This window comes from Methylobacterium gossipiicola (assembly GCF_900113485.1).
In the GTDB taxonomy this organism is placed as follows: domain Bacteria; phylum Pseudomonadota; class Alphaproteobacteria; order Rhizobiales; family Beijerinckiaceae; genus Methylobacterium; species Methylobacterium gossipiicola.
On record NZ_FOPM01000003.1, the window covers coordinates 1 to 55881 of the forward strand.

Genomic DNA, 55881 nt, shown 5'->3' on the forward strand with positions numbered 1-55881 from the left:
CTAAGAGCGCCTAACAGAACCGTCTGATCTGGTTGAGGGTGATGAGGCTGGCGGCGAGGCTCGTGAAGGCCTCGTAGATGTCTGCGCGTCGCTCATAGCGGATGGGCAATCGACGGAATCGGTTGAACCAGGCGTGGGTGCGCTCCACGACCCAACGGTGACGACCGAGTTTCTCGCTGCTCTCGATGCCGCGTCGAGCGATGCGCGGCACGATCCCTCGCGCCCGGCACTCCTGGCGGCGGGGTCTGGCATCGTAGGCCTTGTCGGCGTGCAGCTTGTCCGGACGGCGTCGCGGTCGTCCGCGCCGACCGCTCCGCACAGACGGGATGGCATCGAGGGTGGCCGCCATCATGACGGTGTCGTGCCGGTTGGCACCGCTCAGGCAGAAGCCGAGCGGCGTGCCGCGCGCGTCGGTGACGAGATGGCGCTTCGTCCCCGGCTTGCCCCGGTCCGTCGGGTTCGGGCCAGTGGCAGGCCCCCTTTTTTGGCCTGGACAGACGCGCTGTCCAGGCAAGCCCGGCTCCAGTCGATCTCACCCGCCGCGTGCAGGCGCTCCAGGAGCACGTGATGCAGGCGGCGCCACACGCCCGCCGCTTGCCAATCCCGCAGCCGACGCCAGCAACTCATGCCGCAGCCGCAGCCCATCTCGGCCGGCAGCATCTCCCAGGGCAGCGCCGAGCGTAGCACGAACAGGATACCCGTCAGCGCAGCCCGGTTCTCGATCGGACGACGCCCACCCTTCGGACGCGGACGAGGCGGCGGGAGCAGCGGAGCGATCTCATCCCAGAGATCATCGGGGAGAAGCGGTCTGGCCATGCCAAACCAACGCGGAAAACACCGCTCGGTGCCGTTCTGTTAGGCGCTCTAAGTCCCGGACGACCGGGATCAATTGAGCTCGCAGAAGCCGACGCCGGAGCCGACGATCCGCCCGTTGCCGCACCAGACCGGCGCCGCGCGGGCGTCCTCGGAGGGGCGCTGGGGCGCCGGCCGGACGCCCGGCTCCGCGAAGGTCGGCCGCAGGGCCTGTTCGTCGGGAAGGCTGCCCGTGGTGAGAGGCTCGAAGGGGGCGGCCGAGAGGGGACCGGCCTCGGCCGTCCCGGTGAACGCGAGGACCGATCCCAGAAGGGCCACCGCGAGGGGGACCGAATTCGCGCGCATGCCGACCTCCGTGAACGCGACCGCCCCACCCTTGCCGCCGACCCGTTAACGGCGCGTAGCCGGGGCTGCGCGAATGCGAACGATCACGGCCATTCGCCATGGCCGGTGATCTCTGCCGTTCGGTCGTCTTGCCATCGGGCTCGGCGCGCGCCACCTGTGTCGGCGCCAAACACGCGGCCCTTCCGGCCGCCGCCCCCGCCTCGCATCGCGTCCGGACGCCAGAACGGCCGGGGATGCGGCGGGGGGCCACGCCCGAAGGACGCCGCCATGTCGCTCACCCACGCCCTCCTGCGGACCAGTGCCCTGGCGCTGTTCCTGGCCGCCCCCCTGGCCGGAGCCCAGGCACAGCAGCCCGCCGCCCCGGCCGCGCCTGCGACGAAGGCCGTGGCGCCCGAGACCGTGGTGGCGAAGGTGAACGGCGCCCCGATCACCGAGGGCGATCTCGCCATCGCGGCGGACGATCCGGCCCTGTCCCTGCCGGGCGTCGACGACGCCCAGAAGCGAAACCTGCTCATCGACTACATGGTCGACCTGAAGGTCGGCGCCCAGGCGGCCGATGCGGCGAAGGTCGCCGACACGCCGGACTTCAAGCGCAAGCTCGCCTATTTCCGCGACAAGCTCCTCCTCGACGACTACCTCGAGCGCGAAGCCAAGAAGGCCGTGACCCCGGAGGCCGCCAAGGCCCTCTACGATCAGACCGTGAAGGCCATGAAGCCCGAGGAGGAGGTTCACGCCCGCCACATCCTCGTGGAGAACGAGGACGACGCGAAGAAGATCGCCGCGCGGATCAAGGGCGGCGAGGACTTCGCCAAGGTGGCGGCCGAGGCGTCGAAGGATCCGGGTTCCAAGGCCGAGGGCGGCGACCTCGGCTGGTTCACGAAGGAGCGCATGGTGGCGCCCTTCGCCGACGCCGCGTTCAAGCTCAATGCCGGCCAGGTCTCGGACCCGGTCAAGACTCAGTTCGGCTGGCACGTCATCAAGGTCGAGGAAAAGCGCACCAAGCCGGTGCCGACCTTCGACGAGATGAAGGAGCAGGTCGACCAGTACATCACCCGCAAGGCGCAGCAGGACCTCATCCTCAAGCTGCGCGAGGGCGCCAAGGTCGAGCGGACGGCAGCGGCCCCCGCCGAGGGGAAGGGCGACGCCAAGAAGCCCTGACGCGGGAAACCCTGATACCGTGAGGTGACGCCGCCACCGCATTCCGGCGGCGGCGTCGGTTTTCCGGTTGCGCTTGGGGCCTGGATCGGCTGTGAGTCCCGCCGTCGAATCGGGGGAGGCAGCATGTCGGGTGGTCACGGTGGCGGCGGCGGGTCCAACAAGCGCGTGGCGCTGCTGATCTCGGTCTTGGCGCTGTTCCTCGCGCTCGCCGAGACCCTCGCCAAGGGGGCGCAGACGGAGGCGCTCAGCGCCAACGTCGAATCGTCGAACCAATGGGCCTACTTCCAGGCCCGCACCATCCGCACCACGATTCTGAAGACCGCCGACGAGACCCTGGCCCTGCTACCGGCGGACGCGGCGAATTCGGATGCCATCAAGGCCAAGCGCGCCGAATGGGCGAAAACCATGGCCCGCTGGGAGAGCGAGCCCGCCACGGGCGAGGGTCGCAAGGAACTGAGCGAGAAGGCCCGCCACGCCCAGGAGGTGCGCGACAAGGCCCTCCACCGCTATCACCATTACGAGTTCGGCTCGGCCGCCTTCCAGATCGGGATCGTGCTGGCTTCCGCCGAGGTCATCACCGGCATCGCGGCCCTCGTCTTCGGCGGTGCGCTCCTGGGTGTCGCCGGGTTGGCGATGCTGGGGTTCGGTCTCTACGCGCCCAACGTGCTGCCGTTCTTCCACTGATCCAGGATCTCGCCGATCCCGACCCGGAGCCGGGATCGGCATGCCACTCGACAAGGCCCCGCTTCGCCTGCCAGACTGCCCCACGACCGGTGATTGAGTCCGGCGTCGGGGTGGATGCGCCATGGCTGACGACGTGGAGGAAGAGAGCCGGCTGACGCGGATCTCGGGCTTCCTGTTCATGCACACGGAGCACGCGGTCTACGCCGTGCTCGGGGTGCTCCTCGCCGCCACCGCGATCCTGGCGCTGGTCGATGCCACCGGCCTCCTCGTCGGCGCGATCCACGAACTCGGCGGCTCGGCCAAGCTCCTGGAGATTGTCGACCGGCTGCTGTTCCTGCTGATGCTGGTGGAGATCCTGCACACGGTGCGGGTCTCCATGCGCTCGGGCAAGCTCACCTGCGAGCCGTTCCTCATCGTCGGACTCATCGCGTCGATCCGGCGGGTGCTGGTCATCACCCTGCAATCGTCGGAGGTGATGCACGGCCCGCTCAATCCGGAGCGCGAGGCGCTGTTTCGCATCTCGATGATCGAGCTCGGGGTGCTCGGCGGCCTCATCCTCGTCATGGTGCTGTCGATCTTCCTCCTGCATCGCGCCCGCGACGACCAGCAGGTGGCGGGGCAGGAGTAGTATCGTCTCCGGCTGATTGCCTCGGATCCGTGAGACGCGACAGGCTCCCTCTCCTGACAGAAGAGGGGACCCGCGTTGGGCGGGGTCACTCACCGCCGCTGCTTGGATTCGGCGGCGCGGCGGAGCGCTTCGGCCAAAGCGCCCCCGGGTTCGGCCCCGGCCTTCGGCGGCGGCGGGGCCGCCTGCATCCGGGCGGGGGCCGGGCGCTCCTCGCGCCGGCCGGGGCGGGGGGCTTGCGCCTCGTCCGAGCGCATGGAGAGGGCGATGCGCTTGCGGCCCGGATCGACCTCGACGACGCGCACCTGCACCACGTCGCCGGGTTTCACCACCTCGCGCGGGTCCTTCACGAAGCGGTCGGCCAGCACCGAGATATGCACCAGCCCGTCCTGATGCACGCCGATATCCACGAAGGCACCGAAGGCGGCGACGTTGGTGACCACCCCTTCGAGGCGCATGCCGGGCTTCAAGTCCGAGATCTTCTCCACCCCTTCCTGGAAAGTCGCCGTCCGAAAGGCCGGGCGCGGATCGCGGCCGGGCTTCTCCAACTCCGCCAGGATGTCGGTGACCGTCGGCAGGCCGAAGGTCGCGTCGGTGAACTTTTTCGGATCGAGGCCCCGCAGGGTACCGGTATTGCCGATCACCGCCTGGATCGGCTGACCGGTGGCGGCGAGAATCCGCCGCACCACGGGATAGGCTTCCGGGTGGACGCCCGATGCGTCGAGGGGATCGGTCCCGCCACGGATGCGCAGGAAGCCGGCGGCGAGTTCGTAGGCTTTCGGCCCGAGGCCCGGCACCTTCTTCAGGGCGGCGCGGCTGCGGAACGGGCCGTTGGCGTCACGATGGACCACGATGTTGGAGGCGACCCGCTCCGTCAGGCCCGAAACACGGGCGAGCAGGGGGGCGGAGGCGGTGTTCACGTCGACGCCGACGCCGTTCACGCAATCCTCCACCACGGCGTCGAGGGAGCGGGACAGTTTTCCTTCGGCGAGATCGTGCTGGTATTGCCCGACGCCGATGGCCTTGGGCTCGATCTTCACGAGTTCGGCCAGCGGGTCCTGCAGACGCCGGGCGATGGAGACGGCGCCGCGGATCGACACGTCGAGGTCGGGCAGTTCGGCGCTGGCGTAAGCCGACGCCGAATAGACCGAGGCGCCGGCTTCCGAGACCATCACCTTGGTGAGCTTCAGCTCGGGCTGCTTGGCGATGAGGTCGGCGGCGAGCTTGTCGGTCTCGCGCGAGGCCGTGCCGTTGCCGATGGCGACGAGTTCGACCCCGTGGGCGCGGCAGAGCTTGGCGAGGGTGATCAGGGCGCCGTTCCAGTCCCGGCGCGGCTCGTGCGGGTAGATCGTGTCCGTGGCCACCACCTTGCCGGTGGCGTCGACCACGGCGACCTTCACGCCCGTGCGGAAGCCCGGATCGAGGCCGAGGGTCGGTCGCGCCCCCGCCGGGGCCGCGAGCAGGAGATCGCGCAGGTTGCCGGCGAACACGCCCACCGCCCCGGTCTCGGCCACGGCCCAGAGGCGGGCGCGCAGATCCGTGTCGATGGCGGGCTTGAGCTTCGTCCGCCACGCCTTGCGCACGGTGTCCATCAGGAAGGCGTCGCCCGGTCGCCCCGCGTCGCGCACCCCGAAGGTCTTGGCAATGCGCAGTTCCTGCGAACTCGGCTGGCCCTTGGCCGGCGCGTCGCCGACGGCGTCCGTGAGGTCGAGGTCGAGCACCTCCTCCTTCTCGCCCCGGAACAGGGCGAGGATGCGGTGCGAGGGCAGGCGGGCCAGGGGCTCGGAAAACTCGAAATAATCGGAAAATTTCTCGCCGGCCGCCGCCTTGCCCTTCTTCACCGTCGAGACCATCCGGCCGCGCTGCCAACCGCTCTCGCGCAGGCTGCCGACCAGTTCCGGGTCCTCGCTGAAGCGCTCGATGAGGATCGCGCGGGCGCCTTCCAGGGCGGCGTCCGTGTCGGAAACACCCTTGGCGGCATCGACGTAGCCCTTCGCCGCCGCCTCCGGAGCCTGATCGGGACGGGCCAGGAGGGCTTCGGCCAGGGGACCGAGCCCGGCCTCGCGGGCGGCCTGCGCCTTGGTCCGGCGTTTGACCTTGAACGGCAGGTAGAGATCCTCCAGCCGCGCCTTGGTGTCGGCGGCGAGGATCCGGGCGCGCAAGGGGGCGTCGAGCTTGCCCTGGGCCTCGATGCTCTCCAGCACCGCCGCGCGCCGCGCCTCCAACTCGCGCAGATAGGCGAGACGCTCTTCGAGGGTGCGCAACTGCGCGTCGTCGAGGGTGCCGGTGACTTCCTTGCGGTAGCGCGCCACGAACGGCACCGTGGCGCCCCCATCGAGGAGATCGACGGCGGCCTTGACCTGCCATTCGGCGACGCCGAGTTCCGTGGCGAGGGTTGCGTTGATGCTGGCCATGCGACGTCTCCCGATGGGGCCGGGTGTCTACGGGCGCGGCGCCGGCCGGTCAAACGCCCGCGCGAATTCGTCAGGCCGCCGCGTCCCAGGTTTCCGTGAGGGGCCGGCCCTCCTGCATGAGGCGGGCACGCAGCACGACATCCCCGGGCGGCCGGGTGGCGGGCGGGCGCCACTCGACATAGAGGCGCCAACCCCCGGTCTGGGGCACGAATTCGACGACGGGGCCCACCAGGGTTCCGGCACTCGCCGAGACGTCGGCCGCGAGGGCGGCGCCGGATTCGTGTGGCAGGCCGGGGCCTTCGAAATCGACGACGTAGAGGCGCCGCTCCGGGCTCGGCGGGGTCGTCGGACGCAGGCGCTCGGCCGAGCCGATCCGGGTCGAGACCACGCGGGCGAGCGTCTCCGGCACCACCGCCACCGGCTCCGCCCCCACCGTGGTCAGGGTGTAGCGCGGGAGGAGGGTGCTGCCCGCCGCGACGGGCGCGGCCGGCACGAAGGCCGCCACGATGTTGTCCATGTACTCTTCCCGCGAGGGGATCTCGAACAGCTGGACCGCGCCGGTCCCGAACCCCGCTTCCGGCGTCACCCACAGGCCCGGCCGGGCTTCGTGGCGGGCCTGAACGTCGAGATAGGCAGGAAATGTCCGCTCGCGCTGGAGCAGCCCGAACCCGACGAGGGGATCGACGGAGAAGGCCGAGATCTGCGGCGCGCGGCGTCCGTTCACCAGGGGGCGCCACAGCCGGTCGCCGTGCGTCGCCACGGCGAGCCCGTCTGAATCGTGAACCTGCGGCCGGAAATCGTCGAAGGGCTCGGCGCCCGGCGCCCCCGGCCCGTTCTGGCCGTGCAGGAACATGCTGGTCAGGGGCGCGAGGCCGAGGCGCGGGATCGCCGCGCGCGGATGCAGGGCGGCTTCGACCCGCATGACGGATGGGTCGCCCGGGGTGACGCGGAAGCGATAGGCCCCCGTCAGGCTCGGCGATTCGAGGAGGGCCAGGATCTCGACGGTGCGGGCATCGTCCTCGGGTTCACAGATCCAGAAGGCGGTGAAGTCCGGAAACTCCTCCGGGCCCGGACCACCCGTGCCGATGGCGGCCCCCCGCGCCGACAGGCCGTATTCCTGGCCCTTGCCCCGCAGGCGGAAATACGAGGCGCCGAGGAAGACGAGGAATTCTTCCTGTCCTTCGGGGCGGGCCGCGTCGAAGGCATAGTGCAGGCGAAAGCCGGCAAAGCCGAGGTCGGGCGGGAAGGTCCGGCCCTGGAGCGCCGGGCCGAGATCGAACAGGTCCGAGCCGTAGGCGACGGGTTTCGCGGCTGCTCCGGGGGGTTGCAGGAACAGGTCGACGCGCTTTCCCTGCAGGAAGCCGCGATGAAACAGCTGCACCGAGAAATGCGCCCCGAGGCGCAGGCTCGCCCCGGGGCGGAAGGTGATGGCCCGGTAGCCGTCGTAGGTCAGAGCCTTGAGGGGGGCCGGCAGGTCGTCGGGGCGCGGCCGGTACGGGTTCGCCGCGAGGGCCTTCGCGTGTTCGGCGAGGGCGGCGAAGGTGGTGGGCGCCCCACGGTCGGGCAAGGGCGCCGCCATCGTTCGGGCGACATTCAGTTCGGTGATACTAGGTATGACCGTGCCCATGACCGCACCCAATGTGGTCTGCAGGGCGCGGCGCCGCGAGACGGGCTCCGTCGACCCGTTTCCGTCCCGACCGTCATCCCTATCCATCGTGTGCCTGTCCGCGTGATCGGGCATCGCTGGTTCCCCTCGCACGAGATTCCCGCGCCCATGTCTCAGCGGTTGTCGCACGACGCTCAGGCCGTCGAAAACCCAGGCGGCGAAAACCCGACCGGGCTCGGGGCCTCCGCCGAACCCTCGTTCCTCGGACGCCGCCTGATGCTGGCCGTGCCGACGCTGGCGACCGGCGCCCTCATCGCGGGGCTGGCGGTGACGGCCTATGGTCCGCCGACGGGGTGGCTCGGCGCCGTCGTCCTCACCCTGTTCTGCCTGGTGATGGCCTGGCAGGCGTTCGTCGCCTGGCAATACGTTTACGGGCTCGTGGCCAGCGCGCTGGGCGACCGGGCCAAATCGAACCTCGAAATCCGCTCCCTGACCGTTCCGGCCCGCGCCTCGGGCCTGAGCCGGACGGCGGCGGTGGTGGCCATCCACGCCGAGGATGCCGTGGCGGTGTTCGCGGCGCTGCGGGTCATGGCCCGCTCCCTCCAGCGCGAGGGCGGCGACGGCTCCGACATCGATCTCTTCGTGCTGTCGGACACCCGCGACGGCGCCATCGCGGCGGTGGAGGAGCACGAATTCGCCCGCATCACCGCCTGGGCGGCCCAGAACGGACCCGGCCTGCCACGCCTGCGCTATCGCCGCCGCCACGACAATGCCGGGCGGAAAGCGGGCAACATCGCCGAATTCTGCCGCAGCTACGGGGCCGAATACGATTTCATGATCGTCCTCGACGCCGACAGCCTCATGACCGGCGCGGCCATGCGCCGCCTCGCTCGCCTCATGGAGGAGAGCCCCCGCGTCGGCCTGATCCAGACCGTGAGCTACGCCACCGGGCGCGACACCCTGTTCGCCCGCATTCAGCAATTCGCCGTGCGTCTCTACGCCCCCCTGTCGATCCGCTGCCTCGAGACGTGGCAGGGACCGGACGGCAGCTATTGGGGCCACAACGCGATCCTGCGGATCGAGGCCTTCGCCAACAACGCCGAACTGCCGGTGCTGCCGGGGCGTGCCCCGCTCGGCGGCGAGATCCTGTGCCACGACATCGTCGAGGGCGCGCTGCTGCGCCGGGCGGGCTGGGAGGTGCGCCTCCTGCCGGAGATGGGCGGCACCTGGGAGGAGATGCCGACGAACCTCGTCGATCTTCTGGGCCGCGAGCGCCGCTGGTGCCAGGGCAACATGCAGCACCTGCGCGTGCTGCCAATGCCGGGCCTGCGTCCCGCCAGCCGCTGGCACCTCGCGGTGGGGATCCTCTCCTACATGGCCTGCCCGCTCTGGGTGGCGTTCCTGGCGCTGGGCACCGTCCAGGCGGTGGCGACGGGGGACCTCGGTCTCCTCGGCTACGGCCTCACCGGAACGGGGGCGGCCGCCAACGCCCTGGCACTCCTCGTGATCACCGTGCTGGCCGTACCGAAATTCCTGAGCCTCGCCCATGTCCTCGCCTCGCCCGAGCGCCGGGCGGCCTTCGGGGGCACGGCCTCGCTTCTCAAAAGTGCCGCCCTCGAACAGATGGTGTGGGTGCTGCTCTGGCCGGTGATGACCCTGTTCGCGGCGGGCGCCGTCGCCACCACCTTCGTCGGTCGGGTCGTGCGTTGGGACGCCCAGATCCGCGACGACCGCCGGGTGCCATGGCGGGAGGCCTGCCGGCTCCAGGTCGATACCCTGGTGGCCGGCGGCCTCCTCGCCGGCCTCCTCGCCTATGCGGCCGACCCGTGGCTCGCCCTGTGGATGGCGCCCGTGGCCCTCGGCCTCCTGTCGAGCCCGGCCCAGAGCGTGCTGACCAGCCGGGCCGATCTCGGCCGGCGGGCCCAGGAACGGGGCCTGTTCCTCACCGTCGACGACACCGCGCGGGACGTCGATCTCACCGCCCTCGCCCAGTCGCGGGGCGGGGTCGAGGCGCGACCCGACCGGGCGAACTCCACGGACGCCCTGGCCCTGCGGCCGAGCGAAGCGCCCGTGACCTGAAACGGCTCACTCCGCCGTCTTGCCCAAGACATCGATGGGATCGGTGCGTTGGCCGGGATGCGGCTCCTTGGTGACGCTGCCGCCGCCTTGCTGGCCATCCGATTTCAGGCCGGTGCCGCTGGCGAGTTCGAGGCAGGTCACCATCTCGACGTAAGAGGGAAAGCCGCCGGCGTCGAACTGCTTCTCGCACTGGCGTTTCGCCGCCGGGGTGAACTCGCCCCAGCGGCGCTTCACCTCGTCCCGCGCCGATCGCTCCGAGCGCAGGCACCCGTCCTGGCTGGCATTGTTGTTGACGCCGGCCGAGGCGGCGGATCGACAGGTCTTGTCGATGTCGAGGCTCGGCGGGCCGTCCGCCGCCCCGGCGGGCGCCACCATCAGCGCGAGGGCCGCGAATCCGGCCAGGAGACAGGGAAGGTTCGTCATCGCGGGTCTTTCGGGGAGAGGCTTTGCGAGGGGACTTTGACCCACAACGCGAGCCTCGCGGGATCGGACCCGTCGCGGACGTAAAATCGCGCCGTGAAACCGGGGCGACCCGATTCGCGTTCCCCTGCGAGACGCCAGGGACGAAAGGCGGTACGCGAGCCGGTAAGCGCTTCAGCCGACGGCGCATCTCGACTGAGGATTCCCGGATGACCGCCTCGACCCTGCACGTTCCCGAAAAACCGGCCCTGTCCCGCTACCCCCGGCTGGCGGCGGCGATCCTGCCCGTGCTGCTGACGAGCGTCCTGGGGGGGATGGCGACGGGGCCGAACATCGAGGGCTGGTACGCGGGGCTGACCAAGCCGTCCTTCAACCCGCCGAACTGGGCCTTCCCCGTGGCGTGGACGATCCTCTACAGCCTCATCGCCTTTTCGGCGTGGCGGCTCCTCGGGGCCATGCCCCGCACCGGGCCGACGCGGGAGGGCTGGCGCCTCGCCGTCATCGCCTTCGCGGTGCAGCTTGCCCTCAACGCCGCCTGGACGCCGACCTTCTTCGCCGCCCACGCCCTCGGGGCGGCGGTGATCGTCGCCGCCGCGATGTTCGTGATGATCCTCTGGACCATCCGCCTGACGTGGCGGTTCGACCGCCTCGCCGCCGGGGTGCTCGTCCCCTATGCCGCCTGGGTCGGATTCGCGACGATCCTCACCACCGCGATCTGGCGCCTGAACTGAGCTGTTCTACTCCGCCGCCTCGACGAACACCGTGCCGGCGCGCGGCAGGTCGAGGGTGTCCCAGGTCTCCATGAGCGCCGCCGTCAGCTTGGCGATCCGGGCGTCGTCGTGAAACGGCGAGGGGGTGATGCGCAGGCGCTCGGTGCCGCGCGGCACGGTCGGGTAATTGATGGGCTGGATGTAGATGGCGTGGTGTTCGAGGAGGTGGTCGGCCGCCGCCTTGCACAGCTCGGCATCGCCCACCATCACGGGCACGATGTGGGTCTCGGTGTGCAGCACCGGCAGGCCCGCCGCTTCCAGGGCCGCCTTGGTGCGGTTGGCCTGGCGCTGGTGCGCCTCGCGCTCCACGGTCGAACGCTTGAGGTACCGCACGGAGGCACGGGCCGCCGCCGCGATGGCGGGGGGCAGGGCGGTGGTGAAGATGAAGCCGGGCGCATGGCTGCGCACGGCGTCGCACAGGGCCGCCGAGCCGGTGATGTAGCCGCCGACGCAGCCATAACCCTTGGCGAGGGTGCCCTCGATGACATCGACCCGGTGCATCACACCGTCGCGCTCTGAGATGCCGCCGCCGCGCGGTCCGTAGAGGCCCACGGCGTGCACTTCGTCGAGGTAGGTCATGGCGCCGTAGCGCTCGGCCAGATCGCAGATGGCGCCGATGTCGGAGACGTCGCCGTCCATGGAATAGACGCTCTCGAAGGCGATCAGCTTCGGCCGGTTGCCGGCCGCGATCAGCAGCTCTTCGAGATGGGCGAGGTCATTGTGGCGGAAGATGCGCTTCTCGCACCCCGAATGCCGTACGCCCTCGATCATCGAGTTGTGGTTGAAGGCGTCCGACAGGATGAGGCAGTTCGGGATCAGCTTGGCGATGGTCGAGATGCCGGCCTGGTTCGAGACGTAGCCGGAGGTGAAGACGAGGCCGGCTTCCTTGCCGTGGAGGTCGGCGAGTTCACGCTCCAGATCCACCAGGGGCGAGTTGTTGCCGGCGATGTTGCGGGTGCCGCCGGCGCCGACGCCGCAGCGCGCCGCCGTCTGGGTCATGGCGCCGACCACGTCGGGGTGCTGGCCCATGCCGAGGTAATCGTTCGAACACCAGACGGTGATCTCGGAGGTACCGCCATCGGGCTTGCGCCAGTTCGCCGTGGGGAAGCGGCCGGAGATGCGCTCGATATCGGCGAAGACCCGGTAGCGGCGCTCGTCGTGCAGGCGGTCGAGGGCGGTGCGGAAGTGGGCATCGTAATCGGCCCGGACCTTGCTAGAAGGTTCCTTGATCGAAGGCCCTTTGGCAGAACGTCCGATAACGGTGGTCTCGCTGGTCTCGCTCGTCGCGGGCATCCGGTTCACGGGCATCCGTCCTTCACGCTTGGGCTGATTGGCCGGCGGTGGGATCGCGGCCTCTGGCGGGATCGTTGGTGCGAGACCCCTCCTACCAGACGGAAGGTTCGCCTTTGGTTTCTTCAGGAGGGCCGTGGTTCCCGGTCCGGAGACGGCGAACCCCGCGCGTCGCGCTTGGCTCCTGCAATGAAGTCGACACGATACAGGTGAATTTGGAATTGGTTCAAGTCGACAACCGCAGCCCTGATCTGAACCTTGGCCTTGGCTCTCCGGTCTTGCGAACCGGGCCGTGACCGTTCGCGCCCGGAGCGTCCGTCCGTCAGCCATGGACAGCCGGCCCGTCGCCGTGGTCACGGGGGATCGGACGAGGCCGGCCGAAGCAACCTGATCGAGGCGTCATGACCGAACAGACGGACAAGCGAGCCGAGCGCCTGAAGGCGGCTCTGCGGGAGAACCTGCGACGGCGCAAGGCGCAGGTGCGCGGCCGTTCCGACCGCCCCCCGGTCGTGACGCAGGACGGCGATCCGCCGCAACCGGTCGGCCAGCCAGACGACGCGAGGCCGCGCGAAGACGACGACCCGACTTGAGCCGCCGAACGATCCCTTTTCCGACAAAACTCACGTATACGCGCTGCCACGAGACGGAAGGCGGGCCGTGGGCTCTCCAGGAGACCGGTCCCGCGACTGCCGGGGCGTGAAGCGTAAGGTTGAACTGTAATGGACCGCATCACCATCACCGGCGGAAGACCGCTCAACGGCGTGATTCCGATCTCGGGCGCCAAGAACGCGGCCCTGCCCCTGATGATCGCCAGCCTGATGACCGGTGAGACCCTGGAACTCGGCAACGTGCCGCGTCTCGCCGACATCAACGCCCTGCTGCGCATCCTCGGCAATCACGGCGTCGACCACATGGTCGTGGGCAAGCGTCCGGGCCAGACCACGGAGACGGGGCAGACCATCCGGCTGACCGCCTCCAACGTCATCGACACCACGGCGCCCTACGAACTGGTCTCGACCATGCGGGCGAGCTTCTGGGTCATCGCCCCCCTGCTGGCCCGCTTCGGCGAGGCCCGCGTCTCGATGCCGGGCGGCTGCGCCATCGGCACCCGCCCCGTCGATCTCCTGCTGATGGCCCTGGAGAAGCTCGGCGCCACCGTCGAGGTCGATGGCGGCTACGTGGTCGCCCGCGCCAAGAACGGCCTGCGCGGTGGCGAGATTCATTTCCCCAAGGTCACGGTTGGCGGCACCCATGTCGCGCTGATGGCGGCGGCGCTGGCCAACGGCTCGACCCTCATCGAGAACGCGGCCCGCGAGCCCGAGGTCGTCGATCTCGCCGCCTGCCTCACCAAGATGGGGGCGCGGATCGAGGGCGCCGGCACCCCGCGCATCACGATCGAGGGCGTGTCCCGCCTGCACGGCGCCCGGCACGACGTGCTGCCCGACCGGATCGAGACCGGCACCTACGCCATGGCGGTGGCCATGACCGGGGGCGACGTCACCCTCGAGAACACCCGCGCCGACCTCCTGCACGCCGCCCTCGACGTGCTCTCGACCACGGGTGCCGAGATCACCACGGGCGTCGACACCATCCGGATCCGCCGCAACGGCGGCGGCATCGCGGCCGTCGACGTCACCACCGATCCGTTCCCGGGCTTCCCCACGGACCTGCAGGCGCAGTTCATGGCGCTGATGACCCTCGCCAAGGGCCAGTCGAACATCCGCGAGACGATCTTCGAGAATCGCTTCATGCACGTGCAGGAGCTGGCGCGCCTCGGGGCGAAGATCCGCCTCGAAGGCGATCTCGCCATCGTCGAGGGCGTCGAGCGCCTCAAGGGCGCGCCCGTGATGGCCACCGACCTGCGCGCCTCGGTGTCCCTCGTCATCGCCGGCTTGGCGGCCGAGGGCGAGACCAGCATCAACCGGGTCTATCATCTCGACCGGGGCTTCGAGGCCCTGGAGGCGAAGCTCGCCCGCTGCGGCGCCGAGATCACCCGGGTTCGCTCGTAAGCGAGAACGACGCCGGTCCGCGCGGACCGGCGTCGTCATTTCGATCAGCCGCCGACGGCGCCGCGCTTGTAGCCGAAGCCGGGAATCTCGCAGCCGCAGGGGGCGTTGTAGGGGGCGGGCCGGGTGACGCAGTTGCCGCGCGCGGTGACGCAGAGGCTGCCGCCGCGTCCGCCACGGGGGCGCCCGTCGTAGCGATCGTAGTCGTAGCGATCCCGGCGGCGCTCGTAGCGATCCTCGTCGTAGCGGCGCTCGTAGCGCCGGGGGCGGTCGTCGTCGTAACCGTAATACTGGGCCTTGGCCTCGAAGGCGCTGAGACCGGTGCCGAAGGTCGCCGCCGTCGCGATCGCCAGGAGAATGCGCTTCACCGAATGGTCCTTTCCGTCATCCCCGGCCCGGCGCCCGATGCGGTCGGGTTCGGGGTTCAGGGTTCGCAGGTCTAGGCCCGAGGCCTAAACCGATGCGGATGAACGCAAGCTGAGACCGTTCGTTCTCCACACCAAAGCGCGGCGCCCGGGAAAAACGCGAAGCGGAGCGGTCCGTGGGGGCGCAAGGTTGCCGTGGGCCGGCGGCCTCGCTACCTACGGGGCCGACGGTCGCATTCCCCGATGCCGGCCCAACCCGAGAGAGCGCGACACCCCCGCCATGGAGCTTCTCAAGCTCGCCGCCCTCGACACGGACGACCTCGCCGTGCTCTCGGCCCACCTGCAGGACGCGATCGTGCGGACCGAGGATCTCGCCTATCTCGCCGACACCCACCGCTTCGTGCTGGTGGCCCGGCGGTTCGACTGGTCGGCGGAGGCGGGCGCGCCGCCCCGTCGGCGTCTCACGGGTGTGCATTTCGAGCGGGTGCTCGGGGTGCGCCATCGCGGCCTCGTGCCGGGCGCGTCCTCTGAGACGCCCCTCGAACTCCTGGCCGTCACCTTCACGCCGGGCGAGGCTCCGTCCGGCACCGCCACCCTGGTCTTTGCCGGCAACGCGGCGATCCAGCTCGACCTCGAATGCATCGAGGTCCGCCTGAAGGATCTCGGGCCCGTCTGGGAGGTCGATGGCCGCCCGGATCATGAGGCCGTCGCCGCCGGACGCGCCGCCGTCGAGGGACGCCCATCATGATCCGCCTCACATCCACCGCCGCCGATTTCGCCGAGAGCTTCGCCCGGCTGCTCACCGTCAAGCGCGAGATCTCCGAGGATGTCGACGAGACCGTCCGGGGGATCATCGCCGGCGTGGTCGCGGGCGGTGACACGGCGCTGGTCGACTACACCCGCCGCTTCGACCGCGTCGGCGAGGAGTTCACCACCGCGTCCCTGCGGGTGACGCCCGACGAGATCCAGGCGGCCATCGCGGCTTGTCCCGCCGAAGCTCTGGAGGCCCTGCGGTTCGCCGCCACCCGCATCCAGGCGTTCCACGAGGGTCAGGTCCCGGGCGATCACCGGGCGACGGACGCCCTCGGGGTCAGCAGCGGCTGGCGCTGGACCGGCCTCGAATCCGTCGGCCTCTACGTGCCGGGCGGGACGGCGAGCTACCCTTCGTCGGTGCTGATGAACGCCATTCCGGCCCGCGTCGCCGGGGTGCCGCGCCTCGTCATGGTGGTGCCGATGCCGGAGGGAGCCATGAACCCCCTGGTGCTCGCCGCCGCCGATCTCGCGGGCGTGCACGAGGTCTACCGCGTCGGCGGCGCCCAGGCGGTCGCGGCCCTCGCCTACGGCACCGACACCATCGCGCCCGTGGCGAAGATCGTCGGGCCGGGCAATGCCTGGGTGGCGGCGGCCAAGCGCCGGGTGTTCGGGCAGGTCGGCATCGATATGATCGCCGGCCCCTCCGAAGTGCTCATCCTCGCCGATGCGCACGCCAATCCCGACTGGGTGGCGGCCGACCTCCTCGCCCAGGCCGAGCACGATATGGCGGCGCAATCGATCCTCATCACCGATTCGGCCGACCTCGCCGACGCCGTCGAGGGGGCCGTCGAGCGGGCCCTCGCCACGCTGCCCCGCGCCGAGATCGCGCGGGCGAGCTGGCGCGATTACGGCGCCATCGTGGTGGTGCGGAACTTCGACGAGGCGGTGCCCCTGGTCGATCGCCTGGCCCCCGAGCACCTCGAGATCGAGACGGAGGATGCCGAGGCGCTCGCCGCCAAGGTGCGCAACGCCGGTGCGATCTTCCTCGGTTCGCACACGCCGGAAGCCATCGGCGATTACGTCGGCGGCCCCAACCACGTCCTGCCGACGGCGCGCTCGGCGCGGTTCTCGTCCGGACTCGGCGTCCTCGACTTCATGAAGCGCACGACGATCCTGCGCTGCACCCCCGAGAGCCTGCGGGCGCTCGGACCCTCGGCCATCGCCCTCGGACGTTCGGAGGGCCTCGAAGGCCACGCCCGTTCGGTGGCTATCCGCCTGAACCTGTGAGGGGATGATGCCCGGCGCGGCCAAATCCACGGAGCCGAAATCTCCCAACCGCCTCGTGGCGGTGACCCTCGACGAGGATTCCATCGGTCGGGGCAATCCCGATCAGGAGCATGAACGCGCCATCGCGATCTTCGACATCCTCGAAGAGAACAGCTTCACGATTCCGGGGCGCGAGGGGCCGTTCACCCTCACCCTCGGCCTCGTCGAGAGCAAGCTCGCCTTCGCGATCCGCACGGAAGCGGGCGACCCGGTGATGACGCACCTCCTGTCGCTGACCCCGTTCCGCCGGGTGATCCGCGATTACGAGATGATCTGCGAGAGCTACTACAACGCCATCAAGACGGCTTCGCCCACCCAGATCGAGGCCATCGATATGGGCCGGCGCGGCCTGCACAACGAGGCGTCCGACCTGTTGAAGCAGCGCCTCGAAGGCAAGGTCGATCTCGACCACCAGACGGCGCGACGCCTCTTCACCCTGGTCTTCGCCTTGCATTGGAAGGCTTGAGGGGCCGACGCCCCTGTCCGCAGCGTGCTGGCTTTGAGGACCGGGAGGCAGTGACCGGATGGCGGACGAGGCCGGCCCGAGGAAGAAGCGCGTCCAATCGGCCCTGTTCATGTGCAACTTCAACGCCGTGCGCTCGCTCGCGGCGGAGGCCATCGCGCGCCACTATTTCGGCAAGTCCATCTACGTGCAGTCGGCCGGCGTGCGCTCGGGCGAGCCCGCCGACCCGTTCATGGTGGCGGCCTTGGACGAGATCGGCATCGATGCCGCGCGCCACAAGCCGCGTACCCTCGCCGAACTCGAGGAGTGGGAAGGACTGAACTTCGACCTCATCGTCACCCTGGCGCCGGAAGCCCACCATGCGGCCCTCGAACTCACCCGCACCAACGCCGTCGAGGTGGAATATTGGCCGACCCCCGACCCGACGAATTTTCACGAAGGCTCCCGCGATCAGCGCCTCGACGGCTACCGCGACGTGCGCGACGGCCTGATCTACCGCATCAAGTCGCGGTTGAAGGGGTGATCCGGCGGCAGCCGGATCCCCGAGCCCGCGCGGCGCATGAGCGAGGTTATGCTGTAAGCCGGCGGATCGAGGTCACCGGCCCGTAGCTCTTCTCCAGGATCCGCGCCACGGCGAGCCCCAAGGGCTCCACCGCCACGGCCATGTGGAAGCCGTTGGCGTGGATGAGCCGGGTGGCGTCGAGCATGAGCCCGACATGGCCGCGCCAGAACACGAGGTCGCCGCGCCGCAGGTCGTCGAGGCGAGGTGGCAGGGCCTCGCCGAGGCCGCGTTCCTGTTGATCCGCATCGCGCGGCGCCGCGATCCCCGCCGCCGCGAGGCTTAGCTGGACGAGGCCCGAGCAGTCGAGGCCGAGACTCGTGCGCCCACCCCAGAGATAGGGGGTGCCGATGAGGCGCTCGGCGGTCCCGGCGAAATCGGGCTCCGTCGCCGAAAGATCCGCGCAATGATCGGCGAACACGTGTTCGCCCGTGGCCAGGCGCAGGTATTGCCCCGCCTGCGCCGTCACCGCGATGCGGGCGCCGAGGGTGAGGTATCCGGCGGCGGGCAGCTTCAGGTCCGGGCCGGGATACAGGAAGGTCCGCAGGGCCGTGACCCGATGCGTCGGCGCCGGATCGGCGGGGCCCAGGGCCGCCTCGGGCAAGTAGCCGACATAGCCGTCCGGCCCGAGACGGACCCAGGCGAATCCTTCTTCCGCCTCGTAGAGCGTCACCGCGTCGCCCATGACCGCCTCGGTGTCGAGGCCGGCATCGAACCGGGGGGCGCGCCGCAACGGCGCCGAGGGCACGACGACGCGGCGGGCCTCCCCGGGGACATAGCGCTCCGCCGAAACCCGGCCGCGCAGGCGGATGTCGGCGAGATCGGGCCGGGCGGGGATGAGGCGGGGATCGGTGATGTCGGAAAGGTCGTCGAGCATGGTGGGATTATCCGGTCTGCCCCTCCGGATCGCAACGGCGTGACGTTTCGACGCGTCGCCGCGGCCCGTCGGCGCTTGGCGCGGCGCTTGCTGAGTTGACGAGACGGGAACGGCGCCGAACGCACCGCCTCGGGCGTTCAGCAATGTCCGCGACGCAACGGCCCGACGCGCTTTTGTGCACTGCACATGCCAAGCCCGCCGCGTATGATCTTCGAATGCCGAGCGCGAGTGCCGCCGTGAAGAAGACCCCGAAATCCTTCCAGGATCTGCCGCCGATCCGCGTGCGCCGCGAGCCGCCGACGATTCCGGAGGCCGTCGCCGCCGCCCAGGACCTCGCCGACGACCTCGAGCATCAGGTCGAGATCGCCGCCGGTCTCATCGGCCTGCCCGCCGACGAGGTTCGCCCGCACGTCCTCGCCGCCGCCAAGGCGAAGCCCGAGCGGGCTCCGGAGCGCATCCTCACCACCGGCAGCCCGAACCGGGCACCCCGCACGGTCATCGTCGAGCGCCGCACCCGGCCACCCGTCGTGGTGGAGCGGCGCGGCCGTCCGCCCCTGAGCCGTTAGGGTTTCGGCCGCTCCGGTTCTCCGAAGCGGCCGGATGATCGATTACCAATCCAGCGTCTTGCCCGTGTAATCGACGTAGACGCAGCCGGTCCGGCCGAGATGGCCTTCGATCACGTCGGTCATGCCGGCGACGCTGGTGGGCACGTCGATGTCGGCGTCGGCCCCGCCCATCTCCGTGCGCACCCAGCCCGGATGCATCAGTAGCACGCCCAAGCCCGCGTCGCGGTGGCGGATCTCGAAGCTGCGCGCCAGGGTGTTGAGGGCCGCCTTGCTCGCCCGGTAGTTCTCCCAGCCGCCGGATTCGTTGAGGCCGACGCTGCCGAGGATCGAGCTCATGAAGGCAACGAGGCCCTTCGGGGCGAGGCGATCCAGGAAGATCTCGGCGAAGCGGATGGGGCTGATCGCGTTGGTGAGATAGACCTGCGCGGCGACATCGCGCGGCACGGCGTGCAGGGGTTCGTGCGCCTGCGTCGCGACGCCCGCCACCACGAAGACGAGGTCGTAGCGTTCCCCCGACAACCGGTCGTGCAGGGCCGCGACGGCGACATCGTCGTCGATGTCGGCGGTCTCGACGCGCAGGGCGTCCGACGCCAGGGCGGCGAGGCCCGGCGAGGGCGAGCGCTGGGTGGCGGTGACCCGCCAGCCGCGCTGCAGGAAGGTCTCGACGAGGCCGAGACCGAGGCCGCGCGAGGCCCCGACGATGAGCGCGTTCTTCCGATCTGCCATGGTGTCCGATCCTCGTACCCGATGCGTGGCACGGAGATCGGGCACCGATCATCCCACGGCAATGCGGTGGGCACCGCCCTGAGTGCGTCTCCGCACGCTCGGCTCAATCCGCCGTCTGCACCGACCATGTGGCATGGGTGACGAAGGAGGCGCGTCCCAGGGCGGCCGTCACCGCGTCGAGTTCGCCGGGGGTCACCGCCGTGGCGACGAGGGTCGCCACCACCTCGACGGTGTCCTCGCCGCGCTCCACCACCTCGATGCCGCCGACGGGATAGTCCGCCGCTTCCAGGCGCTCCACCAGGAGGTCGCGGGCCGGGCCGGCGGCGTCCGCCTGCACCGTCACCTGCACCTCGTAGGTCGCCTCCGTCTGGCTCTCGTCGATGGGCGCGCGGTTGATGGCGTTGACCAGGGGCCGCAGGAGGGTGTTGCCGGCGAGGACGGCCGCCGTGACGAAGGCGGCTTCCAGGGGAAAGTCCGCCCCCGCGAAGGCGCCGACCGCCGCCGAGCACCACAGGGTCGCGGCCGTGTTGAGGCCGCGCACGTTCATGCCCTCCTTCATGATCACGCCGGCTCCGAGGAACCCGACGCCGGAGATCACGTAGGCCACCGTGCGGGTGCCGCCCGGCGCGCCTTCGAGGCGCATGCCGAGATCGACGAAGGCCGCCGCCCCCACGGCGACGAGGACGTTGGTGCGCAGGCCCGCCGTCCGTTGCCTGTACTGGCGTTCCGCCCCGATGAGGGTGCCGAGGCCGAAGGCGACGATGAGGCTGACGGCGGAATTGACGAATTCGGGAAGGGGCGACGAGAGCATGCCGCCCTATCGCGGCCCCGCGTGACGGAACCGTGACGGTTCGGCCTAGGCGGCGAGAAAGCCTCGCAGGGCCTGCAGGGTGCCGTCCGGGTTCTCTTCCGCCAGGAAGTGTCCGGAGGTGAGATCGACGGCGGTGGCGTTCGGCGCGAAGGTGCGTTGCCAGGCGGTGAGCGGGGCCTCGGCGCTGCGGTCGAGATAACTGTCTCCGGCCAGGATCAGGGTGGGGCAGGGGATCGTGCGCTGGGCCGCGAGGTCCGCGAGATCCGCCTCGCGGTCGCGGGTCGCCCCGGCCCGGTAATCTTCGCAGAGTGCATGGATGCGCTCGGGCACGTTCCAGCTTTGGCGGTAGAGCGCCAGGGCGGCGGGCGCGAAGGCATCGAGGGATTTGGCGCCGCTCCAGTCGCGCAGCAGGCCCTCGAAATATGCGTCGGGATCCTTTCGGATCTCGTCCTCCGGCACGGGGGAGGGGCGGGCGAGGGCGTTCCAATGCGAGGGCTTGTCCGACGCCTCGATGCGTTCCCATTGCACCAGGGTCGGCAGGATATCGAGGAGGGCGAGGCGCGCGATGCGGCCGGGCTCGTCCAGCGCCAAGCGATAGCCGACCCGCGCGCCGCGATCGTGTCCGACGAGGGCGAAATGCACGTGGCCGAGATGCTCCATGATCGCCACGATCTCCCGCCCGAGGGTGCGCTTGGCGTACGTTTCATGGCGCGGGTCGCCCGCGGGGGCCGCCGACCAGCCGTAGCCCTTGAGGTCGAGGCAGATCACCCGATGGGTCTCGGCGAGGCCCGGCGCGATCCGGTGCCAGCAGGCATGGGTCTGGGGGAAGCCGTGCAGGAGGAGGACGGGCGGGGCGTCCTCGGGGCCACCGATGCGGGCGAAGAAGCGCCCGGCCGGGACGTCGATCCAGGGGGCTTCGAAACCGGGAAAGAGGTCCTGGGCCACGGGGCGGTCTCCGGGTGGGGGACCCACAAGGTAGGGCGCCCGGCGATGTGCGGCCATCCGGCCCGGTGCGCGGGATTGACGGGTGCGCCCCACACCGGCACACCCGAGGTCTGTGGATCGCTTAAGAATCCGCAACCAAGAATACCGAGGAGACGCGCATGGTACGGATCATCGTCCTTGCTCCGAAGGCCGTGCCCGCCGCTGCGGGGGTCCGCGCATGAGCGGTGCCACGCTCACCGACCGTTCGGCCGCTGCCTCCATCGATCCCGCCCTGCATGCCCGCATCCTGGCGCTCCGCGACGGCCTGCTGCACGGGCTCATCGGCGCCGACACCATGGTCGAACGCCTGCTCATCGGCCTGCTCACGGGCGGCCACCTGCTCATCGAAGGCGCGCCGGGGCTCGCCAAGACCCGCGCCGTCAAGCGCCTCTCGGACGGCCTCGACGGCAGCTTCGCCCGCATCCAGTGCACGCCCGATCTCATGCCGGCCGATCTCACCGGCACGACGGTCTGGCGTCAGGATGCCGGTGATTTCGAGTTCCTGCCCGGCCCCCTGTTCCATTCCCTCGTCCTCGTCGACGAGGTGAACCGCGCCCCCCCCAAAGTCCAGTCGGCCCTGCTCGAGGCCATGGCCGAGGGGCAGATCACCGTCTCGGGCCACACCCACGGCCTGCCCGACCCCTTCATGGTGGTGGCGACCCAGAATCCCATCGAGCATGCGGGCACCTTCCCCCTGCCCGAGGCCCAGCTCGACCGCTTCCTCCTCCACGTGGTGGTGGAGATGCCCGACGAGGCCGCCGAGCGCCGTATCCTCGACCTCGTCGAGGGCGAGCTGAACCACCACGCCGAGGCGATGCCGGTGAAGCTCTCCGTGGCCGAGATCCGCGCCGCCCGGGAGGCGGCGCTCGGCGTCTACGTCTCGCCGGCCCTCAAGGATTATCTCGTGCGCCTCGTGGCCGCGACCCGGACGGACGCCGCCGCACCGGACCTTCGCGCCGCCATCGAGCATCCGGCCTCGCCGCGCGGCACCCTCGCGCTCATGCTCGCCGGCAAGGCCCGGGCCTATCTGCACGGGCGCGACCACGTCATCCCCGAGGACGTGTCGAGTCTCGCCGCCGACGCCCTGGCTCACCGCATCGGCCTCACCTGGCGCGCCGCCGCCGAGGGCAAGACGGCGCGCGGCCTCATCCGGGACCTCGTCCAGCGGGTGCGGGCGCTCTGACCCGCCCCATGGCCTCGCCATCCACGGCCTCCCCCTCCGATCCGACGCGGGCGCCCGGCATCCATCTCTCGGGCGAGGCCCTCATGGGCCTGCGCCACCTCGCCCGGCGCGGCACGTCCCCGGCCACCCGCACCCTGGCGGGCCTGCCCGGCGGCATCGTCACCCGGCGGCGGGGGCGCGGCTCGGAGCCCGACGACGTGCGTCTGTGGTCGGAGGGCGACGACCGCCGCCACATCGACCGCAATGCCACGGCCCGCACCGGCATCCTGCACGTGCGCACCCATCACGACGAGCGCGACCGCGCCGTGGTGCTTCTCGTGGATTTCCGCCCCTCCATGCTGTTCGGCACCCGCCGGGCCTTGCGCTCGGTCGCCGCCGCCGAAGCCCTGGTGCTCCTGGGCTGGCGCGTGGCCGGGGATGGCGGCCGGGTCGGCCTCGTGGCGGTGGGCGCCGGCGAACCCGTGGTGGTGCGTCCGGCCGGCGGCGAGCGGGCCATGACCGCCGTCACCGGCGCCCTCGCGATGGCCCATGCGCAAGCCCTCGCCGACGCGTCCACGAAGGACCCGCCCCTGTCGCGGGCCCTCACCCTGGCCCAGAGCCTGCTGCCGTCGGGCGGCCACCTCGTCCTCGGAACGGCCCTCGACGATCCGGGGGAGGATTTCGACGCCCTCCTGACGATCATGGCCGAGCGCCTGTCGATCCGCCTCGTCCTCGTGAGCGACGCGTTCGAGCGGACCCGCCCGCCGGGCTTCTACCCCTTCGCCACCCCTGACGGGCGGCGTGGCACGGTTCAGGCGAGTCGCGCGGACCGGGGGGCGCCCGGCGCCGATGCCCGCCTCGTCGCCTATGCCCAGCGCGGCATCGAGGGCCTTCGCCTCGACGTCGAGGCCGGGCCGGAAGCCTACGCGCCCCTGATGGAGCGGCTCGATGCGGTGCTCTGAGATGATCGTCGGAGCCACTGTTTCACGAAGTTCACGGCCGTCATCGAACGGGCGCTGGTGCCCTCTCCTGTTCCAGGAGAGGGGGACCGTCGCGCAGCATGAGGTTTCTCTCGAAGGGCGGCAGGACGCGGCTTCGTGGAGGGATCTGTGATCCCCGCCGACGCGCCCGCCAGTCTCGATCAGCTCCGTGGCCTTCATCTGCCTGCCGACGCCGCCGGTGCGGCACAGGGGCCGGTGGTGCTCGCCATGGTGCTGGGCTTCACGGCGGCTCTGCTGGTCGGCCTCGTCCGTGTGTTGCGAGCGCGGCAACGGGTGAGCCTGCGCCGGGTGGCGTTGCGCGAACTCGCCGACGCCAACACCCTGCCGCCGGGGCCGCGCCGGGTCGCCCAGGCCCGTCTCCTGCGCCGCCTCGTCCGGACCCTCCGGGGCGACGCGGCGGCGTCCGCGCAGGGGGCGGCGTGGGCCGCGACCCTCGACGGCCTGTTCGCCACGGACTTCTTCACCAAGGACGCGGGCCGCACCTTCGCGGACGGGCTCTACCGCCGCGAGGCGTCCGAACCCGGATCGGTCGATGCCGAATTGGTTCGGTTGATGCAGCGGATCGGGGCTTAAGCCATGCCGAACTGGCTCACCGCCCTGGTCTCGGCCTTCGACCTCGCGAGCCCCTATGCCCTGCTGCTCCTGCCCCTGCCGCTCCTCGCCGCGCGCCTGATGCCGGCCGAGCGCGTCGGTTCGAGCGGCGCCCTGCGGGTGCCCGCCTCCCTCGTTGCGGCGGCGGCCCGGGGCGACAGCGTCGCCGCCCGTGGGCGTGGCCGCGCCGTGCTGGTCTGGACCCTCTGGGCGGCCCTGGTGGTGGCGCTGGCCGGTCCCCGCCTCGTCCTGCCCGCGACGGCGCTTCCAGCCTCGGGGCGCGAGATCATGCTGGTGATGGACCTGTCCGGCAGCATGGAGCGGCGCGACTTCGCCCTCGACGGCCAGACGGTGAACCGCCTCGCGGCGGTCAAGCGCGTGGGAACGGATTTCATCCGCCGCCGGGCCGGCGACCGCATCGGCCTCGTGATCTTCGCCAACGAATCCTACGTCGCCGCGAGCCCGAGTTTCGACACCGCCACCGTCGCCCGGGCGCTGGACGAGGCGACCATCGGCCTCGTCGGCCGCTCCACCGGCATCGGCGACGGCCTCGGCCTCGCCCTGAAGCGCCTGACCCCACCGCCCTCGGCGGAGACCGGCGAGGGCGGCCCGCCCGTGACCGACAAGGTGGTGATCCTCCTCACCGACGGCGCCAACAATGCCGGGCAGACTACCCCGCGCGACGTGGCGGGGCTGGCCAAGGACCTCGGTGTCCGGGTCCACACCATCGCCCTCGGACCGCGCGACCTCTCCAACGCCGAGGGCGAGCAGGATGTCGTCGACACCGAGACCCTGCGGGAGATCGCGGACCTCACCGGAGGCCGGATGTTTCGCGTGAAAACGACCGACGACCTCATGGCCATGGCGGATGCCATCGACGAGATCGAGGGTGGCCGGGCCAAGGCGCCGCCGCTGCCCCTCCGCAAGGATCTCTGGCCCTGGCCCGCCGCCCTCGGCTTCCTGTGCGCGGCCGGGCTGCTTGCCGCGAGGCGCACCGCGTGAGCCCGTTCGACGCCTTCACCGTGCTGCGGCCCTGGTGGCTCGCGGCAATTCCCGTTGTCGTGGCCCTGGCGCTTCGGGCCGCGTGGCGCTCGGCGCCGCTCGGCGATTGGATCAAGGCCGTCGATCCCGGCCTCATGGCGCTTCTGGCGCAGCGCGGCGGCGTCCTGGGCGGACGGCGGCAGGCGAATCTCGCTGCGGCCCTGGCCGCCGGCCTCGTCGCCGTGGCCCTGACGGGACCGGCCGTGGAGCGGCCGGACGCCACGACGTTCCGCAACCTCGACGCCACGGTGGTGGTGGTCGATCTCTCGCGCTCCATCGCCGAGGGCGGGCGTCTGAAGGACGTGCGCCAGATCGCCGAGGGCGTAGCCCAGGCGGCGGGCACGCGCAGCGTCGCCGTGGTGGTCTATGCCGGTGACGCCTACCTGGCGATTCCACCCACCACGGACCGCGACGCCCTCGCCTCCACCCTGTTCGCCCTCGATGGCGACACCGTGCCCGACCGGGGCACGCACCCGGAGCGCGGCCTGGCGCTGGCCCGCCGCACCCTCTCGGAAGCCGGCGTCATCGCGGGGGACGTGGTCCTCGTCACGGACGGCGACGGCATCGGCGACGCGGCCGCCCGCGAGGCGGCGGCGATCCGGGCCAAGGGCTGGGCCTTGAGCGGCGTGTTTGTGCCCGCCGGCCCCGGCCTGCCGGCGGGCTCGCCCAAACCCGACCGGGCGGCCCTGGAGCGCCTCGTCGCCACCGGGGGCGGGGATCTGGCCAGCCTCGACGCGCCGGGTCCCGTCCTCGACCGGGTCGGCGCCAGCACGGCCCAGCACCTCGCCGCCGGTGGCTACACCGTCCTGGCCTTCACCGATCTCGGACGCTGGCTCATTCTGCTGGCCCTCGTGCCGGCCCTGATCCTGTTCCGCCGGAGCGCCTGATGCGTCGCCTGTCGCTCCCCACCGAACGCCTCGCCCTGCCGCCGGGCTGGACCGTGTGGGCGCGCCGCGCCGGTCTCGGCCTCGCCGGGGCCGGCCTCATCGGCCTCGCCCTGGTGTCGCAGCCACGCACCGGTCTCGGGCGCCTGCTCATGGGCCTCGGCCTGCCCGGTGCCGCCGCCGTGGTCCTCGACGATCCGGCCTGGCGCGGCCCCGCCCTCTACCAAGCCGGACGCTACGACGAGGCCGCCGGGGTGTTTCGCGCCGCCGGCCGGCGCGGCGCCTATAATCTCGGCAACGCCCTCGCCAAGGCCGGCGACCTCCCGGGCGCCCTCGACGCCTACGACGAGGCCCTGACCTACAACCCGCGCGACGCCGACGCCCAGGCCAACCGCTCCCTCATCGCCCGCCTCGTCGACGAGGGGGCGGGCGATCCCGGCAAGGGCGGCGGCGTCGCCAACGCCACCGCCACCGTGGGCGCACGCTACAACAAGACTTCGAATCAGGACCCCAACGACGACACCCAGGCGACCTCCAGCGGCGAGGGCCTCGCCGGCAACAAGGAGGGGGGCACCACCTCCTCGACGCCGGGCAACAGCAAGGTGGCGCGGCGGGGCAAGGCCGAGCAGGTCTCGGTCGATTCCGGCAAGGGCGAGGCGCGGGGCTCGGCCAGCGACGCCGCCGGGCGCGGGCGTACGGGCGCCGGTTCGGCCATGGTCGCCGCCGCCCCCGAGCGCGAGGTCCGCCGGGTGACGAAGAGTTTCGAGGCCCACGAGATCCGGCCCGACCGCCTCTGGCTTCAGACCCTGCCGGACGATCCCGGCCGCTATCTCAAGCTCCGCCTCAAGGCCGAGCAGGCCGTGCGCGTGGAAGCCGGCACGGCGGTACCGGCGGGGAGCAACCCATGGTGATTTTTTCGGAGGTCCTGCCGTTCGCCCGTGCCCGCTCGCCGTCTCGGATACGCAGACGGGGGCGCGACCTCCGCGCGGCGCTCGTCGCCCTCGCCTGTCTTGCCTTCGCGGGCACCGCCCATGCCGAGATCGCCCCCGGCGATCTCACCCTGACGGTGACCCCGGAGCGCAACGGCAATGCCGACCCGTTCTCGCGCGAGATGGTGCTGCTGCGCATCCACGGGGTCTATCGCCAGCCGATCCTCCTCGAGGAGGTGATCCAGCCGTCGCTGGCGAATTTCAGCTGGACCCAGCTCGGCCGTGATCTGTGGACCAAGACGAAACTACCCGATGGGCAGAACGCCATCGCGTTCGACCGGGTGGTGGCGATCTTCCCGCACCATCCGGGCGACTTCACCATCGAGCCGTTCGTGCATCGCTTGACCGTCAACGACGGCGGCACCCGCAAGGTGGTGGACGTGCCCTCGCCACCGGTGCAGCTCGCCGTGGCGCATTGGACGAAGCCCGTGGGTGGCCCCGATGCCAAGGAGCCGTGGTGGCTGCCGGCCCGCGAGGTCACCATCACGGATTCGTGGAGCCCCGACCCGGAAACCGTGAAGATCGGCGAGAGCACCCGTCGCATCGTCACCCTGGAAGCGCACGGCATGGTCGCCGAGGGGCTGCCGCCCCGCCCGGTTATGCGAACGCGCGGTATCCTCACCTTCGCCGGACCGGTGACCCGCGAGACCATCATCACCCCCACGGGTCCCATCGCCCGGGCGACCTACCAGTGGGACGTCCGGCCGGCCATTGCGGAGGTGATCCCGTTGGATGCCATCGCCATCCCGTGGTTCGACACCGTGTCGCGCACCCTGCGCGAAGCCGAGATTCCGGCCCGCCAGATCGGCGGCGGCCTGCCCGACCGGGACGAGGACGCCAAGCCCCCCGTCGCCGCATCCCCCCTCTCGGTGGCGGCGGCGGCCCTCGCGGCCTTCGGTCTCGGTTTGGCCCTCCTCGGGTTCGGCGTTCCGGCCCGGTCGCGCCCGCGCCTCGGCCGGGCGACCCGCCGCGCCCTCGCGTCGGCGGCCGCGAAGGGCGACGCGGCGGCGTTCCGGTCGAGCCTCGCCCCCGCCCTGCGCGACGAGCCGGACCTCGTGCGCGCCTGGCGGGGGGACCCCGCCATCGCGGCCGGTCTCGAAGCCCTTGACGCGACCCTGTACGGTCGTGGTGCGGCGGCCCTCGATCTGCCCGATCTCGCCCGGCGCCTCGCCCATCCGGTCCCCGGCGCCACCCGGCCGGATGCGGATCACGCCCGGCTGGCCGGCCTCGACGGGCCGCGCTGACGCGCATGGTTAACCCTTGGTTTACGCCCCTCTGGCAACCCTGACGGGCAGGGAGCGGAGTGATGACGTTGAACGTGGTGACGAAGCGGATTTGGTCTGCGGCCTGCCTGTTGGCTCTGCCGCTCCTGAGCGGTGGCCCGGCGCGAGCGGCGGATTACGGAGCGGCGGAGCGGTCGTTCGGGGGCAGGGGCGAAGCCTATGGCGTCGAACTGCCGCCACGCTACTTTCCCCGGGTGGACGAAGACGCGCGCGCCGTGCGCAAGTTCGCGGTGCCGCCTCGGCGCCTCGCCGGCTGCATCCCCCGCCGGGCCCCGATTCCCACCGACGCCTGGAACGATCCGAGCTATGTCGGCTCCGCCTACGGTCTCGGCAAACCGAGTTATTACGGCTTCACCCCGCCGCTGGGCGTCGACGATCCCTACGGTCGTCCGCTTCTCCCCTACTGCCCCTGACGGGCTGGCGCCTGGGGGGGCGGACGATTAGGTCAGGGGACGGAGTTCCAAGACCGAAAGAGACGTCCCCGTGTCCGAGACAACCCCCATCCGGTTCGAGGCCGTCGCCCCCCTACGTGCGCAGGCGGCGGCGTGGCGTAAAGCCGGCGAGCGCATCGTCCTGGTGCCGACCATGGGGGCGCTGCATGCCGGCCACCTCGCCCTGGTGGCGCGAGCCCGCGAACTGGGCCAGCGCACGGTCGCGAGCATCTTCGTCAACCCGACGCAGTTCGGCCCGACGGAGGACTTTTCGCGGTATCCCCGTGACGTGGAGACCGATCTGGCGCTGCTCGCCGAGGCCGGGGCGGATGCCGCCTACCTGCCCGATGTCGCGACCATGTACCCGCCGGGCTTCGCCACCCGCATCGAGGTCGAGGCGGTGTCGGAGGGGCTGTGCGGCGCGTTCCGGCCGGGGCATTTCTCCGGAGTCGCCACCGTTGTGACGAAGCTCCTCAATCAGGTCCAGCCCGACATCGCCCTGTTCGGCGAGAAGGATTACCAGCAGCTCCTGGTGATCCGCCGCGCCGTGCGCGATCTCGATCTGCCCATCGACATCCAAGGGGTTCCGACCCTGCGCGAGGCCGACGGCCTCGCCCTGTCGTCGCGTAATCGCTACCTCAGCGCCGACGAGCGCCGCGCCGCGCCCGTGCTCCATGCGGTGCTCGACACCATCGCGCGGGGGCTCTCGGCGGGCCGGGAGGCGGGGCCGCTCCTCGATGCGGGGCGGGCCAAGCTCGAAGCCGCCGGGTTCGGGCCGGTGCAGTATCTCGAAATTCGCGACGCCGAGACCCTGGCTCCGGTGGAGCGACCCGAGGGGCCGGTGCGCATCCTCGCGGCGGCCTATCTCGGCCGCACCCGCCTCATCGACAACATCGCGGCGCTCACCCCTTGAGGGGATTGGCGAGGAAGAAGTTCAGCATGGCGCGCGAGGCGTCGGGGCCACGCGGATCGGTGTAGCTGCCCGCCAGGGTGCCGCCCGACCAGGCATGGCCGAGGCCCCGGACCATCCAGCCCTCGGCGCGGACATGACCGGCCGCGTCGGCGTAGCGGGTGCGGATATAGGGAAGACCGCCCTGGCTGACATCTTCGATGATCTCGGGGGTCAGACCGGCGATTCCAGCCTGGGCGAGGGCCTGCTCTCCGTTGAGCGGGTTGACCGTGCCGTCGCTCTCGCCGTGGACCACGATGGTCGGCAGGGGCGTGACGGGGGCGACGCAATCGGCCTCGGCCACGGGGCCGAGGCGCATGACCGTCAGGGCGGCCGAGACGTCGCGGGCGCACCCCGCCGCCAGACCCGAATGGATGCCCACCGCCGCGAAGAGATCGGGATAGGCGTGGGCGACGTTCGCCGCCGCGGCGCCGCCCGCCGAGAGACCGGCGATGAAGACGTGGCGGGGATTGATCCGATGCGCCGCGATCACCGCACGGGTCATGTCGGCAATGATGCCGGTCTCGCCGCTTTCCCGGTCCTGATCGCCGGGCTGGAACCAGTTCCAGCAGCGCTGGCCGTTGGCCCGGCTCGTCTGGCCCGGATACAGCACGTAGAATCCGTGCGTTTCGGCGAGGGTGTTCATGCCCGTGCCGGCGGCGAAATCGCCCGGCGATTGGCTACAGCCGTGGAGCATCACCACCAGGGGGCGGGTGCCCGGATGGGCTCCGGGCACGAACAGCTTGTACTCCCGCGTCCCGTGCAGGCCGGTGAAGCTGCCATCGGTGAAGCTCGGCCCGTCCGCGACGGGCGGCTCCGCCGGGGGCGCATCCGTTGCACGGGCCTGCGGCGCGAGACCTTGAAGACCGAGACCTTCGAGGACGGGCGCGACGCTGCGTTCGAGGCCCTGCGTCACGGATTTCATCGCATCGCGCAGACGGTCGGTCAGGCCAGCTTCCACCGAATGGGATGCAAAGCCATGCGGCTCGCTCAAGCTCTCGTTCAGGCTGCGCTGCATCAGGGCGGACGCATCCGTCAGGCGTCCGCTGGCGGTCAGGCGCGTGGCCTCCATCATGTCGGCCATACGGTCTTGCATCCGGTTGTGTTGATCGCTCATCGAAGATTCGCTTTCAGGTTCGATGCGGCACCAGGGGACGCACGAACGGTCCGGGCGGAGATCGAGGATGGGGGCGGATTCAGCGCGACCGAACGGTGCGCATGGTCGCAGAAGTCGATCCTGCGGGTAGGGACGCCGTGTCCGGGTCCGGAGCCCCGATCCGTTTTGGCGTGAGGAAGCACGGGCGCCGCGCCGCATGGCTCGAACGGGTTCGACGGTTTGACGCGCCGACCGCGCTTTTCAGTCCTGAGGATCGATGTGCCGCCGCGATAGGGCGTGCGGCGGGGCTAGGGGCGGGGATCCATCCGGCGCAGGTACCGGGAAGGTGCGAACGGACGAACGCAGGATCGACCGGATTGATCTCACTCAGAGGGTCCGCGGTTCGCGGCGCATCCACGATATCCGGCATGCTGCACCCCATCGCCTCGATTCGAACGACGATGAGGGAAGAGTTGCTGCAGCGCAATATGAAATATTGCGCTGCAGTGTAATGGCTCGCTGTCATGTCCCTGGTGCAGTACTCGACGCTCAGCCGCCGTCAAGCTCCGCCGGATCGACAAGCGTCGTTTGTCGCTTGTCGATTGCGTTTCAGGCCAGGATTTTATCGATGGTGATCGGCAATTCGCGGATGCGCTTGCCGGTCGCGTGGAACACCGCATTGGCCACCGCCGCCGCCGTACCGACAATGCCGATTTCGCCCAGGCCCTTCACGCCCATGGGGTTGGCCTTGTCCTCTTCGTCGACGAAGATCACATCGATGTCGTGGATGTCGGCGTGAACCGGCACGTGATATTCGCCGAGGTTGTGGTTCATGAACCGGCCGAGGGTGTGGTCGAGCATCGACTCCTCTTCGAGGGCGGAGCCGATCCCCATGACCACGCCGCCGAGGATCTGACTGCGCGCGGTCTTGGTGTTGAGGATCTTGCCCGCCGCGATGGCCGAGACCACGCGGGTGACGCGCACCACACCGAGATCCTCGTCGACCTTCACCTCCACGAAGACCGCCGAGTGGGTGTATCCGGCAAAGCTCTGCGAATGATTCGAATCGGGGCCGGCCGACCCGGTGGCCTCGATTTTATCCATTCCGCCGGCCTTCAGGACCTCGGCGATGGCGATGCTGCGGCTGGGATCGCCCGCGACGGAGATGTGTCCGTCCTTGAACACGACGCGCTCGAAATCGACGTTGGCGAGGGGCGAATCGTCGAGACGGCGGGCCAGGGTGAAGACCTGGGCGGCGATCTCGCGGCACGCCTTCATCACGGCGGTGCCGGATGACGCCGCCGTCCACGAGCCGCCCGCGATGGGCGCGTCGGCGAGCTTCGAGTCGCCGAGCTTCGTCGTCACGTCCTCAATCCGGAGGCCGAGGGCGTCGGCGGCGATCTGGGTCAGGATCGTGTAGGTGCCGGTGCCGATGTCGCTGGTCTGGTTGCCGATCACGAGCTTGCCATCGGCGGTGAGCGTCGCCTGGGCGCTCGATTGCTGCATCATCGATTCCCAGATGCCCGTCGCCATGCCCCAGCCGACGAGTTCGCGCCCGTCCCGCATGGAGCGGGGCTCGGGGTCGCGGCCCGCCCAGCCGAAGCGCTCGGCCCCCTGTTCGTAGGCGGCTCGCAGGGATTTCGAGCTGAACGGCTTGTCCTGGGTGCGGTCCTTCTCGGCGTAGTTCCTGAGCCGCAGGGCGATGGGGTCCTGGCCCGTGGCGTGGGCGAGTTCGTCCATGGCCACTTCGAGGGCGAACACCCCCGTCACGGCGCCGGGCGCCCGCATGTCGGAGGGCGTATAGGTGTCGATCTTGGCGAGTCGGTAATCAAGGGCGACATTGGGGCAATCGTAGAGAACGCCCGACCAGTTCACCACGACCTCCTGGTAATCCTCGAAGTTCGAGGTGCCGGAGATGGCCTCGTGGCGGATGGATTGGAGCGCGCCGTCTTCACCGGCCCCGAGGGACACGGTCTGGCGCACGTCGGGCCGGTAGCCGAAGCTGAACATCTGGTCGCGGGTGAGCGTCACGCGCACGGAGCGTTCGAGGTCGCGGGCGGCCATCACGGCGAGGAACAGCTGGTATTGCGGCCGCAGCCCGGAACCGAAGCCACCGCCGAGATACGGGCTCATGACGTGAACGTCGTCCTTCTTCATCCCGAACACGCCGATGATGTAGCCGAGACTGTTCGAGACGCCCTGGATCTTGTCATAGACGGTGATCTTGCCGTCGCCCTCCCAGACCACCGTCGAAGCATGGGGCTCCATCGGGTTATGGTGCTCGACGGCCATGTGATAGCGACCGTCGAGCTTGATCGGAGCGGCCTCATAGGCGCCCACGGCATCGCCCCAGGGCTCGGGCGGCGGCTTGATGCCCGAGCGCTTCTTCGGCGGGACGTAGGCTTGATCCTGCAGGGCGGCGAGGTCGGTGTTCGGCGTCTCCGCTTCGTACGCGACCTTCACCAAGGACGCGGCATGGCGCGCCGTGTCGAAATCCTCCGCCACCACGAGGGCGACGGGCTGGCCGCTGTAGTGGACCTTATCGTCGTAGAGGGCCCGGAACGGGGAACCGGGGGGCGCCACCTGATCCTGGTAATTGTAGTCGAGCCAGGCCGTGCGCGGCCGGTTCTCGTGGGTGAGAACCTTCAGAACGCCCGGAACCGCCTCGGCGGCCGCAGTGTCGAGGGCCGTGATGCGGCCGCGCGCGATGGCGCTCGACACCACGTAGCCGTGGGCAAGGTCGGGCGCGGAGAATTCCCCGGCATACTTCGCCTGACCCGTGACCTTGGCCGGGCCGTCGACCCGGCTGTGGGCGGTGCCGACATAGGTGTCCGTGCCGGAGGTGTTGATGGAGTTTGCCATGGAAAACCTCTCAGGCGATGCGCTTGTCGGACTGCGACTGGGGCGTGCCGGCGGCGGCCTGGGACAGGCCGCGCATGAGGGCGCGCCGCGTGAGTTCGACCTTGAACGCGTTCTCGGATTGGGGCTGGGCGGCGGCCACGACGATGTTGGCGGCGGCCGTGAAGGTCTCTTGATTGGCGGGCTTGCCGATCAGGAAGGCTTCGGCCTCGTGGTCGCGCCACGGCTTGTGGGCGACGCCGCCGAGGGCGAAGCGCGCGGCCTGAATGGTGTCGCCGTCGAGCTTCATCACGGCGGCGACGGAGACGAGGGCGAAGGCGTAGGACAGCCGGTCACGCAGCTTGAGGTAGGTGTGGTGCGGCCCGAAATCTTCGTCGGGCAGATCGACGGAGAGGACGATCTCCCCGGGTTTCAGGGTGTTGTCCCGCTCCGGATTGTCCCCCGGCAGGCGGTGATAGTCGCCGAACGGGATCGTGCGCTCACCCTCGGGGCCGGCGACCCGCACGGTGGCGTCGAGGGCGGCGAGTCCCACGCACATGTCGGAGGGGTGGGTGGCGATACAGTTCGGGCTGGTGCCAAAGATCGCGTGGATGCGGTTGACGCCGCCGATGGCCGGGCAGCCGGAGCCGGGCTGGCGTTTGTTGCAGGGCGTCGCTTCGTCGTAGAAATAGTAGCACCGGGTGCGCTGGTTGAGGTTGCCGCCGGTGGTGGCGGCGTTGCGCAACTGGCCCGAGGCCCCGGCCAGGATCGCGCTGGCCAGCAGCGGATAGCGCGCCTTGACCGTGTCGTCGTACGCCACCGTGGAATTGGTCACGAGGGCGCCGATGCTCAGCCCCCCGTCGCGCGCCTCGATGGTGTTGAGGGGCAACCGGGTGATGTCGACGAGGCGGCCGGGCCGCTCGACGTTGTATTTCATCAGGTCGACGAGGTTGGTGCCCCCGGCGATGAAGCGGGCGTCGCCCCCCGCCATGGCCTTCACGGCGTCGGCGACGGTCTCGGGCCGGACGTAATCGAAGCGGTTCATTTCGCGGCTCCCGACTGCATCACGTCCTCAATGGCGTCGACGATGTTGGTGTAGGCGCCGCAGCGGCAGATGTTGCCGCTCATGGCCTCGCGGATCTCCTCGCGCGAACGGGCGTGACCCTCGGCCATCATGCCGACGGCCGAGCAGAGCTGGCCGGGCGTGCAGTAGCCGCACTGGAACGCGTCGTGCTCGACGAAGGCGGCCTGGAGCGGGTGCAAACCGGCCTCCTCGGCCAAGCCCTCTACGGTGGTGATGCTCGCCCCGTCCTTCATCACGGCCAGCGCCAGGCAGGAATTGATGCGCACCCCATCGACCAGCACCGTGCAGGCGCCGCATTGTCCGTGATCGCAGCCCTTCTTGGTGCCCGTGAGGTCGAGGGTCTCGCGCAGGAGGTCGAGGAGGGTGGTCCAGGGTGCGACGTCGAGGGTGCGGGGCTGCCCGTTGATCGTCAGGCTGATGGCGATGGTGTTCGCAGCGTTGGGCGAGCCGCTTTCGATGAGCATGGCGTTGTGTCCGTGGCGGGAGCGGCGGCCGCGTCAGGGGCGCCGGGCTTCGGGAATGGCGTCGCGGCGGCGCGGACGGGAAGAATCATCCATCCGCGGCCGGTCGTTCTCGATAACCGTTCCAGACTGAGCCTGTTCCCTCACGCGGGTTTGCGCGCCTCCGGCACCTCGGCTAACCCAGGGGCTCTCCAAGCCGAAGGACGCCCGATGGCCGCGCTCGCCCCCGTTCTCAACGACATCGACCGCGATCTCGACAACGCCCTGGAGCGCCTGTTCGCGTTCCTGCGCATCCCCTCCGTCTCCACCGATCCCGCCTATGCCGGCCATTGCCGCGAGGCGGCGCAGTGGCTGGAGGGGACACTCACGGCCCTCGGCTTCGAGACCGGCATCCACGAGACCTCGCTGCACCCGGTGGTGCTGGCCCATGCGCCGAAGCCCGGCACGCCGCACGTGCTGTTCTATGGCCATTACGACGTGCAGCCCGTGGACCCCCTGAACCTGTGGGAGACGCCCCCGTTCGAGCCGCGTCTCGCGACGAATGCCCAGGGCGAGCGGGAGATCGTCGGGCGCGGAGCCTCCGACGACAAGGGCCAGGTGATGACCTTCATCGAGGCCTGCCGGGCCTGGAAGGCCATGGACGGCGAACTCCCCTGCGGCGTCACGATCCTCATCGAGGGCGCCGAGGAGAACGGCTCGCAGGGCCTGCCCGAATGGGTCGCGGCGAATCGTGACAAGCTCGGGGCCGACATCGTCCTCGTGTGCGACACCAGCATGTGGAACCCCACCACCCCGGCCATCACCACGTCCCTGCGGGGTCTCGCCTATTTCGAGGTGAAGGTGCGGTGCGCCGACCGCGACCTGCATTCGGGCTTCTTCGGCGGAGCGGCCCGCAACCCGATCCACATCCTGTCGAAGATCATCGCCGACCTGCACGATGCCGACGGCAAGGTGGCGCTGCCGGGCTTCTACGAGGGCGTGCGCGAGACGCCGACGGAGATCCTCGAGCAGTGGAAGGGGCTCGATTTCACGGCCGAGAAATTCTTGAGGCCCATCGGTCTCTCCGAGCCCGCCGGCGAGCGCGGCCGGATGCTCATCGAACTCATCCAGTCGCGCCCCGCCTGCGACGTCAACGGCATCATCGGCGGCTATACCGGCGAGGGCACCAAGACGGTGATCGCCGGGGAGGCCAGCGCCAAGATCTCGTTCCGCCTCGTGGACGATCAGGACCCCGAGGTCCTGGCCCGGACCTTCGAGGCGTTCGTGCGGGAGCGCATCCCGGCCGACTGCTCCGTGGAGGTCATCTGCTACAAGGGCAGCCGCGCGATCAGTCTGCCGTTCGACATGCCGGAACTCGACCTCGCCCGTACGGCGCTCGCCGAGGAATGGGGCGTGCCCGCCGTCACCATCGGGGCCGGCGGCTCGATTCCCATCGTGGGCGACTTCAAGCGGCTCCTCGACCGCAACACCCTGCTCATCGGCTTCGGCCTCGACGACGACCGCATCCACTCGCCCAACGAGAAGTACAGCCTCACCAGCTTCCACAAGGGCACCCGCTCCTGGGCGCGGATCCTCGCCGCCTTCGGCGCCGTCGCCTGAGGGCGCCGCCGCGCGTGACGCAGACCCCTGAACGAAACACCGCCGGGCAGCTCTTCACGGTGACGGAGGGCCTGTTCGTCGCCTGCTATCCGCTCTCGACCGCCCTGCCGATCCCCCTCGGCGTGGCGGGCGGCGATCTCTTGACCTGGGCCTTCTGCGGCCTCGGCCGAGGTGGGCAGACCCCGGCGGTCCTCCTGGTGTTCACGGCGGCGGGCCCACCCGACCGCCTTGGCGTCGCGACGCATTTTCATGAACTCGACGTGGCGTTCTCGCCGCCCGCGCCCGTCGCGACCCTCGATCCGGCGGCCTGGACCGCCCTGTGTCCCGCCATCCTCGGCGCCCTGCGGCCCGCGACCCTCGACACCTTGGCGGGGCTGCTGCCGCATCTGGGGGGCGCCCTCTCGGGGCTCGCCGAACCCCATGAGGGTCCTGTGGGTCCGGTCCTCGCCGTGACGGGGGAGGCCGAAGCCAACCTCACGGGAGCGGGCGTTCCGGATTACCTGCTGCTGCGGGCAGGCGGCCTCTGGCGCGGCTGCCACGTCGTACGAGCCCATCGCACCTTCGGCGCCGAGCCCCGGACCCGCCTCGACCTCACGCGGGTCTGGGGCGAGCCCGCCCGCAGTCCGACGGACGCCGCCCTGCTGGTTCGATCCGGCGACATCGCCGCCGCCAGGGTGGCGCCATGACCCGCCCGACCGTCCTCGTCATCGCACCGATGCCGGCCTTTCCCACCAGCGCCGGCAACCGACGCCGCCTCGTCGCCACCTGCGACGCGCTGGCGCGGGGGGGCTTTGCCGTCGATCTCGCGTATTTCGCCCATGAGGATCAGATCTACCGCCGCTTCGGCCAGCATCCGCCCACCGACGCGGCGGCCATGGCAGGCGCCTTCCAGCGCACCTTCCGGATCGAGCCGCGCGCGGCGATCCCCCTGAAGACCCGCGCCCGGCATTTCGGCCTCGACGATTGGTGTCCCGACGAGGTCGTGGAGTTCGTGGCGTGGTACGGCGCGACCTATCCGAAGACCCGCATCGTCCTCGTGAACTACGTGTTCCTGTCGCGCTGCCTCGCGGCGGTACCACCCGGAACCCTCACCCTCATCGACACCCACGACCGCTTCGCCGACCGGCAGGCCCAGTACCGCCCGTTCCGGGCCGAGCCGAATTTCTTCTACACCGATACGAGGAGCGAGGCCGAGGGACTCGACCGGGCCGACATCGTGCTGGCGATCCAGGCGGAGGAGGCACGCTATTTCGAAAGCCTCACCCGCGCGCGGGTCCATCTCCTGCCGCCGCATTTCCCGTCGCGGCGGCCGTTCCGGGCGCCCGGACGCCTCGCCCGCATCGGCTTCCTCGGCCACGGCAACGATCCGAATCTGTTCTCCATCGGCCGCTTCATCGAGGTCTGGAGCGCCGACTGGACACCGGACCGGCCGACCCTCGTGGTCGCGGGCGAGATCTGCACCGGCCTCGGCGCGACACCGCGTCCGGGCGTCGAACGCGCCGGCTACGTCGCGTGCCTGGAGGATTTCTACGACCGCGTCGACCTCGTGGTCGCCCCGATGCTCATGGGCAGCGGCCTGAAGATGAAGGTCGCCGAGGCCCTGTGCTTCGGCCTGCCGGTCGTCGGCACCCGGATCGGCTTCGAGGGATTTTCGCCCGTCGCCCGAGCCCATCGTTGCGAGACCGTGGCCGAGGTCAAAGCCATGCTGCTGGAAATGTCGGGCGATGCCCATGGGCTGGCAGCGCTCACGGAAGTCTGCGCCGATCTATTTGCCGGCTACAACGAAGTCACCCGGTCCGCCGAAACGTCGCTCCTCGCCCTTCTACGCGAGCATGTCGGGGCCGACCTGGCCGGCGAGTCGCAGGCTTCACCGGACATCCGCGAGGAGCCTGTCCGGACGACGATTTTGCCCGGTGGCCGCCTGACCCGCGTCACCGGCCTCGTGTCGTCCGAGCGCGACAGTCCCGAACATGGTCTCCTCGTCGCCACCGCGCGGAACCCGCCGCCGGGGTCCGGTCCCTATGCCCCGGAGCGGCGACGTTGGTTCGCACGCGCCGGTACGGACATGGGTTCAGCGGGCGATGGCGGCGTCATCGATGCCGAAATCGTCCTGTCCCCCGAATGGGTTCGGGGTCGCACACTGCCGCCGGCCCTGCGCGCCACCCTGGCGCGGGAGATCGTCGGGGCCGTGCCCGATTGGGAGGCGCGGGCGAGCCTCGTCGGAGGGGGCTCCGGCCATATCACCCTCGCTTTGGCCCTGCCGAGCCACCTCGTGACCGGCCGGCATCCGGGCGCCGCCTTCCTCCTCGGCCCCGAGACCGTCACGGAAGTGACGCTCGGCACCGCGACACCGTTGAGCCTCACGCAAGCTCTCCCCTTCGTGAGCCGAACCCGTACGGACCTCGCCCCCGTGCCGGCGAGCCTCACCCTCGACGGCGCCGATGTGCCGGCGGATGACTGCGTGCTCCTCGTCCTGCACGACGATCTCATCGGCCGGGTCGCCCTGCCCCTCGGACCCCGCGCATGACGTCGCCCGTCGAAGCCGTTGATGCCGCCGCCGGCCGCAAGGCTGCGCTCGCTGAAGCCGCGCTCCTGTGGAACGCCCTGTTCCTCAACGATGCCCGCATCGCCTTCCGGGCCGAGGCGACGCCCCGCGTCTCCATCGTCATCGTCGCGCGGGGCGCCCGCCACATGCTGGCTTGGACGCTCTATCGCCTCGCCGCCGGGCAGGTTCTGAGCGGCGTCCCGTTCGAGGTCATCGTCGTCGACAACGCCTCCGATTCCGAGACCCGTGCCCTCTACGGGCGGGTCGACGGCGCCACGGTGCTGCTCAACGACGCGAATATCGGTTTCGGCCCCGCCTGCAACGCCGGGGCGGCGCGGGCGCGCGGCGATTATCTCCTGTTCCTCAACCCCGATGTCGATCTCATGCCCGGCGCCCTGCGCGCCCTCCTGGATACGTTCGAGGAGTTCGATCACGTCGGCATCGCCGGGGCGCGCCTGGTGTTCCCGGGCGGGCTTCTGCAGGAGGCCGGGGCGAATTTCCGCGATGACGCCCAGACCACCCACCCCTACGGCCGGGGCGGGGCCGATCCGTTCGCGCCGGAGGCGTCCTTCGCCCGTGAGGTCGGCTACGTCTCGGGCGCGGTGCTGCTGATCGAGGCCGGGCTGTTCCGGCAACTCGGCGGTTTCGACGACTGGTTCGCCCCGGCCTATTTCGAGGACACGGATCTCTGCGTGCGCTGCCATCAGGCGGGCCGCCGGGTGATCTACCAACCCCGCGCCATCGCGATCCACGTCGAGAACGTCACCAGCGCCCGCCGCGACGACGTCGAACAATTGCTCGACCGCAACCGCGCGCGGTTCCGCGAGCGCCATGCCGCCTGGCTGTTCGGCCAGGGGCCGCAACGCACGGGGTTCGCCGCCCGCGACCACGACCCCTGGACCCTGCGCATCCTCTACGTCGAGGACCGGGCGCCCCATCTCGACCTCGGCGCCGGCCTGCCCCGCGCCAACGCCATCCTCAACGCCATGGCGGAACTCGGCTACGCGGTGACCTTCGCGTCCATCCACGGCGAGCGCGAGGAGGCCGCACGTCTCTACCGCGATCTCTCCACCCGCATCGAGATCGTCGAGCCCTGCGGCGAGGCGGGCTTGCGCGACCTCGTGCGGGAGCGGCCGGACTATTACGACGTGCTCTGGGTCAGCCGGCCGCCCAACATCGAGCGGGTCTGCGGCGTGCTGCACGATCTCGGCCTCACCCCCCGCGACGTCGGGCGCACCCGCGTGGTGTTCGACACCGAAGCCGTCTTCGCCCTGCGCGACTTCGTCACCGAGGCGCTCGCGGGCGCTCCCGCCAACGGCCCCGCTTTGGCCCGCGCCTGCGTCCGCGAGATTCGCCGCTTCGCCGTCGCCGACCATGTGGTCTGCGTCTCGGAAGGAGAGGCGCGGGTGCTGCGGGCGCACGGCGTGCCCAACGCCACGGTCCTGGGCCATGCCCTCGTGGCGAACGACGCCGCGCCGGGGTTCACGGCCCGCGACGGCTTCGTGTTTCTCGGGTCGCTGGCCCGCGAAGGCGAGCCCAACATCGATTCCCTCGATTGGTTCTTCGCGAACGTCTGGCCGCTTCTGCGGGCACGCCTTCCGGCGGCGCACGTCACCGTGGTCGGCGCCGTGGCGCCCTCCATCCGCGAGCGTCTGGCGGGGGAGGGGGTGCGTATCCTCGGCCGCGTCGATGATGTCGGCCCCGTCCTCGATGCCGCCCGCGTCGCCCTGGCCCCGACGCGGTTCGCCGCCGGCATCCCCCACAAGGTCCACGAGACCGTGGCGCACGGCCTGCCGGGGGTCGTCACCCCGATCCTCGCCGAACAACTTGGCTGGCCCGACGGAACCGGCTCCCTCGTCCGCGACTGGCGCGATCCGGAAGGCTTCGCCGAGGCGCTCGCCGACCTCCATACCGACGAGGCCCTCTGGACCGGCGTCCAGGCGGCGGGCCTCGCCCGGATCAGGCACGAGTGCGATCCCGCCACCTATGCCCGCACCCTGCGGACGCTGTGCGAGGCGCCGACCTTCGCATGAGCAAGCCCTTCCCGCACCTCGTCGCCACCCTCACGGGGAGCCTGCGCCGGCTCGTCATCGGCCGCGTGCCCCGGTTGTTCGACGAAACCTTCTACCGGTCGACCTACCCGGAGGTCGTGCGCTCCGGCCTCGACCCCTATCTCCACTATGTCTGGCGCGGGGCCAAACGGGGTTACGACCCGAACGCGGATTTCGACACGGCGTTCTATCGCCGCCAGAGCGGGCCGACCCGCCTCGATCCCGTGCGGCACTACCTGCGCGTCGGCGCCGGCGCCGGCCTCGATCCGAGCCCCGCCTTCAGCACGCTGATGTACCTCGCCCGCTATCCCGATGTCGGGCGGGCGGGCATCAACCCCCTGCTGCACTACCGCCAGGACGGCCGGCCGGAGGGCCGGATCGCCGCGCCCTCCGCCTCCGATCCGGGGCAGTGGGTGGCGCTGTCCGGCGTGCGCGCGGCCCATCGCCAGGATTACCCCACGGCCGATGGTCCCCGGTTCGCCTTCAGCTTCCGGCGGGATGTCGCCATCGCCGCCTGTCCCGACCTGGCCCCCCGGATCTGCCTCGTGCTGACCCTCGACGGCGCCGAGATCGCCGCCCTCATCGAGACCGTCGAGGGCTTCGCCGAGGGCGCGCAGGACGCCGTGACCCTGGCCTTCGACACGAGCCAGCGCCCGCACCCGCCGCGCCCGACCGCGCTTCTCGCCCTTGAGCAATGCTTCCACGGTCGGGGCGCGGACGGCGCCATTCTCCTGCGCTACGCCGAGGCCCGTCTCTGGGACCTCCTGCCCGAGCGGCCGCGTGTCTGTGCCCTCGGCCCGCGCGGTTGCCTCTCCATCGAGGCTTCGTAAACGGCGACGCTTGCACGCGCCCGGTCCGACGGGCAGACTTCACGCCAAAGGGACAACAGGGCGGCGTGTCGACCACGAAACGTCCGATCCCCGGGACGGGAGCGCGACGTGAGCCAGGGCACGCAGGTGCGGACGCATCTGTGCGGGATCAGAACGGCCTGGACGGAGGCCCCCGAGGCGGGTCTCGCGGTACGTGAGGTCGCCGCCGCCATCGGGGCGGCCGAGCTGTCGCAGATCGTGGTGTTCTTCTCGTCCGATTACTGTGTCGAGACCCTCAACGGCGCCCTGACGCAGGGGTTTCCCGGGGTGCCGGTGGCAGGCTGCACCATGTCGGGGGGAATCAGCCCGGCCGGGGGGCTCGCGCGGGGCCTCGTGCTCATCGCGTTTCCGCGCGCCGGGTTTCGTATCGTCTCGGGGGTGCTCGACGCCATCGACCATCACGACGTCGCCCGCACGGCGGCCTCCGTGCGGGCCCTGCGCCGCACCCTCGACGGCGAGGCCGCCGAGGCGGGGCCGGGCGGGCGTTTCGCCCTCTCGCTGATCGACGGACTCGCCAACGCCGAGGAGACCGTGGTCTCGGCCATCGCCTGGGCCCTCGACGGCATCCCCCTCGTCGGCGGTTCGGCCGGAGACGGCCTCGATTTCCGCGAGGCGATCCTCCTGCACGGCGGCGCGATCCACCGGCGGGCCGCCGTGCTGCTCCTCGTCGAGACCGATTGCCCGACGCGGATCTTCAAGAGCGACAATTTCGAGCCCACGACGACGAAGTTCGTGGTCACGGCCTCCGACGACGAGCGCCGCATCGTCTACGAACTCAACGCCGAACCGGCGGCCCGCGAATACGCCATGGCGGTGGGCCTCGATCCGGAGGGGCTCTCGCCCATGAGCTTTGCCGCCTATCCCCTGGCGGTGCGGATCGGCGGCGAGTATTTCTGCCGTTCCATCCGCCGCCTCGATCCGGAGGACGGGTCCCTCAGTTTCTTCTGCGCCATCGACGAGGGCGTGGTGCTCACCCTCGCCCGGCCGCGCGACATCGTCACGGCCACCCGCACCGAACTCGAACGCCTCGATGCCGAACTCGGCGGCCTCGACCTCGTCATCGGCTTCGACTGCATCCTGCGCCGCCTCGATGCCGAGCACGGTCAGGTTCGCCACGGGATCTGCGATCTCTACCGCCGCTACGCCGTCGTCGGCTTCGAGACCTATGGCGAGCAATACCGCGCCATGCACCTGAACCAGACCTTCACGGGCATCGCCATCGGGCGGCGTCCCGCGCCATGAGCGCCGCCTCGGACGCGGAGAGCGCGCGCCGCATTGCCAAGCTCGAACGCATCAACGCCGCCCTCATGGCCCATGTCGAGCGCAGCATGGACCAGCAGGGCAGCGCCTATTCCCTGTTTCAGACGGCGATCATGCTGGAGGGCCGGGTCCGTGCCCGCACGGAGGAGCTGACGGGGCTGATGCACAGCCTGGAGCGCTCCAACGCCGCCCTGGTGGCGGCCAAGGAAGAGGCCGAGACCGCCAACCGCTCGAAGACCCGCTTCCTCGCCGCCGCCAGCCACGACCTGCTTCAGCCCCTCAACGCCGCCCGGCTATCGGTCTCGGCGCTCGCCGACATGCCCCTCGCCCCCGAGGCCCTGGCGATCTCAGGCCAGATCGAGCGTGGGCTTCAGACCATCGAGGACCTGATCAAGACCCTCCTCGACATCTCGAAGCTCGATGCCGGGGTGGTGCGCCCGACCATCCGGCCGATCCGCCTGTCCGACCTGCTGCACGGCGTCGTGGCGAACTTCCAACGCATCGCCGAGGCCAAGGGTCTGCGCCTGCACGTGCGTGGCCCCGATTGCGTGGTGGTGAGCGATTCCGTGATGCTCGGGCGCATCGTGCAGAACCTCGTCTCCAACGCCCTGCGCTACACGGCATCGGGCGGTGTGCTCATCGTCGTCCGTGTGCGCGGCCAAGCCTGCCGCATCGAGGTGATCGACACGGGCTGCGGCATCGCCCCGGCCGAGCGCGCCCTGGTGTTCGAGGAATTCTATCGCGGCGAGGCCGAGATGATGGATTCCGAGCCCGGCCTCGGCCTCGGTCTCTCCATCGTCCAGCGCATGGCCGCGACCCTGGACCATCCCCTGGTCCTCGCCTCCCGCCCCGGCCACGGCACCCGCGTGAGCCTCACGGTTCCCCTCGGCCTCGCCCCGCCGGAAGCCGAGGCCCGCCTCGGCCCCGTCGCCACCCGCCTGACGGGCGCGAAGATCCTCGTCGTCGAGAACGATCCCGCCACGGCCGACGCCCTCGCCCGGCTCCTGCGCAACTGGGACGCCGAGGTCGTCGTGTTCCGGGATCTCGCTGGCGTGACGGCGGCAGGCGACCTCGCGCCGGACCTACTCATCCTGGACTATCACCTCGACAACGGCGCCTGCGGCCTCGCCGTGGCCGAGCATTTTCGCGGGGGGAGCGGCGGGTTGCTGCCCGTCATCGTCACCACCGCCGATCACGGCGCCGAGATCGCCGCCGAGGTGGCGGCCTTGGGGGGAGAACTCGTCCACAAGCCGACGCGGCCGGCGCAACTGCGCGCCCTCCTCACCGCCCTCCTGGCGTGAGCGTGGTTTTCTTCACGCCCGGCCGCCTGCTAGACGCTTGCCCATGACCACCACCGATCCTGCCGCGCCCCTGGTGCGCTTCGCGCCGTCGCCCACGGGCTATCTCCACCTCGGCAATGCCCGGCCGGCGCTGCTGAACGCCCTGTTCGCGCGCGCGCGCGGCGGACGCTTCCTCCTGCGCCTCGACGACACCGACCGCGAGCGCTCGACGCAGGAATTTGCCGACGCCGTCGAGACCGACCTCGCCTGGCTCGGCATCGTGCCGGATCTGCGTGCCCGCCAGTCAGACCGGGCCGCGATCCACGACGCGGCGGCCGAGCGCCTGAAGGCGGCCGGGCGGCTCTATCCCTGCTACGAGACGCAAGAAGAACTGGAGCGCCGCCGCCGCCGCCAACTCGGGCGCGGCCAGCCGCCGATCTACGACCGGGCGGCCCTCAACCTGACGGAGGCCGAGCGCGCCGCCCTGGAGGCCGAGGGACGCAAGCCCCATTGGCGGTTCAAGCTCGAACCGCGGACCGTCACCTGGACCGACCTCGTGCGCGGCGAAGCGCAGGTCGATTGCGCCTCCCTGTCCGATCCCGTGCTGATCCGGGCGGACGGCACCTACCTCTACACCCTGCCTTCCGTGGTGGACGACGCGGACTTGCGCATCACCCACGTGATCCGGGGCGAGGACCACGTCACCAACACCGGCGTGCAGGTGCAGATCTTCGAGGCGCTCGGCTATCCCGTGCCGGTCTTCGGCCACCACAACCTCCTCACCACGGCGGACGGGGAGGGGCTGTCGAAGCGCCTCGGCCATCTGTCCCTGCGCGGCTTGCGCGAAGCCGGTTACGAGCCGGCGGCGGTTCGCTCGCTCGCCGTCCTCACGGGCTCGGCCGAGGCCGTGCGGGCGGTGGCGTCCCTGGACGAGCTGGCCGCCCTCGTCGATCTCGACCACATCTCGCGCGCACCCGCAAAGTTCGATCCCCACGAACTCGACGGACTCAACGCCCGGCTCATCCACGCCATGCCGGTGGAAGAGGTCGCCGAACGCTTGGGCACCCTCGGAGTGCCTGACGATGTCGCGGAGCCGTTCTGGCTCGCGGTGCGCGCCAACCTCGCCAAGGTCGCCGAGGCCGGGGATTGGTGGCGAGTCGTCACCGGCCCCGTCACGCCGGTGATCACCGATCCCGCCTTCATCGCCACGGCCGCCGAGTTGCTGCCGGCCGAACCCTGGGACGCCGAGACCTGGAAGACCTGGACCGGCGCGGTGAAGGCCCGCACGGGCGCCAAGGGCAAGGCCCTGTTCATGCCCCTGCGCCTCGCGCTCACGGGCCTGGAGCACGGGCCGGATCTCGCCGGGCTGTTGCCCCTCATCGGGCGGGCGCGGGTGTTGGAGCGGTTGACCGGTGGGGCGGAAGCCTGACGCTCTGAACCGCGTGCCGAAACCCAGTACGCGGCGCGATGAGGAGTGCCGGGATTGCCCCCCGCCGTCTCGGAGGGGCTACCGGAACGGGTTGTCGTTCGGGGCAGGCTTCACGCCCTGAAACATTCGGAAGAGCGTCCATTCCTCGACGATCTTCTTGCCCGGCAGGGTGCAGAGCCCGATCGCGCTCCCGTCGGAGAGCTTGGCGATGACGGATTGCCCGCCCATCGTTTCACAGAAAACGGAGGCCGGGTTTCCTAGAGCCAGAGCGGCCTCCGGTAATGCGAGACCGGCCCAGGCGGCCAAAACGACACAGCGCCTCATGACGCGAACTCCCTGTGGCGCGACGGTCGACCTTATACACCACGCGCGATGAACGCGGTCGACGCTGACGGGGAAGTCCCCGAACCCAACCGGCCCGCGCCCGCCCGCGGATGCGCCGCATCGAACGCGTCCATCAGCCGGGCGGCATCGACCTTGGTGTAGAGCTGCGTCGTCGAGAGCGAGGCGTGGCCCAACAGTTCCTGGATCGCCCGCAATTCGCCCTGGCGGCCCAGCAGATGGGTGGCGAAGGAGTGGCGCAGGGCGTGCGGCGTCGCGCTCGGCGGTAGGCCCAGCGCCCCGCGCATGGAGGCCACGGCGTATTGCACGATGCGGGGCGAGAGCGGGCCGCCCTTGGCGCCGAGGAAGAGCGGCCCGTCCGGGTCGAGGGTGTAGGGGCAGGCGGCCTGATAGGCGGCCACCGCCTGCTGCACGGCGGGCAGCACCGGCACCATCCGCATCTTGCCGCCCTTGCCGAGGACGGTGACTGAATCGACGCCCGGTCCCGGCGCGTCCTTGGCGGTCAGGCCCAGCGCCTCCGAGATGCGTAACCCCGAGCCGTACAGGAGCGCGATCACCGCCGCGTCACGGGCGATCACCCAGGGCTCGCGGTCCTCGCCGTCGCGCAGGCCCGTGCCGGTCATGGCCTTGGCGGCGGGGATCGGGATCGGCCGGGGCAGGCGGCGCTCCACCTTCGGCGAACGCACGGCGCCGAGCGCCGCTACGGTGCCGTGGCCCTCGCGGTCGAGGTGGCGGGCAAAGGAGCGCAGGCCCGCGAGCTGGCGCATGAGCGAGCGGCCGCCGACCCCCTCGGCCCGCCGCGCCGCCAGGAAGCCGCGCAGGTCGCGGGGTTTCAACGCGATGAGGCCCGGAATGGTCGGGCATCCGTGCCGGGCCTGCCGGTGGGCGAGGAATTGGCGCAGGTCGCGGGCATAGGCTTCGGCCGTGTTGGCCGACATCCGGCGCTCGCGCAGCAATTCGTCCTGCCACGTCCCGAACGCGGTCCGCAGGGCGGTGTCGCCCGGGAACGCCAGGCTGTCCGGTGGCGGCGGGGTCGGCTGAAGCATCGAGCGATCCTGCGGAGTGTCGGGAGTACTCAAGGCCCTTCGGGTTGACGCTCCGTTGACGAGGGCGACCCCCGGCGCCCTTTCCGCCCTGCGGCCCGGAGCCTATTTCGACGGCAAGCCCCGCCATTCCCGACCGGACCTCCATGACCCCGACGCGCATCGTCTGCATCCGCCACGGCGAATCGACCTTCAACGCCGCCCACCGCCTCACGGGGCGCGACCCCGGCCATATCGATGCCCGCCTGACCGAGCGGGGGCAGGCTCAGGTGGCGGCGGCGCGCCAGGGGCTTCATGCCATCCCCTTCGACCTCGTGGTGACCTCGCCCCTGACGCGGGCGATCCAGACCACCAAGGGCATCTTCACCGGCCACCCGGCCGCGCCCAGGATCCTCGTCGAGGTGCTGCACCGGGAGTGCCAGGAGAGCAGCTGCGACATCGGCCGGGCGGCCTCCGTCCTGGCGGCGGAGTTCCCCGACGTCGCCGTCGATCACCTGCCCGAGATCTGGTGGCACGCGGAGGGCGAGCCCGACGCCGACGGCCTCCATGTCGAGCCCCGCCCCCTGTTCGACGATCGCGTCACGGGGTTTCGCGATTGGCTGGCGGCCCGGCCCGAGGACACCATCGCGGTGGTGGGCCACGGCACGTTCTTCTTCCACCTCACGGGGGTGTGGCTCGACAACTGCGAGACCGTCGAACTGGATCTGGGCACCGACCGGATCACCCGGCGCGCCTGAAGTCTAGTTCCCGGACGCGAAGGCGAGGCCGCTGAGCATGGCGGCACCCAGCACGAGGACGAAGGCGCCGGCCAGGAGTTCGAGGCCGGCCACCGCCCGGGCGCCGGCCTCGCCCCGGCCCCCGGCGAGGCGCAGGGCGAGGGCTTTGGCGAAGACCGCGAGGCTCGCCAGCGCCCCCGTGGTGAGGGCCGTGCCGAGCGCCATGGCGAAGGTCGCGGCGATGCCGGCCGCCATCATGTTCTGCGAGGCGGCGAAGACCAGGATGAGCACCGCCCCGGCGCAGGGGCGCGAGCCGGCGGCCAGCACCACGCCGGCCCGCTCGCGCCAGGTGCCGAGGCGGGCGAGCGCCGCGCCGTCGCTGAGGTGGACGTGGCCGCAATCCGCGCCGCAGGCCTTCGCCGGAACGCCTCGCCCCAGGGCGGCGAGGCGCCCGGCCTTGCGCCACGTGATCGTGAGACCGAGTAAAGCCACGAGGGCGAAGCTCACGGTCTCGATGACGGTGCCGGCGCGGGTCATGGCGGCGGCGGTGACGTGGAGGAGGAGGCTGCCGATGCCGACGAGGCTGACCGCCACCAGGGCTTGCAGCAGGGCGGCGGCGAAGCTCAAGGAAAAGCCCCGTACCAGCGCCCGCTCCCCGGCGACGATGTAGCCGGCGATCACCGCCTTGCCGTGGCCCGGACCGGCGGCGTGGAAGATGCCGTAGCTGAAGCCCAGCAGCAGCATCGGCCCCCAGCCGCCCCCGGCCTTGATGGCCTGAAGCGCGCCCTGGAGGCTGCGGGAGAAGCTCGATTGCAGGGCGAGGATCCAGCCGCCGAGGCCCGTGGCCGAGGGCGCGGCCTCGCGGAAGCCGATGCCGAAGGGCGAGCGCGGCGGCGGCGTCGCCACGTCCGGCCCGAGGACGAGCATGAGACCCGTGAGCAGACCGGCGGCGATCACCGTGGCGCCGACCGCCAGCGCGAGGCGGCGGCCGAAGAGGGACGGCGGCCGCGCCGCGAGGGCGACGCCTACGGACATGCGACGATGATCCGGTTGGCGAACTGACTGCCGTAGTTGGAGGCGGCGGTCAGGGCTTCGAAGAACGCTTCCGACATGCCGGCCTTGGCGTCGGCGGTTTTGGCGGCTTCCGGTTTCGGCCGGGTCACTGTGGCGGCGCAGCCCGAGGGCGCCCCGGAGAGACGGGCGGCGTCGGAATCCTCCGACAACGCGAAGGCGACGAAGTAGGTGGGGTCGTAGACCTCGAGGGCCGCCACCCCGCGCCCCGGCGCCACGGGCGTCTTGAGGGGCAGCAGGAAGGTCATGGTGAGCTTGCCGCCCTCCATGCTCATGCGCGGTTCGGTGGGATCGGCGAAGAGCTGTTCCTTGCCGGCGATCTTGAGCTTGGTGAAGTAGCCGAACTCGGCGAGATTCGCGGTGTTCTCGCGGGCGAGACTCGCCAATTCCTCGGGCGAGTAGACGCCGTCGCCATTGGTGTCGAGACCCTGCACAACGAACGCGGAATAGGAGGGATCGAACGTCCAGGCGTTGCGGATGCCGGTGACGCGCCCGCCCTCGCCGTAGGCGATCTCGGCTTTCGAGGTCACGAAGACGTGGGGATGGGCCTGGGCCGGAGGACTGGCCGCGACACTCGCCACCAGGGCGCAAAGACCGGTCAGGGCGTGGGTGGTCGGAGCGGGACGGGGCATGGAGCGGGACGCTCGCGGGTCATGGTGAAGAAAGCGTAAACGCCGCCCTCCGCCATGCGTGGGCCGTCGCCACTAGTCTCGGCTCAGTGGGGCGAAAGCGAGGCGTCGGGCCGCCTCACGCCGCCCGGACGTGGTCGAGGAAGTCGGTGATGCGGTGGTCGAGGGCGCGGCTGGCTGCCGCCACCCGGTCGGCGGCGCCCCGCACCGAATCGGCCGCTTCGGCGCAGGTGGCGGCGGCGCCCCCCACCGTGGCGATGCCGCCCGAGACGGCCTCGGCCCTGGCCTCGGCATCGGTGATGCTCACCCCGATGCGCTGGCTGGCGGACCGTTGCGCGGCCCCGGCCTCGGCCCGGGCGGCATCGGCCCGCGTCATCTGCATCAGGGTGTCGGCGATGGCTTCGAGGGCCTCGAGGGTCTCGGTCGTGGCGGAACGGATCGCCGCGATCTGGCCCCCCACGGTCTCGGTGGCGCGGGCCGTTTCGGCGGCGAGGGCCTTCACCTCGCCGGCCACCACGGCGAAGCCCCGGCCCGCGTCCCCGGCCCGGGCGGCCTCGATGGTGGCGTTGAGGGCCAGGAGGTTCGTCTGCGCGGCAAGGCCCGAAATGGTCCCGACGACGTGCCCGATGCGGCTTCCGGCGCGTTCGAGGGCGTCCGCAGCCGCGCGGGTGGTGGCGATCTCGCGACGGGCGAGATCGGACAGGGCGGCGCGAACGGGCTCCTGCTCGTCGATGACCGCGCTCGCCGCCTCGACGTCGCGACGCGCGCTCCCGGCCTCCCGCACGGCGTCGACGGCCTGCGCGGCGGATTGGGACACGAGGCTCGCCTGATCGCGGGTGAGATCGACGGCGGTTCCGACGGCGGCGGCGGCGGCGGTCATGGCGTGGGCGGCACTGGTGAGATCGGCCACGACATTGCGGGCCTCGGCCTCGAACGCTTCAGTCGCCGTGCCGAGGCGCGTGGCGCGCTCGGCCTCCCGGGCGATGGCCGAGAGGGCGTCGGCGTCGGACGCCACCTTCTGAATGATGGCGCCCCGCAGGACGGCGATGGATCGGGCCATGGCGCCGAACTCGTCGCGCCGCCCGGTGAGCGGAACCTCCGGGGCCAGGTCGAGGTCGGCGAGGCGCCGGATGGCGCGACCGAGCCCGTCGAGGGGACGGCGGATCTCGCGGGCGACGATCCAGAGGGCCAGGGCGAGGGTCGCGAGGACGATGGCGCCGGCGGCCAGGATGGTGACGAGACGCGTCCGCTCGGCCAGGATCGCGGCGGCGGCCCGCGCATCGGTGAGGTCGGCCATGGTCGCCTGCCCGATCGCGGTGATTTCGGCGACCATGCGCCGACGGCTGGCGACGGTGGCCTCATCGGTTCCCTGAATCAGGGCGGCTTTCGGTGAGACGGTGAGACCGAGTTCGGCGGTGTCCGCCTGATAGGACTGGAATTCCGTGAGCATGAGGTCGAGCTTGCGCCGGACCGGATCGGGCACATACCCGTCGAGGCGCGCGAGCAGGGCGGCCTTGCTCTCGGTGACGCGGGCCAGCGCCTGCTTGAGGGCCGAGAACTGCGTGCGCGCGCCGTCGACGTCGTCGGCCGTGTAGACGGCATCGGCCGCCACGACGGTCCGTTCGATGGCGAGGGCGAGATCCTGGGCCGAGAGGGCGCGCTCCCACACGGCCTCCACCGTCGCGGCGTGCAGCCGCTGGCGCCCGGCCGCCCAATCGTTGAAGACCGCGAGCCCGAGGGTGCCGAGGGAGAGAACCCCGAGCACCAGGGCGAGCTTTCCGCTCAGGGTGAATTGTCGGGGAACGGCGCGACCGCGTCCGACCTGACCGAGTTTGAACCGCATCGACCTTCGTCCGTTCGGAAAGACCTCCGAGCCTATGACGGGGCGCGGCTTGCCGAATGTTTAAATCGAGGCGGCTAAGCGATTGAGGGAATTAGAGTTTTCCAAAGGCAATCGCGGCCCGTCCGCCGCACCGGACGGTGGACGGGCCGCTGCGCGGATCAGTCGGCGGAGGCGACGTCGATCCGGTCACCCCGGCGCGAGAACGCGATGGTGGTCTCGCGGCCATCGGCGCCCAGCGCCCCCGGCACGGAGAGGTGCACGGTCTGGTCGGCGTTGAGCGTCGTGATCAGGCGGATCACCGGCGGCTGGTCGGAGCCGGAATTGACCGAGGCCAGGGTGGCGACGACGCGGTACCCGTCCTTGGTCGGGGTGTAATAGGCCGTGCCCCGGAAGGTCGCGAGGTCGATGGAGATCGGCTTGGCGGCTTCGAGTTCGGTGGCCCGGGCGGCGGGAGCGGCGAGGGACGACAGCAAGGCGGCGGTGGCGAGGAGGGTGGAGCGCATGGGAATGGCCTGTGCGGTTACTGTCCGCCGGGAGTGCCCGTACGGAGAGCCGGTTGCACCGGGAGACCGCTTTATGCCGGGAGGATTGTGCATCGCGAAGAGGGATTTTTCGCATCGCACAAATGCTTTTGGTGCATGGATATTGGAAAAATTTGCCGGAGGCATGAATAAAATGCAGGGTCATGCCCCTGGCGTGACGGTGCCGGCCGGGTCCAGCCGGCTGTCCGCGTCGCGCGGAGGGCGGTCAGTCGCGTCGCGTGAGAGCGGCGATCTCGGCTTGCTCGGCGGCGGTGAGGCCCTGCGGCGCGGGGTCGGCACGGCGGCGGGACAGGCGCCAGAGGCCGAACAGGCCGAGGCCCAGGGCGGCGAGGGGGGTCAGCCACAGGAGCAGGGTGTGGAGGGCAAAGACCGGCCGCAGGAGCACGTATTCACCGTAGCGGCCGACGACGTAGGCCTGGACCTGTTCATTGTCATCGCCGGCCTGGAGGCGCTCGCGTACGATGAGACGCAGATCCTTGGCGAGGGGCGCGTCGGAATCGTCGATGGACTGATTCTGGCACACGAGGCAGCGCAGGCCGGCGGAGATGTCCCGCGCCCGTGCTTCGAGGGCCGGGTCCTTCAGGACCTCGTCGGGCTGGACCGCGTGCGCCCCCCCGGCGGTGAGAAGGGCTCCCCCGAGGGCGAGGAGGAGCGCGACGCGCGGGGCGGCGCTCATTCCGCCGCCGCCATGCCGGCCGGCAGGGCCTTCGCCTTGGCCCTGGCCGGGGCGCCGACCCGCATGCGGCGGTCCGTGAGGGACACCGCGCCGCCGAGCGCCATGACCACGGCGCCGAGCCAGATCAGCAGCACCAGGGGCTTGTAGTAGAGGCGCAGGCCGATGCTGCCGCCCTCCGGCATCACCTCGCCCAGACTCGCATAGACCTGGCTCGCCCCGATGGTGAGGAGGCCGGATTCCGTCACCGTCATGCGGCGGCTCGGATAGAAGCGCTTGCCCGTCTCGACGGTGCCGATCATGTCGCCGGCCCGGTTGCGGATGGTGAGGAAGGCGGTCGTCTCTGAGTAGTTCTCGCCCATGCGCGGGCCGACCCGGTCGAGGGTGGCGACGTAGGGGCCGGAGGCCAGGGTCTCGCCCGGCTTCAAGGTCTTCAGCCCCTCCGTCGCCCAGCCCTGCGCGGCGATGCCCAGCACCACGACACCGACGCCCGCATGGGCGAGCGCCGTGCCCCAGGCCGAACGCGGCAGGCCCATGGCTCGGCGCCAGACCACGCCGGCGCCGCGGGCCCGGCTGGCGCCGTAGCCGCGGGCGCGGGACACGATCTCCAGGGCCGACCCGATGACGAGATAGACGCCCAGACCGATGCCCACGGGGGCCATCATCGGCCCGCCCCAGGTGTAGGCCAGCACCGCGAGCCCGACCACGAGGGCGACGGCCAGCGCGGCGAACAGGCGTTGGGAGGCGGCGTGCACGTCGCCCCGCTTCCACGCCAGGGTCTGGCCGAAGGGCACGATGAGCAGCAGCGGCACCGCCAGGGGGATGAAGGTGTAGTTGAAGAAGGGCGGCCCGACGGAGATCTTCTCCGCCGTCAGGGATTCGAGCAGCAGCGGATAGAGCGTGCCGGTGAACACCGTGGCGCAGGCGGCGGCCAGCAGCAGGTTGTTCATCACCAGGGCGCCCTCGCGGGAGATCGGCGCGAACAGGCCGCCCTGGCGCAGCATCGGCGCCCGCCACGCGAACAGGGTCAGCGAGCCGCCGATGAACAGGATCAGGATGGCGAGGATGAAGATGCCCCGCGTCGGGTCGGTGGCGAAGGAATGCACCGAGGTGAGCACGCCCGAGCGGACGATGAAGGTGCCGAGCAGGGAGAGCGAGAAGGTCAGGATGGCCAGCAGCACCGTCCACACCTTCAGGGCGTCGCGCTTCTCCATCACCACGGTGGAGTGCAGCAGGGCCGTACCGGCGAGCCACGGCATCAGGGAGGCGTTCTCCACCGGGTCCCAGAACCACCAGCCGCCCCAGCCGAGCTCGTAGTAAGCCCAGTACGACCCCATGGCGATGCCGAGGGTCAGGAAGCTCCAGGCGGTGAGCGTCCAGGGCCGCACGGCGCGGGCCCAGACGGCGTCGATGCGCCCGTCGATGAGGGCCGCGATGGCGAACGCGAAGGTGATCGAGAACCCGACATAGCCGACGTAGAGGAGCGGCGGGTGGATCGCGAGGCCGAAATCCTGCAGCAGCGGGTTGAGGTCGTTGCCCTCCACCGGGGCCGGACTCACCCGCGTGAACGGGTTCGAGGTCGTGATGATGAACAGCACGAACACGAAGGTGATGAGGCCCTGCACCGCGAGGGTGTTGGCCCGCAGGGTCGGCGGCACGGAGTTGCGCGCGACCGCCACCAGGGCGCCGAACAGGGTGAGGATGAGCACCCAGAGCAGCATCGAGCCCTCGTGGTTCCCCCACACGCCCGACAGCTTGTAGAGGAAAGGCTTCAGCGTGTGCGAGTTCTCGACCACGTTCTGGACCGAGAAGTCCGAGGTGGCGTGGGCGTAGGTGAGGGCGCCGAAGCTGAACAGGATGCAGGCGAAGGCGCCGAGCGCGGCCGGCGTCGCCACGGCGCGCAGGGCCTGATCGCCCGAGCGGGCGGCCCAGACCGGCATCACCGCCTGGACGAGGGACAGGGCGAGCGCCAGGGCGAGGGCGAAGTGGCCGACTTCGATCAGCACGGGATACAGTCCTTGAGGAGGAATTTTCGCATCATCGCTCGCTGCGCTGCCCGAGCGTCTTGTCGGTGATCGCCGTGCTCGCGTCGGCGGGCTTGGTGTCCGCCGTCTTGGCCTCCGCCGGCTTGGCCTCGGCGGGCTTTTCGACCATGCCCTTGCCCTCCTGCCAGCGCCCCTGCGCCTTGAGGGCGTCGGCGACCTCGCGGGGCATGTAGGATTCGTCGTGCTTGGCCAGCACCGTGTCGGCCCGGAAGATGCCGCCGGGTTCGAGACGGCCCTCGGCCACGATGCCCTGACCCTCGCGGAACAGGTCGGGCAGGAGGCCGCGATACTGCACCTGCACGGTGGCGTTGGTGTCGGTCACGGCGAAATCCACGGTCTGGTCCGGTCCGCGCTGGACGGAGCCGTCCTTCACGAGGCCACCGAGGCGGAACCGGGTGCCGGGGGCGACGCCCTGGGCAGCCACTTCGCTCGGCGAGCGGAAGAACACGATCGACCCGCTCATGGCCGACAGGATCAGCCCCAGCGCCAGGGCC

At 70.8% G+C, this 55881-nt stretch carries 54 protein-coding genes (1 of these 54 only partly in view); 30 read left to right on the plus strand and 24 right to left on the minus strand.

All coding sequences use genetic code 11. The features are described 5' to 3' along the window. Positions 1-10 precede the first annotated feature (10 nt). Positions 11-816, minus strand: a protein-coding gene (locus tag BM249_RS03110) for an IS5 family transposase (protein ID WP_091968899.1) whose coding sequence is annotated in 2 segments (ribosomal slippage) — positions 11-495 and positions 495-816 — 807 coding nt in all. Because the reading frame shifts where the segments join, the coding sequence is not laid out codon by codon here. Between the two features lie 69 nt (positions 817-885). Continuing rightward, complete coding sequence (locus tag BM249_RS03115; protein WP_091968901.1) at positions 886-1158, minus strand: hypothetical protein; 273 nt, start codon at positions 1156-1158, stop codon at positions 886-888. Between the two features lie 267 nt (positions 1159-1425). Between BM249_RS03115 and BM249_RS03120 the strand changes: the two genes are divergently transcribed. The 3 genes from BM249_RS03120 (at position 1426) to BM249_RS03130 (ending at position 3628) form a co-directional block, all read left to right on the plus strand. Continuing rightward, on the plus strand, positions 1426-2316 hold the full coding sequence (locus BM249_RS03120) for a peptidylprolyl isomerase (RefSeq protein ID WP_091968904.1): 891 nt from the start codon (positions 1426-1428) through the stop codon (positions 2314-2316). 123 nt (positions 2317-2439) lie between these two features. Then, the gene (locus BM249_RS03125; protein WP_091968906.1) at positions 2440-3000 is read left to right on the plus strand and encodes a DUF4337 domain-containing protein; all 561 of its coding nucleotides are present in this window, start codon (positions 2440-2442) and stop codon (positions 2998-3000) included. A gap of 121 nt (positions 3001-3121) precedes the next feature. Beyond that, the gene (locus BM249_RS03130) at positions 3122-3628 is read left to right on the plus strand and encodes a phosphate-starvation-inducible PsiE family protein (RefSeq protein ID WP_091968909.1); all 507 of its coding nucleotides are present in this window, start codon (positions 3122-3124) and stop codon (positions 3626-3628) included. Positions 3629-3717: 89 nt separating this feature from the next. On the opposite strand, the gene BM249_RS03135 is transcribed toward BM249_RS03130, so the two are convergent. Continuing rightward, positions 3718-6039, minus strand: coding sequence for a Tex family protein (locus BM249_RS03135; protein ID WP_091968912.1), 2322 nt, complete (start codon positions 6037-6039; stop codon positions 3718-3720). Between the two features lie 70 nt (positions 6040-6109). Continuing rightward, entirely contained in the window at positions 6110-7606 is a 1497-nt protein-coding gene (locus tag BM249_RS03140; protein WP_425284783.1) for an OpgD/OpgG family glucan biosynthesis protein, read from the minus strand. Between the two features lie 207 nt (positions 7607-7813). Between BM249_RS03140 and mdoH the strand changes: the two genes are divergently transcribed. Further along, positions 7814-9724, plus strand: coding sequence for a glucans biosynthesis glucosyltransferase MdoH (mdoH, locus tag BM249_RS03145; RefSeq protein ID WP_091968916.1), 1911 nt, complete (start codon positions 7814-7816; stop codon positions 9722-9724). A 6-nt stretch (positions 9725-9730) separates the two neighbouring features. Here mdoH and BM249_RS03150 read toward each other — a convergent pair whose 3' ends face one another. Continuing rightward, positions 9731-10147, minus strand: coding sequence for a hypothetical protein (locus BM249_RS03150; RefSeq protein ID WP_244528564.1), 417 nt, complete (start codon positions 10145-10147; stop codon positions 9731-9733). 206 nt (positions 10148-10353) lie between these two features. On the opposite strand from BM249_RS03150, the gene BM249_RS03155 reads away from it, so the two are divergent. Next, a complete protein-coding gene (locus BM249_RS03155) occupies positions 10354-10875 on the plus strand; it encodes a TspO/MBR family protein (RefSeq protein ID WP_091968918.1) in 522 nt (173 codons plus the stop codon). A gap of 6 nt (positions 10876-10881) precedes the next feature. Here the strand turns inward: BM249_RS03155 and hemA are convergent, their stop codons facing one another. Then, positions 10882-12222 (minus strand): 5-aminolevulinate synthase, encoded by a 1341-nt coding sequence (gene hemA, locus BM249_RS03160; RefSeq protein ID WP_091968921.1) that lies wholly within the window; start codon positions 12220-12222, stop codon positions 10882-10884. 383 nt (positions 12223-12605) lie between these two features. Here hemA and BM249_RS03165 point away from each other — a divergent pair, with 383 nt between their 5' ends. Together BM249_RS03165 and murA are read left to right on the plus strand one after the other, a co-directional pair. Further along, positions 12606-12794: a hypothetical protein gene (locus tag BM249_RS03165; protein ID WP_091968923.1), complete on the plus strand. Its 189-nt coding sequence runs from the start codon at positions 12606-12608 to the stop codon at positions 12792-12794. 129 nt (positions 12795-12923) lie between these two features. Then, complete coding sequence (gene murA / locus BM249_RS03170) at positions 12924-14213, plus strand: UDP-N-acetylglucosamine 1-carboxyvinyltransferase (protein WP_091968925.1); 1290 nt, start codon at positions 12924-12926, stop codon at positions 14211-14213. A gap of 44 nt (positions 14214-14257) precedes the next feature. Here murA and BM249_RS03175 read toward each other — a convergent pair whose 3' ends face one another. Next, positions 14258-14569: a hypothetical protein gene (locus BM249_RS03175; RefSeq protein WP_091969330.1), complete on the minus strand. Its 312-nt coding sequence runs from the start codon at positions 14567-14569 to the stop codon at positions 14258-14260. Between the two features lie 286 nt (positions 14570-14855). Between BM249_RS03175 and BM249_RS03180 the strand changes: the two genes are divergently transcribed. The 4 genes from BM249_RS03180 to BM249_RS03195 are packed head-to-tail and all read left to right on the plus strand — an operon-like array spanning position 14856 to position 17640. Continuing rightward, on the plus strand, positions 14856-15323 hold the full coding sequence (locus tag BM249_RS03180) for a DUF2948 family protein (protein WP_091968927.1): 468 nt from the start codon (positions 14856-14858) through the stop codon (positions 15321-15323). Continuing rightward, positions 15320-16615, plus strand: a complete 1296-nt coding sequence (gene hisD, locus BM249_RS03185; RefSeq protein WP_091968929.1) for a histidinol dehydrogenase — start codon at positions 15320-15322, stop codon at positions 16613-16615. The genes BM249_RS03180 and hisD overlap by 4 nt, the downstream gene beginning before the upstream one ends. A 4-nt stretch (positions 16616-16619) precedes the next feature. After that, positions 16620-17120 carry a UPF0262 family protein gene (locus BM249_RS03190; protein WP_244528565.1) on the plus strand — a complete coding sequence of 167 codons (501 nt, stop codon included), beginning with the start codon at positions 16620-16622 and terminating at the stop codon, positions 17118-17120. Positions 17121-17178: 58 nt separating this feature from the next. Next, positions 17179-17640 carry an arsenate-mycothiol transferase ArsC gene (locus tag BM249_RS03195; protein ID WP_091968932.1) on the plus strand — a complete coding sequence of 154 codons (462 nt, stop codon included), beginning with the start codon at positions 17179-17181 and terminating at the stop codon, positions 17638-17640. 46 nt (positions 17641-17686) lie between these two features. Here BM249_RS03195 and BM249_RS03200 read toward each other — a convergent pair whose 3' ends face one another. Then, positions 17687-18553 (minus strand): C40 family peptidase, encoded by an 867-nt coding sequence (locus tag BM249_RS03200; protein ID WP_091968934.1) that lies wholly within the window; start codon positions 18551-18553, stop codon positions 17687-17689. Between the two features lie 215 nt (positions 18554-18768). On the opposite strand from BM249_RS03200, the gene BM249_RS03205 reads away from it, so the two are divergent. Then, complete coding sequence (locus BM249_RS03205) at positions 18769-19119, plus strand: hypothetical protein (protein ID WP_091968936.1); 351 nt, start codon at positions 18769-18771, stop codon at positions 19117-19119. 42 nt (positions 19120-19161) lie between these two features. On the opposite strand, the gene BM249_RS03210 is transcribed toward BM249_RS03205, so the two are convergent. From BM249_RS03210 to BM249_RS03220, 3 genes are all read right to left on the minus strand, one after another. Continuing rightward, positions 19162-19845, minus strand: coding sequence for an SDR family oxidoreductase (locus tag BM249_RS03210; RefSeq protein ID WP_091968938.1), 684 nt, complete (start codon positions 19843-19845; stop codon positions 19162-19164). A 103-nt stretch (positions 19846-19948) separates the two neighbouring features. Beyond that, positions 19949-20656: an MgtC/SapB family protein gene (locus BM249_RS03215; protein WP_091968940.1), complete on the minus strand. Its 708-nt coding sequence runs from the start codon at positions 20654-20656 to the stop codon at positions 19949-19951. 45 nt (positions 20657-20701) lie between these two features. Beyond that, complete coding sequence (locus BM249_RS03220; RefSeq protein ID WP_244528566.1) at positions 20702-21601, minus strand: alpha/beta fold hydrolase; 900 nt, start codon at positions 21599-21601, stop codon at positions 20702-20704. A 217-nt stretch (positions 21602-21818) separates the two neighbouring features. Here BM249_RS03220 and BM249_RS03225 point away from each other — a divergent pair, with 217 nt between their 5' ends. The 9 genes from BM249_RS03225 to panC all read left to right on the plus strand — a co-directional run bounded on the left by BM249_RS03225 (position 21819) and on the right by panC (position 29935). After that, complete coding sequence (locus tag BM249_RS03225) at positions 21819-22823, plus strand: AAA family ATPase (protein WP_177232307.1); 1005 nt, start codon at positions 21819-21821, stop codon at positions 22821-22823. A gap of 8 nt (positions 22824-22831) precedes the next feature. Next, the gene (locus BM249_RS03230) at positions 22832-23764 is read left to right on the plus strand and encodes a DUF58 domain-containing protein (protein WP_091968944.1); all 933 of its coding nucleotides are present in this window, start codon (positions 22832-22834) and stop codon (positions 23762-23764) included. A gap of 135 nt (positions 23765-23899) precedes the next feature. Next, positions 23900-24376, plus strand: a complete 477-nt coding sequence (locus BM249_RS03235; RefSeq protein WP_244528567.1) for a DUF4381 family protein — start codon at positions 23900-23902, stop codon at positions 24374-24376. 3 nt (positions 24377-24379) lie between these two features. Then, entirely contained in the window at positions 24380-25396 is a 1017-nt protein-coding gene (locus BM249_RS03240; protein ID WP_091968948.1) for a VWA domain-containing protein, read from the plus strand. Next, the gene (locus tag BM249_RS03245) at positions 25393-26322 is read left to right on the plus strand and encodes a vWA domain-containing protein (RefSeq protein WP_091969333.1); all 930 of its coding nucleotides are present in this window, start codon (positions 25393-25395) and stop codon (positions 26320-26322) included. The genes BM249_RS03240 and BM249_RS03245 overlap by 4 nt, the downstream gene beginning before the upstream one ends. Further along, positions 26322-27230, plus strand: a complete 909-nt coding sequence (locus tag BM249_RS03250; protein ID WP_091968949.1) for a tetratricopeptide repeat protein — start codon at positions 26322-26324, stop codon at positions 27228-27230. The genes BM249_RS03245 and BM249_RS03250 overlap by 1 nt, the downstream gene beginning before the upstream one ends. Next, positions 27224-28552, plus strand: a complete 1329-nt coding sequence (locus tag BM249_RS03255; protein WP_091968951.1) for a BatD family protein — start codon at positions 27224-27226, stop codon at positions 28550-28552. Before BM249_RS03250 ends, BM249_RS03255 begins: the two co-directional genes overlap by 7 nt. Before the next feature lie 62 nt (positions 28553-28614). Continuing rightward, entirely contained in the window at positions 28615-29004 is a 390-nt protein-coding gene (locus BM249_RS03260; RefSeq protein WP_091968953.1) for a hypothetical protein, read from the plus strand. Between the two features lie 70 nt (positions 29005-29074). After that, positions 29075-29935 carry a pantoate--beta-alanine ligase gene (gene panC, locus BM249_RS03265; RefSeq protein ID WP_091968955.1) on the plus strand — a complete coding sequence of 287 codons (861 nt, stop codon included), beginning with the start codon at positions 29075-29077 and terminating at the stop codon, positions 29933-29935. Here the strand turns inward: panC and BM249_RS03270 are convergent. The 4 genes from BM249_RS03270 to BM249_RS03285 all read right to left on the minus strand — a co-directional run bounded on the left by BM249_RS03270 (position 29925) and on the right by BM249_RS03285 (position 35453). Next, on the minus strand, positions 29925-31067 hold the full coding sequence (locus tag BM249_RS03270) for an extracellular catalytic domain type 1 short-chain-length polyhydroxyalkanoate depolymerase (RefSeq protein WP_342029846.1): 1143 nt from the start codon (positions 31065-31067) through the stop codon (positions 29925-29927). The two genes, panC and BM249_RS03270, sit on opposite strands and share 11 nt — an antisense overlap. 609 nt (positions 31068-31676) lie before the next feature. Further along, a complete protein-coding gene (locus BM249_RS03275) occupies positions 31677-33929 on the minus strand; it encodes a xanthine dehydrogenase family protein molybdopterin-binding subunit (RefSeq protein ID WP_091968959.1) in 2253 nt (750 codons plus the stop codon). Between the two features lie 10 nt (positions 33930-33939). After that, positions 33940-34950: an FAD binding domain-containing protein gene (locus tag BM249_RS03280; protein WP_091968961.1), complete on the minus strand. Its 1011-nt coding sequence runs from the start codon at positions 34948-34950 to the stop codon at positions 33940-33942. Then, entirely contained in the window at positions 34947-35453 is a 507-nt protein-coding gene (locus BM249_RS03285) for a (2Fe-2S)-binding protein (RefSeq protein ID WP_091968963.1), read from the minus strand. The genes BM249_RS03280 and BM249_RS03285 overlap by 4 nt, the downstream gene beginning before the upstream one ends. Before the next feature lie 207 nt (positions 35454-35660). Here BM249_RS03285 and BM249_RS03290 point away from each other — a divergent pair, with 207 nt between their 5' ends. The 8 genes from BM249_RS03290 (at position 35661) to gltX (ending at position 46483) form a co-directional block, all read left to right on the plus strand. Then, positions 35661-37049, plus strand: coding sequence for a M20/M25/M40 family metallo-hydrolase (locus BM249_RS03290; RefSeq protein WP_091968965.1), 1389 nt, complete (start codon positions 35661-35663; stop codon positions 37047-37049). A gap of 14 nt (positions 37050-37063) precedes the next feature. Further along, complete coding sequence (locus tag BM249_RS03295; RefSeq protein WP_143103671.1) at positions 37064-37735, plus strand: hypothetical protein; 672 nt, start codon at positions 37064-37066, stop codon at positions 37733-37735. Next, a complete protein-coding gene (locus BM249_RS03300) occupies positions 37732-39576 on the plus strand; it encodes a glycosyltransferase (protein WP_091968970.1) in 1845 nt (614 codons plus the stop codon). The genes BM249_RS03295 and BM249_RS03300 overlap by 4 nt, the downstream gene beginning before the upstream one ends. Further along, positions 39573-41627, plus strand: a complete 2055-nt coding sequence (locus BM249_RS03305) for a glycosyltransferase (protein WP_091968972.1) — start codon at positions 39573-39575, stop codon at positions 41625-41627. The genes BM249_RS03300 and BM249_RS03305 overlap by 4 nt, the downstream gene beginning before the upstream one ends. After that, on the plus strand, positions 41624-42475 hold the full coding sequence (locus BM249_RS03310; RefSeq protein WP_091968975.1) for a hypothetical protein: 852 nt from the start codon (positions 41624-41626) through the stop codon (positions 42473-42475). The genes BM249_RS03305 and BM249_RS03310 overlap by 4 nt, the downstream gene beginning before the upstream one ends. Positions 42476-42583: 108 nt before the next feature. Further along, positions 42584-43756 carry an FIST N-terminal domain-containing protein gene (locus BM249_RS03315; protein WP_091968978.1) on the plus strand — a complete coding sequence of 391 codons (1173 nt, stop codon included), beginning with the start codon at positions 42584-42586 and terminating at the stop codon, positions 43754-43756. Further along, positions 43753-45075: an ATP-binding response regulator gene (locus tag BM249_RS03320; protein ID WP_091968981.1), complete on the plus strand. Its 1323-nt coding sequence runs from the start codon at positions 43753-43755 to the stop codon at positions 45073-45075. The genes BM249_RS03315 and BM249_RS03320 overlap by 4 nt, the downstream gene beginning before the upstream one ends. 43 nt (positions 45076-45118) lie before the next feature. After that, a complete protein-coding gene (gene gltX / locus BM249_RS03325; protein WP_091968983.1) occupies positions 45119-46483 on the plus strand; it encodes a glutamate--tRNA ligase in 1365 nt (454 codons plus the stop codon). 78 nt (positions 46484-46561) lie between these two features. On the opposite strand, the gene BM249_RS03330 is transcribed toward gltX, so the two are convergent. Beyond that, a complete protein-coding gene (locus BM249_RS03330) occupies positions 46562-46807 on the minus strand; it encodes a DUF333 domain-containing protein (RefSeq protein ID WP_091968985.1) in 246 nt (81 codons plus the stop codon). A gap of 32 nt (positions 46808-46839) precedes the next feature. Continuing rightward, entirely contained in the window at positions 46840-47871 is a 1032-nt protein-coding gene (locus BM249_RS03335) for a tyrosine recombinase XerC (RefSeq protein ID WP_091968987.1), read from the minus strand. A 143-nt stretch (positions 47872-48014) separates the two neighbouring features. Here BM249_RS03335 and BM249_RS03340 point away from each other — a divergent pair, with 143 nt between their 5' ends. Further along, on the plus strand, positions 48015-48605 hold the full coding sequence (locus BM249_RS03340) for a histidine phosphatase family protein (protein ID WP_091968989.1): 591 nt from the start codon (positions 48015-48017) through the stop codon (positions 48603-48605). Between the two features lie 3 nt (positions 48606-48608). Here the strand turns inward: BM249_RS03340 and BM249_RS03345 are convergent, their stop codons facing one another. The 7 genes from BM249_RS03345 to ccmE all read right to left on the minus strand — a co-directional run. Next, the gene (locus tag BM249_RS03345; protein ID WP_091968991.1) at positions 48609-49619 is read right to left on the minus strand and encodes a nickel/cobalt transporter; all 1011 of its coding nucleotides are present in this window, start codon (positions 49617-49619) and stop codon (positions 48609-48611) included. Continuing rightward, complete coding sequence (locus tag BM249_RS03350) at positions 49610-50287, minus strand: DUF1007 family protein (protein WP_091968994.1); 678 nt, start codon at positions 50285-50287, stop codon at positions 49610-49612. The genes BM249_RS03345 and BM249_RS03350 overlap by 10 nt, the downstream gene beginning before the upstream one ends. A gap of 115 nt (positions 50288-50402) precedes the next feature. Further along, positions 50403-52127 carry a methyl-accepting chemotaxis protein gene (locus tag BM249_RS03355; RefSeq protein ID WP_091968996.1) on the minus strand — a complete coding sequence of 575 codons (1725 nt, stop codon included), beginning with the start codon at positions 52125-52127 and terminating at the stop codon, positions 50403-50405. A 158-nt stretch (positions 52128-52285) separates the two neighbouring features. Next, complete coding sequence (locus BM249_RS03360; RefSeq protein ID WP_091968998.1) at positions 52286-52630, minus strand: hypothetical protein; 345 nt, start codon at positions 52628-52630, stop codon at positions 52286-52288. A gap of 244 nt (positions 52631-52874) precedes the next feature. Next, positions 52875-53345: a cytochrome c-type biogenesis protein gene (locus BM249_RS03365; RefSeq protein WP_091969000.1), complete on the minus strand. Its 471-nt coding sequence runs from the start codon at positions 53343-53345 to the stop codon at positions 52875-52877. Continuing rightward, complete coding sequence (locus tag BM249_RS03370) at positions 53342-55348, minus strand: heme lyase CcmF/NrfE family subunit (RefSeq protein ID WP_091969002.1); 2007 nt, start codon at positions 55346-55348, stop codon at positions 53342-53344. Before BM249_RS03370 ends, BM249_RS03365 begins: the two co-directional genes overlap by 4 nt. Positions 55349-55379: 31 nt before the next feature. Beyond that, positions 55380-55881, minus strand: partial view of a cytochrome c maturation protein CcmE gene (gene ccmE / locus BM249_RS03375; RefSeq protein WP_091969004.1) — the 3' portion only. The gene runs 53 nt beyond the window's last position; only the last 502 of its 555 coding nucleotides appear in the window; its start codon lies off the right edge, out of view; the stop codon is at positions 55380-55382.

Excerpts from the sequence above, each read along its gene's own strand:
- BM249_RS03115 (WP_091968901.1), bottom strand. The coding sequence starts at position 1,158 with ATGCGCGCGAATTCGGTCCCCCTCGCGGTGGCCCTTCTGGGATCGGTC.
- BM249_RS03120 (WP_091968904.1), top strand. The coding sequence starts at position 1,426 with ATGTCGCTCACCCACGCCCTCCTGCGGACCAGTGCCCTGGCGCTGTTC.
- BM249_RS03125 (WP_091968906.1), top strand. The coding sequence starts at position 2,440 with ATGTCGGGTGGTCACGGTGGCGGCGGCGGGTCCAACAAGCGCGTGGCG.
- BM249_RS03130 (WP_091968909.1), top strand. The coding sequence starts at position 3,122 with ATGGCTGACGACGTGGAGGAAGAGAGCCGGCTGACGCGGATCTCGGGC.
- BM249_RS03135 (WP_091968912.1), bottom strand. The coding sequence starts at position 6,039 with ATGGCCAGCATCAACGCAACCCTCGCCACGGAACTCGGCGTCGCCGAA.
- mdoH (WP_091968916.1), top strand. The coding sequence starts at position 7,814 with ATGTCTCAGCGGTTGTCGCACGACGCTCAGGCCGTCGAAAACCCAGGC.
- BM249_RS03150 (WP_244528564.1), bottom strand. The coding sequence starts at position 10,147 with ATGACGAACCTTCCCTGTCTCCTGGCCGGATTCGCGGCCCTCGCGCTG.
- BM249_RS03155 (WP_091968918.1), top strand. The coding sequence starts at position 10,354 with ATGACCGCCTCGACCCTGCACGTTCCCGAAAAACCGGCCCTGTCCCGC.
- hemA (WP_091968921.1), bottom strand. The coding sequence starts at position 12,222 with ATGCCCGTGAACCGGATGCCCGCGACGAGCGAGACCAGCGAGACCACC.
- BM249_RS03165 (WP_091968923.1), top strand. The coding sequence starts at position 12,606 with ATGACCGAACAGACGGACAAGCGAGCCGAGCGCCTGAAGGCGGCTCTG.
- murA (WP_091968925.1), top strand. The coding sequence starts at position 12,924 with ATGGACCGCATCACCATCACCGGCGGAAGACCGCTCAACGGCGTGATT.
- BM249_RS03180 (WP_091968927.1), top strand. The coding sequence starts at position 14,856 with ATGGAGCTTCTCAAGCTCGCCGCCCTCGACACGGACGACCTCGCCGTG.
- hisD (WP_091968929.1), top strand. The coding sequence starts at position 15,320 with ATGATCCGCCTCACATCCACCGCCGCCGATTTCGCCGAGAGCTTCGCC.
- BM249_RS03190 (WP_244528565.1), top strand. The coding sequence starts at position 16,620 with ATGATGCCCGGCGCGGCCAAATCCACGGAGCCGAAATCTCCCAACCGC.
- BM249_RS03195 (WP_091968932.1), top strand. The coding sequence starts at position 17,179 with ATGGCGGACGAGGCCGGCCCGAGGAAGAAGCGCGTCCAATCGGCCCTG.
- BM249_RS03200 (WP_091968934.1), bottom strand. The coding sequence starts at position 18,553 with ATGCTCGACGACCTTTCCGACATCACCGATCCCCGCCTCATCCCCGCC.
- BM249_RS03205 (WP_091968936.1), top strand. The coding sequence starts at position 18,769 with ATGCCGAGCGCGAGTGCCGCCGTGAAGAAGACCCCGAAATCCTTCCAG.
- BM249_RS03210 (WP_091968938.1), bottom strand. The coding sequence starts at position 19,845 with ATGGCAGATCGGAAGAACGCGCTCATCGTCGGGGCCTCGCGCGGCCTC.
- BM249_RS03215 (WP_091968940.1), bottom strand. The coding sequence starts at position 20,656 with ATGCTCTCGTCGCCCCTTCCCGAATTCGTCAATTCCGCCGTCAGCCTC.
- BM249_RS03225 (WP_177232307.1), top strand. The coding sequence starts at position 21,819 with ATGAGCGGTGCCACGCTCACCGACCGTTCGGCCGCTGCCTCCATCGAT.
- BM249_RS03230 (WP_091968944.1), top strand. The coding sequence starts at position 22,832 with ATGGCCTCGCCATCCACGGCCTCCCCCTCCGATCCGACGCGGGCGCCC.
- BM249_RS03240 (WP_091968948.1), top strand. The coding sequence starts at position 24,380 with ATGCCGAACTGGCTCACCGCCCTGGTCTCGGCCTTCGACCTCGCGAGC.
- BM249_RS03250 (WP_091968949.1), top strand. The coding sequence starts at position 26,322 with ATGCGTCGCCTGTCGCTCCCCACCGAACGCCTCGCCCTGCCGCCGGGC.
- BM249_RS03255 (WP_091968951.1), top strand. The coding sequence starts at position 27,224 with ATGGTGATTTTTTCGGAGGTCCTGCCGTTCGCCCGTGCCCGCTCGCCG.
- BM249_RS03260 (WP_091968953.1), top strand. The coding sequence starts at position 28,615 with ATGACGTTGAACGTGGTGACGAAGCGGATTTGGTCTGCGGCCTGCCTG.
- BM249_RS03270 (WP_342029846.1), bottom strand. The coding sequence starts at position 31,067 with ATGCAAGACCGTATGGCCGACATGATGGAGGCCACGCGCCTGACCGCC.
- BM249_RS03275 (WP_091968959.1), bottom strand. The coding sequence starts at position 33,929 with ATGGCAAACTCCATCAACACCTCCGGCACGGACACCTATGTCGGCACC.
- BM249_RS03280 (WP_091968961.1), bottom strand. The coding sequence starts at position 34,950 with ATGAACCGCTTCGATTACGTCCGGCCCGAGACCGTCGCCGACGCCGTG.
- BM249_RS03285 (WP_091968963.1), bottom strand. The coding sequence starts at position 35,453 with ATGCTCATCGAAAGCGGCTCGCCCAACGCTGCGAACACCATCGCCATC.
- BM249_RS03290 (WP_091968965.1), top strand. The coding sequence starts at position 35,661 with ATGGCCGCGCTCGCCCCCGTTCTCAACGACATCGACCGCGATCTCGAC.
- BM249_RS03300 (WP_091968970.1), top strand. The coding sequence starts at position 37,732 with ATGACCCGCCCGACCGTCCTCGTCATCGCACCGATGCCGGCCTTTCCC.
- BM249_RS03305 (WP_091968972.1), top strand. The coding sequence starts at position 39,573 with ATGACGTCGCCCGTCGAAGCCGTTGATGCCGCCGCCGGCCGCAAGGCT.
- BM249_RS03310 (WP_091968975.1), top strand. The coding sequence starts at position 41,624 with ATGAGCAAGCCCTTCCCGCACCTCGTCGCCACCCTCACGGGGAGCCTG.
- BM249_RS03320 (WP_091968981.1), top strand. The coding sequence starts at position 43,753 with ATGAGCGCCGCCTCGGACGCGGAGAGCGCGCGCCGCATTGCCAAGCTC.
- gltX (WP_091968983.1), top strand. The coding sequence starts at position 45,119 with ATGACCACCACCGATCCTGCCGCGCCCCTGGTGCGCTTCGCGCCGTCG.
- BM249_RS03330 (WP_091968985.1), bottom strand. The coding sequence starts at position 46,807 with ATGAGGCGCTGTGTCGTTTTGGCCGCCTGGGCCGGTCTCGCATTACCG.
- BM249_RS03335 (WP_091968987.1), bottom strand. The coding sequence starts at position 47,871 with ATGCTTCAGCCGACCCCGCCGCCACCGGACAGCCTGGCGTTCCCGGGC.
- BM249_RS03340 (WP_091968989.1), top strand. The coding sequence starts at position 48,015 with ATGACCCCGACGCGCATCGTCTGCATCCGCCACGGCGAATCGACCTTC.
- BM249_RS03345 (WP_091968991.1), bottom strand. The coding sequence starts at position 49,619 with ATGTCCGTAGGCGTCGCCCTCGCGGCGCGGCCGCCGTCCCTCTTCGGC.
- BM249_RS03350 (WP_091968994.1), bottom strand. The coding sequence starts at position 50,287 with ATGCCCCGTCCCGCTCCGACCACCCACGCCCTGACCGGTCTTTGCGCC.
- BM249_RS03355 (WP_091968996.1), bottom strand. The coding sequence starts at position 52,127 with ATGCGGTTCAAACTCGGTCAGGTCGGACGCGGTCGCGCCGTTCCCCGA.
- BM249_RS03360 (WP_091968998.1), bottom strand. The coding sequence starts at position 52,630 with ATGCGCTCCACCCTCCTCGCCACCGCCGCCTTGCTGTCGTCCCTCGCC.
- BM249_RS03365 (WP_091969000.1), bottom strand. The coding sequence starts at position 53,345 with ATGAGCGCCGCCCCGCGCGTCGCGCTCCTCCTCGCCCTCGGGGGAGCC.